This is a genomic window from Shewanella sp. CAL98-MNA-CIBAN-0140 (assembly GCF_040309905.1).
In the GTDB taxonomy this organism is placed as follows: domain Bacteria; phylum Pseudomonadota; class Gammaproteobacteria; order Enterobacterales; family Shewanellaceae; genus Shewanella; species Shewanella psychromarinicola.
On sequence record NZ_JBEOPI010000001.1, the window covers coordinates 1 to 57,671 of the forward strand.

Here is a 57,671-nt window from a genome sequence, read left to right on the forward strand (position 1 = left end):
TTTGTTCCAGTAAGAATAGCGGTTATTGCAAAACCAAGATGGGTCGTTAGCTCAGTTCCTCTTTGTTAAATCAATAGATACAGTTGGCTTATAATCCATGAGTCGAAGTTTCGGCCCCTTCCTTCACTACCCGCTATTTATTATTACTTCTGAGTTAATTCCTAAATAGCTGATTAAATTCAAATAAAACACTTTACATAATCAGCTGACTTTCTATATCTCTTTGTTGCATTTTTATATGCTTTTATCACACGCATAATGCAAATGTGTGGGCTTTGATTGTTAAGGTAATACTTGTTTACTTTTGTCTCATAGACTTATTGCTAATGTTGCATGCTTGTTAATTAGCTCATATTAATTAGGATTAGAACAATATAAATAGGGAGATAATAATGAAAAAACAAAAGATAAGTCTTTATGTTGCTGGCGCTTTATTGACTATGAGTGGGAGTGCTCAGGCGGCTACTGAAATGACTTTTGGTGGTTATATTAAAGCAGATGTGATGTTTAGTGATTATGGCAACGGGGCGCCTGACTCAGGTTCATTGTCTCGTCAGTTTTATGTGCCAGGCACTATTTACGGGACAACTGGAAATGGTAAGCAAGTTGTCGATTTTCAAGCTCGTGAGTCACGTTTTAATTTTAAAACCGTTACCGATGTTGAAGGGCATAAACTAACTGGTTTTATTGAACTGGATTTTTTGACACATACTGATGGTAACGAACGAGTTTCTAACAGCTATTCTCCACGCATACGTCATGCATTTATGAGTTATGACAATTGGACTGTAGGACAAACGTGGACTACTTTTCAAAATCCAGGCGCTTTACCTGAGAACTTAGACTTTGTTGGTGCGGCTGAAGGAACACCGTTTGTTAGACAATCACTACTTAGATATACCAGTGGTAATTGGCAATTCTCGATTGAAAATCCCGAAACGACAGTCACGCCATTAGGTGGTGGTGGTCGAATTACCAGTGGTAGTGGGGTTGTACCTGATGTTGTCGGTCGTTATAACTTTAGTACTGCAAATGGTTCTGCACTTTCGCTTGCTGCGATTGTAAGGCAAATAGATTTAGAGCAAGTTGTCGGTACTACCGTATACGATACCTCTGAGCTGGGCTATGGCGTCAGTTTTGCTGGTGTTATCCCTGTTGGTAAAGATGATCTTAAGTTTACGGCTACTTACGGTGAGGGACTAGGTCGTTACATGGCGCTAAATTATGCCAATGCAGGCGTACTTGATTCAAACGGTGAAATTCAAGCGATTAAATCCTTTGGTGGATTTGTGTCGTATCGTCACTGGTGGTCAGAGCAATGGCGTTCTAGTGTGACATTCTCAGGTTTTAGCGCAGATAATGATGTAGCCCTTACTGGTGGCTCAGTTAACAAAGAGGCCTATTCTAGCTATGTTAACTTATTGTTCTCACCTTCAAAGCCAGTGACATTTGGGGTTGAATATATGTATGCTTTGAATGAGCGTGAAGACGGTTTCGATGGTGACTTAAATCGCATTCTGTTTTCAGCGAAATATGCCATTTAGATTTAGCATTAGAGCGAATAATAACAAGGCAACCAAATAGGTTGCCTTGTTACTTTTAAGAAATAAAACTTAATTGAGTAGATTGTTTTGACGAATATAAGCTTCGAATTCGGTGCAACCACCAATAGGCTTTTCATCAATAAAGATTTGTGGAACGGTTTCTACTGTTTTACCTACACTTTTTGATAAATCAGCTTTAGTGATACCTTCAGCATGAATATCGATATATTTAAATTTGAAATCTTCACTTTGTGCGGCTAACTTTTCTGATAGTTCCACAGCACGAACGCAAAATGGACAAGCTGGGCGGCCAAAAATAACTACAAACATGGTGACTCCTGTTTAATGATATGGGCATTTTATACCATAAGTATTTTTCAAATGGTAATTCAACCCAATTAATTTTGTTTTAACTCATATCGATTTTATATTTGCCTTGATAGTCAAAAAATGAGTCGACTAAATCCCAGCGATGTTTATTTTTCTTCAACAATAATAAATCAGGTTTTCTAAATCGAGTTTGATCCGCCAATACATCTACTACCTTGTTATATTGAGGATGACGCAGGCCTGGAGTGCGAGTATGACTGAGAACAAACACCGCATAAAAAGCTTTACGTTGCGCAGGTGTCTCAAAGCTAAAAGTTTGTTTAAAATCATTACCTTCAATATCAATATATTGAATAAGTAACTTACTATCGTGGTCGTGCAACAACATTTGCTGACATTTAAATAAATGATGATGCTGTGCGTTAAGGACCTGCTTTAACCGTTTATCAGGATCTATCAAGGTTGATTGGCAGCTGTGGCAAATACGTGCTGCAATATCGTTTTCAGCCCCACAGTCAGGACAGGATTTTGATCTAAATCTAAAATCACACTGCTGTTGATCATTGATTAATCCTTGGCAGCGTCTGCCATAATGTTCGACAATATCGCCATCGCCATCAACAATCCCCCAAAAGGTATTGGCAAATTGACACACAGGACAATGCACTTGAACTGGTACTGATTTGCTATTGGGTTTTACTTGACCGACTTCTGGATAAAATAAATCATAGCCATTAGCGGCATAATCAATGATTAAGCAGTCTGTTTTATCCGGCGCCAAACGTAAACCTCGGCCAATCATTTGCTGGAATAAGCTAACTGAAGCAGTAGGTCGTAATATGGCGATAAGGTCAACATGAGGTGCATCGAAGCCTGTGGTTAACACGGCAACGTTAACAATGTACTTGAGTTGTTGGGCCTTAAAGCGTTCAATGATGTCATCACGTTCGACATGAGGTGTTTGAGCGGTAATTAATGCGGCATCATTATCTAAAAGATCCATTACTTCATTGGCATGCCTGACTGTGGCAGCAAAAATCAACACTCCTTTGCGGAGTTCGGCAAGTTGTTTTACTTGTTTGATAATAGCGGTGGTTGCTCGTCCTTGATGATGAAGCAAGGAGTCTATTTCTATTTGCGGATATTCGCCGCTGTCATGGGGGGCTAGTGCGCTAAAGTCATATTGGGCACTCAGCCCATCGAAAATAATCGGTTTGGTGAGGTATCCTTGGTTAATTAATGGCCGCATTGGGAGTTCAAAGATACATTTATCAAAAACGGGGGTGTCTGTATTGCCCACTTTCCCGTGGTAGTGGAGTCGATAAATCCAGCCTACACCAAGGCGATAAGGCGTGGCGGTTAACCCAAGTAGTTTGATATCGGGATTACGTGCTTTAAGGTGTGTGAGCAGTTGTTGATATTGGCTAGTTGACTCGTTACTGACTCGGTGGCACTCATCTATAATGACTAATGAAAACGGTTGTGTAAATTTTGTCAAAGCCCGAGCGGCAGATTGGACGCTGGCAACCACCGTTTTGCCATTGGCTTTTTTTTGATTTAATCCAGCAGAGTAAATATTTGCTTGTTGTGTGAGTAAGCCCACTTTTTGTGCATTTTGAGCGACTAATTCCTTTACGTGAGTTAATACCAGTACGTTGCCATTGGCAATACGCGCTAATTCGGCAATCACGATACTTTTACCCGCGCCAGTGGGAAGAACCAACACCGCTGATTGCTGGCTTTGCTTGAAATGAGCAATTGCAGCGTCGACGGAGTGTTGTTGATAATCACGTAAAGTGATTTTAACGGGCATGGGGGATGAGTCTTTCAATTTATCGATAGTATTAATCTGGTTTTTATAAAGCTTAACATAGCCAATGGCTGATATAACTATATTACATAAAGTGAATTGACTTTGACTGAAGTCGATAAACATACAACGGTGTTATATTGTGAACAGAAGATCAGTTACTTAGGAGACAGTAACGCAGACGGGATCTCATATTAAGTTTAAAAAAAAGCCCCTCTAATGAGGGGCGAAACGAGAAATTGGTCAGGATTTCTCAGGGTGGATAGATCAATGACAATGGTTGAAGCAATTACTCCGTTTTGTTCAAACGATATTCAATTAGCGTATCTATGACTGCTGGATCTGCCAATGTTGAAGAATCACCTAAGTTGGTTACTTCGTTAGCCGCAATTTTACGTAAGAATCGACGCATAATTTTGCCCGAACGCGTTTTAGGTAAACCACTGGCCCATTGGATAAGATCCGGTGTGGCAAGGGCACCAATTTCTTTACGTACCCATTGGCGTAACTCTTGACGTAATTCTTCAGTCGGTTCAACACCACGAGTCAAAGTGACATAAGCATAAATACCTTGGCCTTTGATGTCATGGGGATAACCTACCACGGCAGCCTCAGCAACGAGTTCATGGGACACTAACGCACTTTCAACTTCTGCGGTGCCTAAGCGATGTCCTGAAACGTTAATCACATCATCTACACGGCCCGTGATCCAATAGTAGCCATCTTCATCACGACGAGCACCATCACCGGTAAAATACATACCACGAAAGGTTTTGAAGTAGGTGAGGGCGAATCTGTCGTGATCACCAAAAACGGTGCGCATTTGTCCTGGCCACGAATCTAGGATAACTAAGTTACCTTCACCCGTCCCTTCTACAAGATCACCCATGTTATCAACCAGTGCCGGTTGTACACCAAAAAAGGGTCGCGTTGCGGAGCCAGGTTTTGTATCTGTTGCACCTGGTAGTGGACTGATTAAAATGCCACCCGTTTCAGTTTGCCACCAAGTATCGACGATTGGGCAGTTTGCATGGCCAACCACTTCATGGTACCAACGCCATGCTTCTGGGTTTATTGGTTCACCAACAGAGCCCATAATCCGCAATGAGTCACCTTTGTAACTGTTAAACGGTTCTTTACCTTCAGCCATTAATGCCCGAATTAAGGTTGGCGCGGTATAAAGAATATTGACGTTATGGCGGTCGATCATTTCACCTAATCGAGCAGGTGTAGGATGATTAGGTACGCCCTCATGAATTAATACCGTGGCGGCATTAGCAAAAGGACCATATACCATATAAGAATGGCCGGTAATCCAACCCACATCAGCGGTACACCAATATACTTCGTCAGCTTTATAGTCAAACACGTATTCATGTGTCATTGAGGCATACACCATATAACCGCCAGTGGTATGCAGCACACCTTTAGGATTACCAGTAGAGCCAGAGGTATAAAGCAAAAACAGCGGGTCTTCGGCATTCATTTCAGCTGGTATGCAATACTCTGAAGCGACTTCCATGAGTGAATGCCACCAAACATCTCGGCCTTCAACCCAATCTACGTCACCACCAGTTCGCTTAAATACAATGACCTTCTCGACGCAAGTTACATCAGGATTTGATATCGCTTCATCAACACTGCGTTTTAAAGGGATTTTACGACCAGCACGAACACCTTCGTCAGCGGTAATCAAGACTTTTGATTTACCGTCAATCACCCTTGCTGCAATCGAGTCTGGTGAAAAGCCGCCAAATACCACTGAATGAACTGCACCAATGCGCGCGCAAGCCAGCATGGCAACTGCAGCTTCAGGCACCATAGGCATGTAGATAGTGACGATATCGCCTTTATTTACCCCTTGGCTGCGCAGCGCGTTAGCAAACTTACAGACTTCGTTATGCAGTTCTGCATAAGTCAATTTGCGCTGTTCGTTGGCGTCATCGCCCTCCCAAATAATGGCCAGCTTATCGCCGTATTCTTCGAGGTGACGATCTAAACAATTGGCAGAGGCATTGAGCGTACCGTCATAAAACCAATTTATGGATAGGTTATGATCATCAAATGACGTTTTCTTGATTTTAGTATAAGGTTTAATCCAATCAATGCGTTTGCCGTGCTCTCTCCAGAAACCTTCTGGATTAACAATGGACTCCTGGTACATTTTCTTATATTGATCGTTATTAACCAGTGCGTTGTTCGCTATGTCGCTAGGAACTTTGTAAAGAGACTGCGAGCTCATAGGGCTTCCCTTTCTAAAAATGGCGTAGTTAAAGTATCATCTGCAACGGGCTGTTTGCACTATTAGACCTTGGTCTATTTTTAAAATATCCTTAATATTTAGTCTGTTGCACGTGTTAATATAACAAGGAAAGCTGCAGAGTTAGTCTATCATTTATAACAATTCTCTTATGTAGGTTGTTTTATGTTCAATACATGATGTTTTAGATAAAAATAAAACAGATTTTTAATAACAATAAAGTGATATCGGACGTTTCATGAACTTAACCTTAATCGTTGCCGTGATTGCGGTGTGTTATGTGTCTCTACTGTTTATTTTGGCATGGGGCGCAGAGCGGTGGTTTAGTAAAATAAACCAAAAAGTCCAAGTATGGATTTATGGACTCAGTTTAGCTGTGTATTGCTCTTCATGGAGTTTTTTAGGCACAGTAGGCCAGTCTGCCAATGATTTGTGGTCTTTTTTACCTATTTTTGTTGGCCCAATATTGGTGTTCACCCTTGGGTTTGGCATGCTACGAAAAATGGTCGTGGTGTCTAAAGCACAAAACATCACTTCAGTTGCCGACTTTATTGCCGCTCGTTATGGAAAGTCGCAATTGTTGGCTGCATTAGTCACCCTTATTGCATTATTTGGCATCATGCCATATATCGCCTTACAGCTTAAAGCGATGGTATTTAGTCTTAATTTATTCCAACCCGATGATAACCCGCTGAGTCCAGTGGCGGTGCCATTATTGATCACCATGTTGTTAGCCATTTTTGCCATTTTATTTGGTACTCGTAAATTAGATGCTACCGAACATAATCCTGGGATGATGGTGGCGATTGCATTTGAGTCATTGGTTAAACTCGCCGCATTTATCTCTGTTGGTGTCGTCATTAGTTTCGGTGTTTTTGATGGTTTTGGTGATATTTGGCAACAGGCATCTGATAAAGCATTAATTGAAAATAGTCATATTCGTTTAGAGTCGTTTCTCCCTGAGCTTTTTGTCGGTATGGCGGCATTTATGTGTATGCCAAGACAGTTCCATGTGATGGTGGTTGAGTGTGGTGGCGAACATGTGCTGAAAAAAGCCCGTTGGATTTTTCCGATTTATTTGGCTTTGTTTGGTCTATTTGTTGCGCCATTGGCGTTAGCTGGCAAAGTGATATTGGGTGATACTGTGTCAGCAGATACCTATGTCATCAACTTACCTCTGGTGCTCGACCAACCGATCTTAGCCGTTGTTGCATTGTTAGGCAGCTTGTCTGCGGCAACCGGAATGGTCATTGTGGCAGTGGTTACCATCAGCGTGATGGTCAGTAATGAATGGCTGGTGCCATTTTTACTGCGAACTGGGCAAATTAGAGAAAAGAACTTTAGTCAGTTTTCTCAATTATTGTTAAATGTACGCCGTTTATCCATAGTAGTGATTCTAGGTTTTGGTTATTTGAGTTATTTACTGTTTACCGACAGAGATTCACTTTCACATTTGGGGATGATGTCATTTGGCGCTTTTTCTCAATTAGCGCCTGCATTAGTTGGCGGTTTATATTGGAAGCATGGTAATCGATCCGGCGTCTATCTTGGTCTTGCTGTGGGCTTTAGTCTGTGGTGTTTTATTTTACTTCAAGGTGCCGGTGAAGCTCGTTTGATTGGTGGCGAGTTTGGTTTACTTAATTCGATAACCCCAAATGTTAGTGATACGTTGATCGCCTTGTTAGCGAATATCTTTTGTTATGTACTGGGTTCTATTTGGTTTAGAGCCGGCGTTGCAGAGCGTATTCAAGCGAGTAATTTTGTAAAGCCTTGGTCATCAAAGCAAGATTCTAAAAAACGTCAAGGGCCTATTTCGCAACAAGATTTATTAATTTTGGCCAGCCGGTTTGTGAGTCCCACTCGTGCTTATGAGAGCTTTAGCCGTTTTTCGGCTGATGCGGTTAAAAGTGATAGTTGGTACAAAACGGCCCCTGAAGAATTAATCGCCCACACCGAACACATGTTGTCGGGTGTTTTGGGCGCATCAAGTGCTTCATTAGTGATGGATTCTGTGCTGCAAGGCCGAGATTTGGGCCTTGATGAAGTCTTTAGTTTAGTTGATGAAGCATCGTCGAAAATTATTTTAAGTCAGGATATGTTGCGAGGCGCTATTGAACACGCTTACGAAGGCATGAGTGTGGTTGATAAAGATCTTAATTTAGTTGCGTGGAATTATCGCTATATAGAATTATATCAGTATCCAGAAGGATTTTTACAACAAGGTATGCCTATTGCTGACATTGTGCGGTTTAATGCTTCGCGCGGTTTTTGTGGTACGGGAGATATTGAAGATCAAGTCGCAGTGCGAGTACAGCATATGCGTAATGGCACCCCTCACACTTCAGAGCGTGAACGCCAAGATGGTAAGGTGATTAAAATTCAAGGTAACCCTATGCCTGACGGCGGTTTTGTGATGACTTTTACTGATATTACTCAATATCGTTTACAAGAAAAAGCCTTGCTGGAAGCCAATGAAACATTAGAAAGCCGCGTGCAAGAGCGAACCTATGAGCTGGCGATGTCAAACAGCGAATTACTTGAAGCCAAAGCACAGGAAGAGCTGGCTAACGCGTCTAAAACACGCTTTTTAGCAGCTGTGGGCCACGACTTAATGCAGCCATTAAATGCGGCTAGATTATTTACCGCCTCATTATCACAATATCCTAATCTGGATCTCGAAGCCCGCACGACATTAACCCATGTGAATAGTTCGTTGAAAATAGCTGGCGAGTTATTGACCGATTTATTAGATATCTCTAAGCTCGACTCGGGCATGGTGGAAGTTAATCGCCGCGATTTTGCCATTGCGGAGGTGATTAACGGTTTGTCGGTTGAATTTGATGCGATGGCAAGTGACAGTCAGATCTCTTTTTCGATGGTGCCCTCTACGGCGACCGTAAACTCAGATCCATCATTATTACGGCGTGTTTTGCAGAATTTTTTAACCAATGCTTACCGTTATGCTCGTGGCGGTAAAGTCTTATTCGGTTGCCGTCATCGAGGTGACTTTATCGAGATCCAAGTGTTAGATACTGGCTGTGGGATTAATGAGTTTGATATACAAGAAATTTTTAAAGAGTTTAAACGTCTAAATCATCCCAGTAGCCGTAATGTCAGTGGCTTGGGATTAGGATTAGCGATTGCCGATCGGATTAGCAAGGTACTTGATCATCAAATTCATGTGAGTTCGACCTTAGGTCATGGTTCGATATTCTCGATTTCCGTGCCAATAGGCAAAACGATAAGTCAAATAAGCAGTAAGCCTTTACCGACATTATTGCAGCCTTTAGCGGGAATTAAAGTCTTATGTATCGACAATGAAGAGGCGATTCTCGCGGGGCTAGAGTCGTTATTAAGCCGTTGGCAATGTGAAGTTATTTGTGCCAAAGATCTTGCCGATGCACGGATTAAATTAGGCCTTAAAGGCGTTGCTCCAGACATCATGTTAGCTGATTATCACTTAGATGATGACCAAAATGGTATTGATGCGATGAATGGCATCCGCAGCCGATATGGTGAGCATTTACCCGGGATCTTGATTACCGCTAATACCAACAAAGATTTGGTTGATGATGTCGAAAGACGCGGTTATCACTATATGGCGAAAATGGTTAAACCAGCCGCATTGCGGGCGTTAATTTCTAGTCTAGTTAAAAAGTAAACATTAGAATTATTCAATTATTTAGGCGTATCGTTTAGGCTTGCTATGATGATGGTACAAGGTAATAGCGTGTAGCTATACTTTTTTGAACGTTATTTTTCGGCTGGCAGTAACGCGAAACATTACAGTGTGCACCCAGTAATCATTTGACTACACAGACAAGATGCAGACTCACTTTAGATACAGTCTTTTGGCCTAAAGCAGCCTATATCTGTTACATGCCGAGTGTCCATATCTGACGTTTTTGTCAACATGGTCAAATAGGGTGCGGATATTGATTAGTGTCGCAGTTGCAAGTAAAAGATGAATTAGCTAGTGGAGAACGGGTGCATGTTTTGCGCGACAACGTCATTAAAAAGCCCTTTATTGGCACGATTGGATTTTTCGCTAAGTGGGGCGTAACTCACCCAAGGTGGGATAGTAAACAGTTATCAAACAGATCGTTAGCAAAAAATGGCAAGTTTGATATTGCATACTTAACACAACGCCATTTTTATCGATTCATCCCATCTCTTATCCCTCCGATTATCCCGAGTTGAGGTTAACTCCTTCTCTGATACAAACGTGTCTCATTGACAAAAATAATTTAGCTGAATGTGATTAACCGTGACTAATAAATTGAGCGGTTACTGGCGTAGCATCAATGCCTTTTACGACGGTGATCATCGCCGAAGTCAGCTTGCTTAATTGCGCTGCATTGATGGTGTAGGGCGGCATCAGATAAATATATTTATTAAACGGTCTTACCCAGACGCCCAGCTCAACAAAGGCTTGCTGTAATTGGGCTGTATTGACCGTATTGATCATTTCAATAATGCCAACAGCACCGAGCACACGGACATCGTTCACTTGAGGTAAATCAATCGCACTTGCGAGTTCTTGCTTGAGTTGGGTTTCAATGGCGTTAACTTGTTGTTGCCAGTCACCTTGAAGCAGTAAATCTAAACTGGCTGTTGCCGCGGCGCACGCTAATGGATTACCCATAAATGTGGGGCCGTGCATAAACACACCCGCAGGTGAGTCACTAATACCATTGGCAACTTCGTCACTGCACAGGGTGGCAGCAAGGCTGATATAGCCGCCGGTTAAGGCTTTACCCACACACATGATATCCGCCTCAATATTGGCATGCTCATAAGCAAACAGTTTGCCTGTGCGTCCAAATCCGGTGGCAATTTCATCTAAGATCAGTAGTACATGGTATTGATCGCACAGTTGACGAAGTTTAGTTAGATAAGCCGGGGAGTAAAAACGCATTTCGCCAGCGCCTTGCATGATGGGTTCGATAATCACGGCGGCAATATCATGGTGATGTTGAGCAAATGCAGCATCTAAAGCGAGTGAATCCGTTTGATTAAGCGGTTCATTAAACTTAGACGTTGGCGCAGGGATAAATACTTGTTTAGTCACATTATTGCCAAACATGGTGTGCATGCCACCGTCTGGATCGCATACGCTCATTGCGGCAAAGGTATCACCGTGATAACCGTTTTTCACGGCCATGATCTGTTGTTTTTGTGGTTGGTTTCGACCTTGCCAATATTGCAGTGCCATTTTTAATGCGACTTCTACCGCAATTGAGCCTGAATCGGCTAAGAATACTTTGGTTAAATTTGCGCTGGTCATCTGCACTAAACGTTTTGATGCTTCAATGGCGGGTTGGTGGGTTATTCCGCCAAACATCACATGACTAAGCTGTGAAAGCTGTTGTTGCATTGCAGCGACAATGGTCGGATGACTATACCCGTGCACACATGACCACCACGAACTTGTGCCATCAATGAGCACTTTGCCATTGTCTAAAATCAGCTCACAACCTTGAGCTGAAACCACCCCATATACAGGTAAAGACTGGGTCATAGAGGTGTAAGGGTGCCAAATATGTTGTGCATCGAAAGCGTAATCGATAGTGCTGTTTACGTCGGAAAGTGCCATAGTTATATGTGCTCGTTTTTTAACCGCTAGTAAAGCGTGAAGTGGCTACTGCGTTGACAGTTTACGGGCTCAGGGTATCCTAGCCAACATAAAATAAAAATAAAGGAATGCTCCATGTCGTTAGCTGAAGTTCGTCAGGATTGGAAAAAAGCACAAATTGAAGCATTGTTTGCGTTGCCTATGAATGATTTATTATTTAAAGCACACAGCATTCATCGAGAGATGTTTGACCCTAACGAAGTGCAGATCAGTCGTCTTTTATCGATTAAAACTGGTGCATGCCCTGAGGACTGTAAATATTGTCCACAAAGCGCGCGTTACGATACTGGCCTTGAAAAAGAACGTTTACTTGAAATTGAAAAAGTATTAACTGAGGCTAAAAGCGCTAAAGCTGCTGGTGCATCACGCTTTTGCATGGGCGCCGCTTGGCGTAACCCGCGAGACAAAGACATGCCATATTTAACTCAAATGGTACAAGATGTCCGTGCCTTAGGCATGGAAACTTGCATGACATTAGGCATGTTGTCGCCAGAACAAGCCAGCAAATTAGCCGATGCCGGTTTAGATTATTACAACCATAACCTGGATACTTCACCAGAATATTATGGCGAAGTTATCACCACTCGCACTTATCAAAGCCGCTTAGATACGCTGACAAATGTGCGAGCATCAGGGATGAAAGTTTGTTCGGGCGGGATTGTTGGCATGGGCGAAGACGCCACTGACCGTGCAGGTTTACTACAACAACTGGCTAATTTAGAACAACATCCAGATTCAGTGCCTATTAACATGTTAGTTAAAGTGGCTGGAACGCCGTTTGAAAATATTGATGATCTTGACCCACTTGTGTTTGTCCGCACAATTGCAGTGGCCCGTATTCTTATGCCTAAGTCGCGGGTGCGCTTGTCTGCAGGTCGTGAAAGCATGAGTGATGAACTGCAATCAATGTGTTTCTTTGCCGGTGCTAATTCAATTTTCTACGGTTGCAAGTTGTTGACGACGTCTAATCCTGAAGAAAATGATGACATGAGTTTATTTCGTCGTTTAGGGTTACATCCCGAACAAGGCCCACAAGCCAACATCGAAACCGACAGTGCCTTATTAGCCAAAGCCAGTGCTAAACAAGATAAGTCGACCAAGCAGTTTTTTGATGCAGCGGCGTTGTGATCTAATATGACGTTAATAGGCCAAACTGGCATGGGACAACATCCATTAACCCAGCGGATAAGTGATAAGCTGGCTGAGCAGCAGGCCGCGGGCCTTTTACGCCAACGACATGTGTCGGCAACCAAGCCACATGCGACAATTGATTTTAGCCATAATGATTATTTAGGCTTAGCCCATGAACCCGCTTTAGCCCAAGCACTTTATGCTGGAGCACAAGAGTTTGGTGTCGGCAGTCGGGCATCACCTCTTGTGAGTGGTTATGGCCAAGCCCATTTGGCACTCGAGCAGCGCCTATGTGAGATTACTGGCCATCAAGCTTGTATGCTATTTAGCTCAGGTTTTAGCGCCAACAGCGCGTTAATGAAAACCCTGTTTAGTGCCGACGATACGGTTATTGCCGACAAGTTGGTTCATGCCTCAGTCATCGATGGCTTAAAAGACAGTGGCAGTAATATTCGGCGTTTTCTACATAATGATATTAGTAGTGCAGCGCGCATTATTGCACGTAACCCTCATAGCGCTGTTGTTACCGAAAGTGTGTTTAGTATGGATGGAGACATCGCCCCCATTGCTGAACTTTCATCCTTATGTCAACAACATAACTCTTGGTTGATTGTCGATGATGCTCATGGTTTTGGGGTATTACCAAGCTCGTTTGTTAATGCCGATAAGGTCGATATTCAAGTGGTCACCTTTGGTAAAGCGCTAGGGTGTCAAGGCGCGGCCATTTTAGCCTCACAAGATGTGATTGATTATTTGGTCGCGACTTCTCGTGAATATATTTATTCAACTGCGTTGTCTCCGGCTAATGCTCATCTGGCATTAACCGCCATAAATTGGCAACAAGATCACCCACAGTTATTGGCACAATTAACGGCTAACATCGCGCTTTTCAGAGATCTTGCACAGAAGCAACAATTAGCCATAACGTCTTCGACCACGGCTATTCAGCCGATTATGATCGGTGATAATCATCGCGTGATGACAATTGCTCAACAGTTAACACAACACGGTTTTTTGGTTGGTGCGATCCGCTCACCAACGGTGCCCAAAGATCAGGCGCGTTTGCGGATTACCTTAAATGTACTGCATCAAGCCAGTGATATTCGTGCGCTCGTGAGCGCAGTGGCTCAGCTTATTGATCAACATGATGATAATACCTCGCGGCAAGCAGTATTAGCACCACCATCAGTGACTAAATAAATCGTATCTTTGAGAAACTCCATGACGTTAGATAATCCGGTTGCAAAAAAGTTTTCAATAGCCGCATCTCATTACAAGCAACATGATGTGTTGCAGCGCATGAGTGCTCAGCAATTGTTACAACAAGCGCATTTATTTGGCACCTTGCTTGATGTTGGAGCCGGCCCTGGTACATGTTTTAAAGCTTTTAATGAGGTAAAACAGGTTGTCGCCGTTGATATTGCTCATGGCATGCTTGCTCAACTTGTGCAACAACACCCCGATTATTTACCCCTTTGCAGTGACGCACAAGCATTGGGTTTACAAAGCGGATCCATTGACAGCATCTATTCCAATTTAGCCTTGCAGTGGTGCCAAACATTACCCAATGCGTTTTCTGAGTTTCATCGAGTATTACGACCCGGCGGCGAATGTCATCTTAGTGTGGTTGTTGATGGCAGCTTGGCTGAGCTAAAGCACTTAGGTTTTAGAGTAAACCAATTTGATTCCATATCAGTGCTTAAGGCGGCATTTATCTCATCTCAAACCACCACGAATGACTGGTATAGCGTTAATATTCACGTTAATAGTATCAGCATTTATTTTGATGATTTACGCAGCTTACTATATTCAATAAAAGGTGTTGGGGCGTCATTTGACCAACAAAGTACTGGCAAAGAACGTCTCGCACTCACCAAGCAACAATGGCAGCAACGGGTGGCGTTAGCAGAAACCCTACGCACCAATAAAGGGTTACCATTAACTTATCAAATTGCGTATATTCACGCGAAACGAGGCTGAAGCTATGCTGTATTTTGTGACAGGCACCGACACCGACAGTGGTAAAACGCTAATTTCAGCGGCATTGTTATCTAAAGCCCAAGGCAATAAATGTGGTTTTAAACCTATAGCATCAGGATGTGAACACACTGAAAATGGCTTGCGTAACCCAGATGCGATGATGTTAATTGCACAATCGAATATGGATTTTTCCTATCAAGTGGTTAATCCTATTTGCTTTGAACCGGCTATTGCACCGCACATTGCTGCCAAGCAAGCTAAACAAACATTAAGTGCACAAAGTGTGCTAGAGACTATGTATCACCCAGCGATGCAAAGCGCTGATTTTGTATTAATTGAAGGTGCTGGTGGCTGGCGTTTACCCTTGGGCAATGGCGAGTATTTGTCTGACACGATCACGTTACTGCAAGCCAAGCTGCTACAAGCGAGATTGACTCCAAATTCAGAGGCCACATCAGCCGTCGAAATTATTTTAGTCGTAGGGATGAAACTAGGTTGTTTAAACCATGCGTTATTAACTCAAGAAGCTGTGCTAGCAGATGGGTTAACGATAGCAGGATGGGTGGCGAATCAAATCGATGCTGATATGGCTTTTATTGACGACAATCTCGACAGCTTACAACAAATGATGCGCGGTCCATTTTTGGGCTATGTGCCTTACTTAACCGATCCCACAGCCGAAAATGCGGCGCATTATCTTAAATTACCATAGTAACCTCAATTCTGGATAATAAACGGTTATCAAACAGTCCTTTGTTCCGCGATCAAACTTGTACCGACCTACCATTGGCCTACTATTGACGGCTATCCACACGTGAAGATGCCTTGTTAGCAAAACAAATGGCAAGTTTGATATGAAATAGGTCGTTACACAGAATCTGTTACAGGGTTAATATTTGGATTGTAACGTACTCAATTCATCTATTAACCCGAGTTGAGGTTGTGTTAGTTTGCGATTGGCATCACGCGGTTACGACCTAAGCGTTTTGCTTCGTAAAGTAACGTATCTGTCGCTTCAATCAATTGAGATACATTTTGTTTTGGTTTCCATTCAGCCACGCCAAAAGAGGCGGTTATTGAATCGATGACTTTGTCATTGCGTCGGTCTTTGACACTGAGCTTCTCGAGCGCTCTGCGAATGGCTTCGGCAAGTTGTCTGGCGACTCTAAACTGACTGCTTGGCACAATGATGGCAAACTCTTCACCACCAAAGCGGTACAATTTAATTCCGTCGCGGCACGCTTCTTGGGTCCGTTTCGCAACCGTTTTCAGGACTAAATCGCCGAGTTGATGACCAAAATTATCGTTGAATATTTTAAAGTGATCAATATCAATCAAAATCAAGCAGGTACCTGCAGGATCTGAACTAATTTGCGCTTCAATATCATCGTTAAATGCGCGGCGATTTAATACATTGGTTAAGGCATCAAATAGCATGTCTTTTTCTGATTCTGCTAAACGTGTTTTGAGCGTATCTATTTCAGACTGGGCTTTTTGTAGTTGTTCAGTAAAACTCACGGTACTAGAACGGATGCTGGAAGACTCTTTAACGATATTTCTGACAATGCCGATAACTTGTTCAAGCGAGAAGCCTTGGTTTTCAAGGTTGCTTAATTTTTTAAAATCTTTATCAATTTGGGTTTGAAAGGTTTCGGTGTCTGAATTAGTGTCTTTGAGTGACTGAGATAATTCACATACCATCGCATCAAGATTTTTACGCATTTCACGTACATTGAGCTCAACCGGGTCCGCCACATGCTTACGATATAATAATTCACTGGTTACTGGTGAACAGGTTTGATTCTGTTTGACCGCAATATCTAACTCTTGGTTGAGTAACGGGTTCTGTTCGCCCACGTAAGCATACCAAAGCGCGTAGTTTGTCGGCGTGGTGGGTATTCTATATTTTAACATTAACGGAACTGCTTTTTTCAAATTGGCTGCAGCGGTTTGCAGTAGAGTGTTCGACATTAAGTGCCTCATGAACCGGGCTAAGAAAAGACTTTGAAAAAATCTACAATTGAGTTGAATATAACAAGAATAACGTGGTTTGTACTATGGCATTATCACGAGAGATGTCACAAAAAAAGCATCCTAAGATGCTTTTGGGGGGACTCGAGTGATATTAAAACACGTAAGAGACCGCAAACATTGGGCCGGTAAAGCTGTAATTAATATTGTAATCAAAAGTACGTTGTTCAATATTACCGACATTACGTGTCTTTTTGATAGTGACATCGACATCATAATAGTTGTAAGCCAGTTTTATTGACCAGTTATCACAAAATTTAGCTTCAACACCTAAACGGACATCGACTAATGATCCATCGACATCATCATATTTGAGGGCAAAATACTGTGCGTGTGCATCAAATGTCCAGCCAGGATAAAACTCGTAAGAGCCGTAAACACCAATGTCTGGTAATGGCGCCGTGAGCGTTTCGTCTACAACTTCTGGCGTGGCTACCGCATTGGTGCATAAACTGCTTAAGCTTGAATCTGGGACGCAAATACCGATAGTGCCTTTAAAGGCTGTTTCGATAAACATGGCATGTAAACCGACTGACACCCCAACTGCGTAATGAGTACCTTGCCAGATGTCATAACCATAACCAATGCGTAGAATATCAATATTGAGTTCGGTACTCAGTTTCGAGCCAGTTTCAATGAGGTAATCTTTGCCGTCAATATCTTCAAGGATAAAATCTTGCGATACTGTTTCTGTGTCTGCTTTGCGATCCAACGATTTCCAATCAATATAAATGCTATGACGTTGGTTGAAAGAGAAAGTAAATTCAAAGTAGGGTAAATATTGTTCTTCAGCTAGTAGAAGTTCATCTTCAAAATCAATTGGGAATGTCCCGCCTGTTTTAGGGCTTGTTGCGATGAAGTTTGAATCAGAATTAGCATAGAATATACCGATATCGAGGGTATAATTGTCAGTTGAGCTATCAGTTGATAGATCCGTCTCTGCCAAAGCGGCACGAGTACCGAATATCAATAACACTATACAAAAAAAAGATCTTATCATTGAAACTCCGCATTTATTTTTCTATATCACAGGATATACGTCTCATATAATGCTGCTGTCGAATTTATGACTTAATCTAATCTGCGCCGATAACTAAAATCAGGGCATCAAATACAGAGTTATAAACATTAAGTTAAATAAATGGGACAAATTCTTCAGTGGGTATACTAGCACTTTGTTACTAAATGTGAAGTATTTGTATAAGATTATTGCGCTAAATCATGTTTTCGGACGTAGTTTGATCTTAAAGGCATAAAATAATCGTTTCGGCGACAGAGTGAGATGTAGCGAGGGCGCCAGAGCATTGACGTTAACTGCGGTGAGTGACAATTATGTGACAAAACAAAAAAAGTAGAGCAATATATTGACTCTACTTTTTGGCTATTGTAGCGCAAATGTTAAAACTGTGAGAGGTTGCTTTAACCGTTAAAATAGGATTTATTCTGGCTCATCGGTGTCAGAAACATCCTCTTCAACATCGTCAAATTCAACTTCAATTTCAACTTTAGCGCTGGCTGGCGTGTTAATAGTCCCTAAAACCGCATAAAACGGTTTCCCTTTTGCTAGACGACAATACTTAGACCACAATAACTCCATTGGTGTTGTTGCGGGTAAAGTACCTTGTATAACGCTAATAAATTGGTCTTCGTCGACATTACGAGGTAATTGTGATCCATCGACTAAATTTTTCATTGCTTGACCATGTTGTTCAAGCAAGTCAGCCTCCTTGCTGGTAAAATCACCACAACGCTTAAATCCTTTTGGAAAATTTGCATCATCATAGAAACGTTTAGTCGATTGGAAACTGTTGCTGTGACCATTGGTGTTAGCATCAATACCCTGTTTAGCATTGATAAATGATTGCTCAGACATGGCTAATACCTTCTAGATTATGAGATATAAAGATTTGCAACTGGAGTATTGGCTAGTATTATCATTTTTTAAATCAAAATATTTTGTCCCTAATGGTAAACAATTTTTATGGATACAGATTTATTAAAAACCTTCTTAGAAGTGTCTCGCACTCGGCATTTTGGTAAAGCGGCTGAAAATCTTTACCTAACCCGAAGCGCTGTCAGTTTTAGGATAAAACAGCTAGAAAATATTTTGGGGATAGCGCTATTTGAACGTTTGCGTAACAATATTCAGCCAACCCCCGCAGGCGAAAGAATGCTTGGCCATGCTGAAGCGGTGCTTAATGCTTGGGAAAGAGCAAAACAAGATATTATTTTAAATCAGCAGCACAGTGCCCAGTTGGCTTTGTCTGCTGGGGATAATATTTGGGATGCGTTTTTACAAGGTTTGTTACAACCATTACATTTACGCTTGGAAGGCGTGGCCTTAAGAACTGATGTCTTGCCGGCATTGGTAATGACTCGCCAACTTATTGAGCGCACCTTAGACATTGCGATTACTTTCGATCCGCCAAAGCTTGATGGGGTCACATTAGTTAAGCTTGCTCAAATCAAATTGTATTTAGTGTCCAAACAACAGGGGATCACGCTTGATCAAACACCTTCTTTACCTTATATAAAAGTAGACTGGGGTACCGCGTTTAATATTACTCATGCTCAAGATTTTACTATGTTGCCGTTACCGGTATTGCATACAAGTTCTGCCCGTATGGCATTGGATTTTATTCTCAATAATGGTGGGTGCGCTTTTTTACCTGAAGCTCTCATTCGACCTTTTTTAGACAATGGCACCTTATATAACGTGGATGATGCACCATGTATCTATCGACATGTGTATGCGGCTTATTGGGCCAAAAATGAAAGAATTTCTTATATTGAACAAGCCATTTCAATTTTGAAAACTGATAAATGCGCTGATTAATCTTTGCTTGGCTGTTATTAAAACAGTAATGGCCAAATAATGATGCTCCAGGTGAGCGCGCACAATACTAAACTGATAAATACTGCTGCAGAAGCGATGTCTTTTGCCTGACCACTGAGAGGGTGGATCTCATCACCAATACGATCAACAACGGCTTCAATAGCTGAGTTCAACAATTCGACAATCAATACAATTAACACGGTCATGATAAGCAAAATACGCTCAGGTGTGCTGATGTTGATCAACAGTACAATGGGTAACATTATGCAAGCAAGCACGGTTTCTTGCCTAAATGCCGCTTCATTTTTCCACGCGGACATCAGACCTTTCATTGAAAATCCCGTAGCCCGAAAAACGCGTTTTAGACCGTGATTATTCTCTGGTTTCATTTTGTTAATTATCTTTTGGGTTTTATTTGCGTAGATTGTAACATTCCGTTCATATGCTTCCAGTAGTAATTTAATCTCAGTTCGGAATAATAAAAGGTTATCAAACAGCTCTTTGTCCTGGTATCTGCGTTGCATTGACTTGCAATAGGTACACTATTATCGCGTCAATCCGTTTTGTTAGTAAAGCAAATGACAAGTTTGATATGAATTAGGTGAAAGAGTTTGCGCTTAGCTTACCAACCCCACGTCTTAGCCTGAGTTGAGGTTGATTTAACCTTAATGATGTGTCGCAGGGAAAAGAAAACACCTATTTTAGTAAGTTCATGATGGCCTCATCACGGGTCAATGGGTATCAGAGTAGGCTGTAGCATTGATTGGATAATTCTGCTGTTTGTACTAGGCTTTAATATATTCAATTTAACAACGATAGGATCTCGATAAGTACGAATTTGTGGTTTTATCAAAGGTACGATTATGTATTAAAAGGTTTTTATTGGTATGACTTGGAAAGCGCTTTGTGGCCAATAAGTACAACTTATCGAGGATCAACATAATTTTTCAACGAAAGCGAAATAAACATTATATGGATTTAATTAAAAGCAAGGATTGCATATGCGTAGGATACCCACTCTTTTATTTTCGCTGATTGTTGCACTGTATTGTTTACCTACAAACAGTGAAGTTTTATCCACACCGCCCATTCAGTTAGCAACTCAATATCAACAAGACACAGTGGTGGCTGAGTATTTAGTGAGTGAAAAACTAGATGGCGTTCGAGGCTATTGGGATGGTAGTAACATGCTGACTCGTAGCGGCAGAAAAGTGGCTTTACCTGCGTCGTTTACTCTTGGCTTTCCTCATGTGGCCATTGACGGTGAACTATGGTTAGGTCGAAATCGTTTCGAGCAGATTTCTGCGTTGGTTCGACGTCAACAAGTACCCGATCAAGAATGGCAGGAGGTAAGGTTTATGATGTTTGACTTACCACAGCATCCAGGGCCCTTTAGTGAACGTTATTCTGCGATGAAAATGATGGTAGAACAAACCGCTTCCACTCATCTACAGGTTATTAAGCAGGAAACTGTGGCTTCAACCGAAGCACTGTTTACGATACTAGATGGCGTTGTTAATGCTGGTGGGGAAGGGTTAATGTTACATTATCAGCAAGCTCATTATGTAGTGGGGCGCAGTGAGTATATTATTAAACTAAAGCCCAAGTATGATGCTGAAGCTGTGGTGATTGGCCATACTCAAGGAAAAGGTAAGTATCGAGGTAAGCTGGGCGCTCTGGTGGTAAAAACGCCCGCGGGATTGGTGTTTAATGTTGGCAGTGGTCTAAGCGATAAACAACGAGAAAATCCACCCTTGGTGGGGTCGATAATTACTTATCAGTATCTAGGGTTTACTCAAAAAGGGACGCCAAGATTTGCCTCCTTTTTACGAGAAAAGCCGTCACAATAACATGTCATATTCATTCAACCACTGTGACATGTTGAGCCGCGAGTTAATGTAAAGCTCAAATGAACAAGGCTAAGTGATGAAAAATGCGCTTAAGGTATAGGCCCCAGAGTCAGTGATGAATTGAAACTGGAGATAATGGCGGTTATAAATGATGGATGATAAAGATCTTTTAAATGTAAACTCCGTCCTCTTTGTATGTATGGGCAATATTTGCCGTTCACCGACGGCAGAGGCGGTATTTAGGCAGCAAATAAAACACTACCCACTTCAGCTGGAAATCGATTCTGCTGGTACTATTGCCTATCATCAAGGTCATTCTCCTGACCGGCGCAGTATTATTGCTGGTAATAAGCGCGGACTTGATTTTTCGGGAATGAAAGCACGACAGGTGATAGACACCGACTTTGAACGATTTGATTTAATTCTAGCAGCAGATTTTGTTAATCTAGCTGATTTGACCGAACGATGTCCTGCCCATTTGCGTTATAAATTACAGTTGATGTTAAGCTTTGGTGATTCGTTAGTCGAAGAAGTACCGGATCCATATTATGGTGGTGAAAGAGGGTTTGAGATGGTTATCGATTTGCTAGAAGCCAGTTTAATGGCATTGGCGATAAAGCTAGCTTCACGTTGAAATATTATTGCGTCAGCAACGTTCTCTTCAATGACGAGGTCGACATTCAGTTGACGACCTAGTCCATTTATTGTGCTTAATCGTTATAACGTTTACCGGAGCGTTTAAGTTTCTCTTGTTCTATTTTCTGCTGTTTAATGAGTTCTTTCTCCGCTAATTTACGTGCAACTTCCTCTTTTTCTACTTCAGCCATCGCTGGGGTTTCAAGGCTTAATAGGCCGATTTTCCCTGAGCGGTATTCATGTAGTAATAGTTCAGATACTTTATGGTAATCAACTCGTGCGCCAGGGCGAAGTGCTCCGCGAGAACGACTGATAGCTTCAAGTAATTCGATATCGCTGGCTGGTAGCGATTGAAGCTTATAACGTTCGCAAATTTCGTCAGGATAGGCTTTAAGGAAATAGCCTGCAGCAAACATGGCCACATCTTCGTATTCCATTGCGGTATCTTTAATTGCACCAGTGACAGCAAGGCGATAGCTACTGGCTTCATTGTCCACTTTTGGCCATAAAATGCCCGGAGTATCCGACAGTACGATTCCGTTACGCAAGTTAATACGTTGCTGACGTCTTGTGACTGCAGGTTCATTACCTGTTTTGGCTATAGTGCGACCCGCTAAGGTATTAATAATCGTTGATTTACCGACGTTAGGTATGCCCATGATCATGGTGCGGATGTCTTTTTCCATGATGTCACGGTGTGGCACCAGCTTACGGCAAAGATCTGGAATGCTTCTTACCATAGCGGGTTGTAACGTTGTGATTGCTGATGCCTGAACGCCTTGTTCACGTTCTAAGTATTCAATCCACTGAGCCGTGACCTCAGGATCCGCTAAATCAGACTTATTGAGTAATTTAATACAGGGTCTATCACCACGTAGTTGTGACACCATTGGGTTTTCACTGCTGTAGGGAATACGTGCATCGAGCACTTCAATAACGAGATCCACTTGAGGCATTGCCTCCTCGATCTCTTTACGTGCTTTGTGCATGTGTCCTGGATACCACTGAATTGCCATGATGTTGCCTTATAAATCGGAAAATAAATACAATATATACAAAAGTGATATTCTACCTCGTTAGCCGATTAAATACATAAAAAAAGCGCCGGAAGGCGCTTAGTATCGTCGTAAAATGAAGTCTTAATGCTTAAATAAGGCCTAATTCCCGTAATCTTTCCTTTAAATAGCTGTCAGCAGTATAACGGTCTGATAACACCACTTCTGGATTGGGGTGCAAAAACAGCGGTAATGAGATCCGCGATTTAGTTTTGTCAGTCCCTTCAGGGTTTATCACTCTATGGGATGTTGATGGAAAATAGCCGCCAGATGCTTCTTGGAGCATGTCACCGATATTAATGATAATACTACCAAAATCACTAGGTACATCTATCCATTCACCTTCTTTGGTGAGAACTTGTAAGCCTGGTTCATTGGCAGCTGGCAACAGAGTGATCAAATTTATGTCTTCATGTGCAGCCGCTCTAATTGCGCCCATTTCCTCATCTCCTTTCATCGGAGGATAATGCAGAATACGCAACAATGTTTGTTGGCTCTTTGCGATCATGTCGGGCAATGGAATGCTATATTTAGCGGCGACTTCAGCTGGGGTATATTGTTCAATCCAACTCAGTAGTTCAGTTGCTAATGTATTTGCGTGTTCGTAGTAGGCAAGAATATTTGCTTTTAACGACTCAGGAATACGTCCCCTAGGATAGACATGATAATATTCTTTGATATCTTTTACGTTGTTGCCTTTGGCGGTTTCAGAAATCGATGCGGGAAAGAATCCATCGTGTGTTTCTGGTGTAAACAAAAAGTCATGTTTTTGTTCAGACTGAAAAAAGTTGTACCATTCTTGATAAATATCTTCGACAAGTTGCTTTTGAATAGGGTGGTTAGATAATACACCAAAGCCTGTTTGTTGAAGCGATTCAACAAAACGCTCAGCACTATCAGGTGCTAGGTAATCAATTGTATTTAGTTTCATTTTGTATTTCTTATTAGTGTGTTGACCCACCGCTAATGGTAACCTTAGTCACACTTTGTCGCAATTATTTGCGTGTCATCATATTATTTGATTGAACTGATGCCGCGGATTTCACGTATTCTTTATTTAAGCGACAAGTAAACTCAATGAGAGCAGACAATGAATAAACTAACCGAATTTGAACAGTACGTTATCGAGCAAAAGGGCACTGAACGTCCCTTTAGTGGCGAATTTGTCGATCATGATGCTCAAGGTGTGTATTTGTGTAAAAAATGCGATGCACCACTTTATAATAGTGAATATAAATTTAATGCACATTGTGGCTGGCCCGCATTTGATGATGAGATTGAGGGAGCCGTAAAGCATACACTCGATGCTGATGGTCATCGAACCGAAATTACCTGTGCCCAATGTGGTGGCCATTTAGGCCATGTATTTGAAGGTGAACACCTAACGGATAACAATATTCGTCATTGTGTGAATTCTGTGTCGATGATTTTTAAATCCTCTGATGAGTTAACTCAATCAAGTTTGGCAACGCCTTCTTACGAAAAAGCGACTTTTGGCGCGGGTTGCTTTTGGTGTGTTGAAGCCATTTTTGCTCAGCTTAATGGCGTGCAAAGTGCGACTTCAGGTTATTGTGGCGGTGATGCTAAAGATGCCAATTATGATGCGGTGTGTTCTGGTAAAACAGCACATGCAGAAGTCATTCATATTGAGTTCGATTCGGCCGTTATTCAATATGAAACACTGCTTAGCGTGTTATTTGAAAGCCACGACCCCACCACACTTAACCAACAGGGTAATGATAAAGGCCCACAGTATCGGTCGGTAATTTTTACTCATAACAGTGCTCAAATAGATGCCGCCAACCGATTTATTAATCGGTTAACGGAACAACAAGTTTGGTCTAGGCCGATAGTGACCGAAATCAGTGCGTTCGACACGTTTTACCCCGCTGAAAGCTATCACGATGACTACTTTGCTAAAAATGGGCAACAGCCTTACTGTCAGTTAGTCGTTAAGCCTAAATTTGATAAAGTCATGAGTAAATTTGCTGATAAACGTAAAGTATAAACCAATGGGTTTGTTGTGCTGAAAGAACGGGATAAACAGATAAAAAAAGGGGGCATTGATTATTCAATGGCCCTTTTTTTGTATTACAGTTATGTCCGGAAATGTGTTTACACTTTTAGGTCGAGACAATTTTTTCAATAAAAAAGCCATGCTTAGCATGGCTTAATCAACAATAGGGCTTAGTTAGCCCTATTTAGCGTTACTCTCCAGGGCGAGTCATATCAGCTGATGCACTGTTATTCATTGCTACTTTCGGAGCATTGGTTTCAGTTGCTTGTGCTTGATAAGTACGTCCTTGAGGTACGGCCTTCTGTTCACGGACATCTACGGTAGGTTTAGTCGTGTCAGATGACACCATAGAACCAAAGCGACTTGTTTTCACCGGTGCTTTTGCTGCTGTGGCGACATCAGCAGAAACGATTGCTGGCGCAACTTCTTTTGCCGCTGCCGGCTTAGCTTGACGGACAATAGCCGCAGGCTTAGCCGTCGGGGCTGATGCATTGGCTGCAACCGCTTTATCTTGTTTGCTGCTCACTGCAGTTGTTTTCTCTGTTTCTGCAGTATCGGCGACTGGCGCTTGTACAGCTGGAACAGCAACAGGCGTTTTAGCAACTTCAACGGCCGCTTTATCTTCGGCTACTTCAGGAGCTTTTACTACCGGAGGTGTTTGAGGTGCTTCCTCTTTAGCCTCTGGCTTGTCAGCAACAACAATCGTTGGCTCGACATCAGCCTTGGTCACTTCAGCCTTGTTAGCGTCAGTCTTCACCATTTCCACAGCCGTACTAACTGTTTCAACAACAGCCTCAGTAACAGGGGCATTATCCTGGGTTTGATTTCTGCTTAGCTCAGCGTCTAATTGCTTCTCTAGCTCATCATTAGGAGTGAAAACGGCTTGCTGCGTTGAACCGGATTCATCATCACGACGACGACGTTGACCAGCAGCACGTAGATGACGAGGACTGCGACGGCTTCGACGTTGACCTTCACGACCTTCAGCTTTGGTGTCATCGGTTTCATTTTCTGATGCGGTATCTTCAGTGTCAGTGCTTGACTCATCCGTTTCATTGGCAACATCAGCGTTAGCAACGACAGTTTCACTGTTAGTGTTAACGTCGGCTTCAATTGCTTCCGCTTTACCTTCAGCGACATCAGTCGTGTCGGTGTTAACTGGCTCAGTAGTCGTAACGTTTGTTACTTCAGTCGCTTGAGTGATAACGCTCTCTGCTGGTGTTTCAGTCGTTTGTTCAGTTTTCTCTTTACGAGGTTGACGACGACTACGCGGCGGTCTCGTTTCTGATGTTTTATCCTCAGATACTTTTGACTCTACGGCTATAGCTTCAGATGTTACTACATCGACTGATTGGTCACTTGATTCATTAACATCGGTTGCTGATAATGCTTCATTCTGTTCGCTTTCAATACGCACTTTACGACGTAAGTTACGACGCTGGCGACGTTCACGAGCAGCTTCTTGCTTTGGAGACTTTTCTGTAGTGACTTTACTGTCTGTTGCTTTAGTTTCTGTTGCTTTTGATTCTGTTACTTTGGTTTCATTGACTTGTAATGGCTTGTCAACTTTTTCATTTCTCGGCTTGTTTTTTGCGTTGTCGTCTTGACCTGTGTTTCTGCTATTACGTTCATTACGCTTATTTTGAGGACGAGCCTCTGTGCCTTCTTTTGATTTGTCGCTGTCATTGCGCTGACGGCGGCTATCATTACGACTGTCATTACGCTTGTCATTACGGTTAGTACTGTCGTTACGTGTGTCATTACGACGAGTGTTACGACGGTTACTCGTCGGCGCATTTTCTTTGGTTTGCGGTACCGCTTTGGTGCCTTTGACCTCAGCTTCATTAGCAGAAAACAAGGCACTAACCGCTGAGGCCATCCGAGCGAATAATCCTGGCTGACTAGGTGCTGCAGCCACAGGGGCGGTATTTACAGGTGTTACTTTTACAGCCGGTTTTGCGGTGTCTTCTGCTGCTTTTTGAGGGGCGGTGAAGCCTTTTAATGCAGGCTCTGGAGACGCTGCGCGCTCAAGTTTACGAGGCTCATACAGATTTGCGGCAGGTTGCTCAACACGCTTGTAGCTTGACTCAATGACTTCATCATCACTTTTGCGACGAACCATTCGGTAATCCGGAGTCTGCATGTGTGCATCAGGGATAATGTACACTTCAACTTGGTGGCGCTCTTCAGTAATACGGATCGTTTTACGTTTTTCATTTAATAAGAATGCCGCCACATCAACAGGCACAATGGCTTCGATTTGTGTGGTGTTTTCTTTAATGGCTTCTTCTTCCATTAAACGCAAAATAGACAGTGCTAAAGATTCGGTACTGCGAATAGTGCCTTGGCCATGACAACGTGGGCATATATGTGCTGCGGACTCTTCAAGTGAAGGGCGCAAACGTTGGCGTGACATTTCCATCAAACCAAATCGTGAAATACGGCCTAACTGCACGCGGGCTCGGTCATGGTGTACGGCATCACGTAAACGGTTTTCAACTTCACGCTGATGGCGTACTGGTGTCATATCGATAAAGTCGATAACCACCAAACCACCTAAGTCACGAAGACGTAATTGACGTGCAATTTCATCTGCTGCTTCTAGGTTGGTGTTTAAAGCTGTTTCTTCGATATCGCCGCCTTTTGTTGCGCGGGCAGAGTTAATATCGATAGAAGTTAATGCTTCAGTTGGGTCGATAACAATTGAGCCACCAGAAGGCAAGCGCACCTCACGTTGGAAAGCTGATTCAATTTGAGATTCGATTTGGAAGTGAGTAAATAGTGGCACTTCAGAATCGTATTGTTTCACGCGTTCAACAAAATCTGGGCGAACCAAACCAATATGCAGTTTAGCTTCTTCGAAAATGCGCGGGTGGTCGATAAGAATTTCGCCTACATCGCGACGTAAATAATCGCGAATTGCACGAACAATCACATTACTTTCTTGGTGAATTAAGAATGGAGCCGTTTTACTTTGAGCGGCTTCTTGAATCGCATCCCAGTGATGTTGAAGTACTTTTAAGTCCCACTTTAACTCTGTGGACTCTTTGCCTACTCCAGCAGTACGGACGATTAACCCCATACCGTTAGGCACTTCAAGTTCCGACATCGCCTCTTTAAGCTCGGTACGCTCATCACCTTCAATACGTCGTGAAATACCGCCAGCACGAGGGTTGTTTGGCATTAACACCAAATAAGAACCAGCAAGACTGATAAACGTCGTCAGTGCAGCACCTTTATTGCCACGTTCTTCTTTGTCGATTTGAACGATGACTTCTTGGCCTTCATGCACCACTTCTTTGATGTTAGGACGACCTTGGAATGAATAACCTTTAGGGAAATATTCGCGACCAATTTCTTTCAGGGGTAAAAAGCCGTGCCGATCTGCGCCGTAGTCAACAAAGGCTGCTTCAAGAGAGGGTTCTACGCGGGTGATTTTACCTTTATAGATATTTGATTTTTTCTGTTCGTGACCAGGACTTTCAATGTCTAAATCATACAGTTCTTGCCCATCAACTAGGGCTACGCGCAACTCTTCTGATTGAGTTGCATTAATTAACATACGTTTCATGATGACGTGATTCTTCTAAATGAGGTCATCAAACAAGACGATTTTTCTGCATTACGGGCCTGAATTAATCGGTATAACCTCACGGTTAGATCCAGGCAATTTAGGTGCTCATTACTGTAAAACGCAGTCTCTGCGTGTCGCATCCTATTTATGGCTTATTTTCTAATGTTTACAAAAACAAGGAATTGGTTGAGTTACAACCAACCCCATAAATTATGGTATTTTAATCCGTTAATGCCCAAGTCGAATCGGTTTGTTTGATAACAAGCTAAAATGTTGTTCGAATTTGGGGCGATTTACCACAGTTAAATTAAAATATTTATTGATTACTTACGGTTTAATTGTACAAACGGGTTTTGCCGTTTTTTTAGTAAATACAATTTGCAAATCAATGAGTTGCTACCGGTTAAGTTCATTTTTTTAACTGTTAGTGTTTCGCATTTGGTGAAAGTTGTGAACACTTTATCCACTGTTTACTCTCAACCTGTGGGCAAATATAGCAACAATCGTTATTTTCAGCAATCAAAAGCCAATATTCTTTCGTGTATTTATTTCAAGTCCGATGTGGCAATAGCCAAGCATTTACCAGATAAGGTACACTATTGGGGTTCCCACTATATGGCGCATCATGAATACTGAAACCACCCCCCAAGTTGAATACGTGACTATCGACGAAGATAATTTTGAACAACGAATCGATAATTTTTTGCTAACTAAATTAAAAGGTGTTCCCAAAAGCATGATTTATAGGATCGTGCGTAAAGGGGAAGTGCGGGTGAATAAAAAACGCATCAAGCCAGAATACAAATTGCAAATCGATGACATCGTTCGCATACCGCCGGTTCGAGTTGCAGAAAAAGATAATCGCAAAGCACCTTCGCCTAATTTATCTCGAGTGTCACAGCTCGAAGATCGCATTATCCACGAAGATAATCATTTAATTGTATTAAATAAGCCTGCCGGCATTGCGGTACATGGTGGTAGTGGTGTTGATTATGGTGTGATTGAGGGCTTACGCTCACTTCGTCCACAACAAAAGTATTTAGAGTTGGTGCATCGTTTAGATAAAGATACTTCTGGCGTCTTGCTTGTTGCTAAAAAACGCAGTGCATTAAAGCATTTGCATGAACAGTTACGCAGTAAAACCATGCAGAAAGATTATTTAGCCTTGGTGCGTGGCCAATGGCAAGCAAGTGATAAATCGGTCAAAGCGCCGTTGTTAAAAATCACCTTAAAGTCTGGCGAGCGTATTGTTCGAGTTAATAAAGAAGGTAAAGAGTCGGAAACGCGTTTCAAAATCATGCAGCGATACCAAGGGTGTACCTTGGTCAAAGCCAGTCCTGTGACTGGGCGTACTCATCAGATTAGGGTACATTGTCAATATGCGGGTCATTCTATTGCCTGTGATGATAAATACAGCGAGCAACAATTTGACGACAGCATGCGCGCATTAGGCTTAGATCGTCTGTTTTTACATGCGGCTGAGCTTAAGTTTACTCATCCTGAGAATAATGAAGTCACGCAAGTTAAGGCGCCTTTAGACCCAGTGTTACTTAGCACACTTGAAAAATTAAAAAGAATATAACATCCACAGCGGTGTGAAAATGAAGTAAGGAATGGTATTGAATATTCAACATAAAGCTTATGAACTGGTCATTTTTGATTGGGATGGCACGCTAATGGACACGATTGGTAAAATAGTGTCTTGCATGCAAAATGTAGCACAAGAACTCATTTTGCCTATCCCGTCTGAACAGCAAATAAGAGATGTCATAGGCTTATCTTTACCTAAAATTATGCCGATTTTATTTGCCGATCATCAAAACCATGAGCAAATTATTGATTGTTATCGTCGTCATCATGTTGCCAATGTGCACCCTACGCCTTTATTTGAGGGCGTTGAATCACTTATTCGCAGTTTACATGCTGGCGGTTATCAATTAGCGGTAGCGACGGGTAAAGGGCGAGAGGGTCTTGATAACGTATTGGCACGTACAGGCTTAGGCCAGTACTTTCATGCGACGCGCTGTGCCGATGACGCTGAAAGCAAACCGCATCCTGAGATGTTGTTTTCGTTATTGACTCATTTTGATGTTGCCGCAGATAGAGCCATTATGATTGGCGATTCAATCCATGACTTAACCATGGCCAAAAATGCTGGTATGGCGAGTATTGGTGTGAGTTATGGCGCCCATAATCAATCAAAATTGCAAGCGCTAAATCCGCGTGCGATTGTCGATAAGCCACTTGCGATACGTGATTATCTTTAACTATCTTGTGTTTATGATGATTGATAATTGAAATGCAGCAGCGTCGCACATAAGTGTTGCCGACGCTGTATTTCATTAACTTAAATAATTTTTAATTACCTCTGCGTTTATGCCCTGTCATTTTGTTAATCACTTACCCAATCATCCATCCTTATGCACAGAAATGTTAAATAATGCCGGTCAATATTTTAGACCAATATTATTTGATTGATCATTGAGGGGCTTGGCTTAGTACATCAACACCATGCTGTGCCAGTAAATCGATAAGCCTAATTAATGGCAGACCAATTAAAGTATTAGGATCATCACCTTCTAAGCGGCTAAAGAGTGCGATTCCCAACCCCTCTACTTTAAAACTACCTGCGCAATATAATGGTTGTTCTTTGTCGATGTAGTAGCGAATTTGCGCTTCTGTTAACGATTTAAAGTGCACTGTAAAAGGTTCAACACACGACAACATGCGTTGATTATCACAATTAAATACAGCTAGACCGGTATAAAAAGTGATTGCTTGACCAGAAGCCGCGCTTAATTGAGCAATAGCATTTTCGATGTTATTTGGCTTACCGATAATCTGACCATTAATCATCGCGACTTGATCTGAGCCAATAATTAATTGTGGCACGGATGTTTGATCAATTAAGTTCGCTCCGGCTAATGCTTTTTGTTCAGCTAACCGTTTGACTAATGCTAATGCTGTTTCATCTTTTGCAGCAGTTTCATCAACATCAGGGTTAACGCAGTTAAAAGGCAGCATTAATGTTTGTAATAATTGCTGACGAAAAGGTGAGGTTGATGCAAGTACTAGGTTGAATTTCATTGGCTTTTCTTCATTATTTTTAGGCTAATAACAGAATATTTGTCAGTTTACTGTATTCATCTAGGCAAATGGATCATTTTTATCGAGTAATGCTTGTGTGATGGAGTTGGGTTCGGTAAAATTTGCCAACTTTCAAACCTAATGCCGGATTAAAGAGTACCTAAAGTTCATTGTTAGGTGAGATTACCGTATTTTTACGGAAATTTTCTTTGACTCCAGCGTTTTCAAACTATAATATGCGCGCCTTATGCAAACAGTAAAGATACCGGTTTCAATTGATCCTATACGCGCAGCCTCTAGCGGCCTTCGTTATGAAGGTACCATTTTAGGTAAGCAACTAAAGCGATTAAGCGAGTTATGTACCGGCGACTGTTCCGACGTAGTTGTGTCGTTGGAATGTGGCGTCGATATACAGGGGATAGTCTACCTTCGCGGGAAGGCTGTGACGGAGCTCACTCTGCTATGTCAACGTTGTATGACACAAGTTACTACTGAGGTTACGGTCGACTTTTGTTTTAGTCCTTGTAAGACTGAGGCAGAAATCGATGAGCTCCCGGATGCGTATGACCCAATTGAGTGTAATGAGATTGGTGAATTACGTCTGCATCAATTGATTGAAGATGAATTGATAGTCGCTATGCCTATCATCCCGATGCACGATGATAATAATTGTAAGTCTGGATCGAAAGATGTAGTTGTAGGCGAGATCGAACCCGCTCATGAGGAGCGTGCAAATCCATTTGCAGTGTTAGAAAAACTGAAGAGCAAGTAATCGTAGGAGACAGGTCCAATGGCTGTACAAAAGAATAAAAAATCACGTTCAAAGCGTGGTATGCGTCGTTCACATGATTCATTGAGCACAGCTCAATTATCAGTAGACGCAACCAGCGGTGAATTACATCTACGTCACAACGTGACTGCTGATGGTTTTTACCGCGGTGTAAAGGTTATCAACAAGTAATTTGTTGCTAATCTAATGATAAATCTGACGCTTGCGTTAGATGCGATGGGGGGCGATCACGGCCCCCACGTGACAGTGCCTGCAGCCTTGCAGGCATTGAAATTTCACACATCTTTAAATATTATTTTGGTTGGCAATCAAACCGAAATAGAAAAATATCTACCTCAAGCTCACTCAACAGATCTATCCCGTATTGAAATAATCCATACCACTGAAGTCGTGACAATGTGCGATAAGCCCATTCATGCTTTGCGTTCACGTAAAAACAGTTCTATGAGAATTGCCCTTGAGCTCGTGCGCGACGGCAAAGCCGCTGCTTGCGTTAGTGCCGGTAACACGGGCGCATTAATGGCGATGGCTAAGGTGTTATTAAAAACCTTACCGGGTATTGATCGACCTGCACTTGTGTCTTGCTTACCTGCAATGACCGGAAAACCGGTTTATTTATTGGATTTAGGGGCTAATGTATCTTGTGACTCAGATACCTTATTCCAGTTTGCTATTATGGGGTCTGTATTATGTGAAGCTGTCCATAAGAAATCCCGTCCCAAAGTCGCTTTGCTTAATGTTGGCATTGAAGCGATTAAGGGTAACGACCAAGTTCAACAGGCCGGTCAAATTTTACAACATACCGAGCAAATTAATTATATTGGCTTTGTAGAAGGCGATGAAATTTACACAGGTAATGTGGATGTGATTGTTTGCGACGGATTTGTCGGCAATATTACCTTAAAGACTTCAGAAGGCATTGCAAAACTGTTAGTACACCAATTAAAACGCGGCTTAAATGACGGTTTTTTTGTTCGTTTACTCTCCAAACTCATCGCTCCTCGTATACAAGCTGTTCTCAGTAAGATGAACCCCGACCACTATAACGGTGCAAGTCTGATAGGATTGCGCGGAATAGTAGTAAAGAGTCATGGTAACGCGGATGAAGCTGCATTTTTACAAGCATTAAATTTAGCAGCAACAGAAGCAAAACGTCGTCTTCCTGAAATGATTAAAGATCGTTTGGAGTCGATTCTTTTAGACATCAATAGCTGATCTCATATATGCAAACAAAAATTCTCGGAACAGGTAGCTATCTACCTGTGCAAGTTCGTAGCAATCAAGATCTCGAAAAAATGGTTGAAACCACTGACCAATGGATTGTTGATCGAACCGGTATTTCTGAGCGGCGTATTGCTGCAACAGACGAATCGGTTTCAACAATGGGTTATCAAGCGGCATTAAAAGCGCTTGAAATGGCGGGGCTCGAAGCAAGTGATCTTGATATGATTGTTTGTGGAACCACAAGTGCCTCAAACGCATTTCCTGCTGCGGCATGCGAAATTCAAGCCTCATTAGGCGTCAAAAATATCCCTGCCTTTGATATTGCTGCCGCGTGTTCTGGTTTTATTTATGCTTTATCGGTTGCAAATCAATTTGTTAAAACCGGTGCCGCTAAAAAAGTACTGGTTATTGGTTCCGATGTGTTGTCGCGAATGTGTGATCCTTCTGACCGCTCCACTGTGATTTTGTTTGGTGATGGTGCGGGCGCTGCGATTATTGGTGCCAGTGATACTCCCGGTATCATTGCGACACATATTTATGCTGATGGGAGCCAGGGGGACTTATTAAAATGTTCTTTCCCACCTCGAGCGAATGAAAGTTCTGAAGCTGTCGGTTTTATGACGATGAAAGGTAACGATGTGTTTAAAGTGGCGGTAACTCAGTTGTCTAATGTGGTCACCGAAACCTTGCTCCTTAATAATGTCGATAAATCAGAAATTGACTGGTTAGTGCCACATCAAGCTAATTTCCGCATTATCAAGGCAACAGCAAAGAAACTTAACATGAGTTTAGACAAAGTCATTCTCACATTAGCTAAACACGGCAATACCTCTGCGGCATCAGTACCGATAGCGCTTGACGAAGCCGTTAGAGATGGCCGAATCCAGCGTGGACATTTATTACTACTCGAAGCATTTGGGGGTGGTTTTGCTTGGGGCAGTGCACTAATCCGTTTTTAATTTTGAAATTTATTTTTTATACAGGTAACCGTTGATGGAAAATGTTGCTTTTGTATTTCCTGGCCAAGGTTCACAGGCCGTAGGAATGTTAGCTGAATTGGCTCAAAATCATGTCATTATTGGGCAAACCTTTGCCCAAGCAAGTGATGCGTTAGGTTATGATTTATGGGATCTTGTTGCCAATGGCCCAGCTGAAACCTTAAATGAAACAGATAAAACCCAGCCTGCATTGCTCACGGCAAGCGTGGCTATCTGGCGCGCATATCAGGCATCGAACAAGCCCATGCCCTCATTACTTGCAGGCCACAGTCTTGGTGAATACTCTGCGTTAGTGTGCGGTGGTGTGATTGAATTTACTGATGCAGTTAAATTAGTTGAGCTTCGTGGTAAATTAATGCAACAAGCCGTTCCTGCTGGGTCTGGCGCGATGTATGCCATTATTGGCCTTGATGATGATGCTATTGCCAAAGTGTGTGCAGAGTCTGCTGAAGGCGGTGTGGTGAGCCCTGTTAACTACAATAGTCCCGGTCAAGTGGTTATCGCGGGTGAAAAAGCTGCGGTTGAACGCGCTGCTGCTGCATGTAAAGCTGCTGGTGCTAAAATGACAGTGGCATTGCCAGTGAGTGTGCCATCACATTGTGCGTTGATGAAGCCAGCAGCTGATGAATTAGCCAAAGCCTTAATGGAAGTGACATTCTCTGAGCCTATAATTAATGTTGTTAACAATGTTGATGTGGCAATGCCGACAAATGCCCAGGCCATTAAAGATGCTTTAGTGCGTCAATTGTATTGTCCAGTGCGTTGGCGTGAGTCGGTTGAATTTATGGCGACACAAGGTGTTACAAAATTAATAGAGTGTGGACCAGGGAAAGTATTAACCGGTTTAACAAAAAGAATTAATAAATCGATATCCGCTCAAGCGGTCAATGATGTTGCTTCATTTGCAGCATTAGTCGAATAAAGGAGTTGATATGAGCTTTAGCATTAATTTAGACGGCAAAGTTGCCTTGGTGACGGGGGCCAGTCGTGGCATTGGCCGAGCGATTGCTGAATCGTTAGTACAAGCCGGCGCGATGGTTATCGGAACGGCAACCAGTGAAAAAGGCGCTGCGGCGATCCAAGCATACTTGGGTGACAAAGGCTTTGGGATGGTGTTAAATGTCACTGATACTCAGTCAGTGGCTGATTTATATAGCCAGATCAAAGAAAAAACCGGTGAAGTTGATATTCTCATCAACAACGCAGGTATTACCCGTGATAATTTATTGATGCGGATGAAAGATGATGAATGGCAAGATATTATTGACACTAATTTGACATCACTATTTAAATTGTCTAAACCAGTAATGCGATCTATGATGAAAAAGCGTTTCGGACGTATTATCAGCATCGGTTCTGTTGTGGGTACAATGGGCAATGCAGGCCAAGTAAATTACTCGGCTGCCAAAGCGGGTTTGATTGGATTTACAAAATCTCTTGCAAGAGAGGTTGCATCTCGTCAAATAACAGTGAATGCTGTTGCACCTGGATTTATTCAGACAGATATGACAGATGAGCTGACAGTAGAGCAGCAACAAGCTATCATGTCGCAAGTTCCGATGGAACGATTAGGGCAAGCACAAGAAATTGCCAATGCAGTATTGTTTTTGGCCTCGGATTCAGCCGCTTATATCACAGGCGAAACATTGCATGTGAATGGCGGCATGTACATGGTTTAAGAGCGATAGGTAGGCAACTACCTTCATTTGAGTCAGTGTTAGTGACAATTCAATGTTATTTTTTGTGGTTAGACCACAAAATCTAAGCTTGCATTGTTATCTAATTCGAATAAACTACTCGCAATCTTACGCAAGTGCGTAATTTGAATAGGAAAGAAAACTAATGAGCAACATCGAAGAACGTGTAAAGAAAATCATCATCGAGCAACTTGGCGTTAAAGAAGAAGACGTTAAATCAGCTGCTTCTTTTGTAGACGATTTAGGCGCAGATTCTCTAGACACTGTTGAATTGGTTATGGCTCTAGAAGAAGAGTTTGACACCGAGATCCCTGACGAAGAAGCTGAAAAGATCACTACTGTTCAAGCAGCGATCGATTACGTTTCTAAGAATCAGTAATCAAGAATTCACAAAAACAGGCGGCATTTATGCCGCCTGTTTTTGTTTAAAGCATTTGTAAACGCTCGTTCCATTTAATTGCATTAGAACATCCTTCCTTATACTTCTTTAGCTATATCGCAATAATGGCATCGTGGCAGATTTTATTTAAAGGTGAATATCATGTCTAAACGTCGTGTCGTCATCACAGGTCTTGGCCTCGTGACTCCAGTAGGTAATGATGTCGAGTCTTGTTGGAATGCCTTACTGGCTGGTAAGAGTGGTATTGCTCCCATTACCAAATTTGATGCCAGTGGTTTTAATACTCGTTTCAGTGGCTCAGTAAAAGATTTTGACGTCGAACAATATTTAACGAAAAAAGATGCCCGTAAAATGGATTTATTTATCCAATATGGCATGGCTGCAGGTATTCAAGCAGTAAAAGACTCTGGCCTAGATATGAGCCAAGAAAATCCTGCTCGTGTGGGTGTTGCTATTGGTGCCGGTATGGGCGGCATGTGGTTAATCGAGCAAGGCCATTCGGCATTACTCAATGGCGGACCACGTAAGGTGTCGCCTTTTTTTGTGCCGAGCACCATTATTAATATGATCGCCGGCCACTTGTCAATTATGTACGGTATGACAGGGCCCAATTTTGCGGTTACCACGGCTTGTACTACCGGTGTGCATAACATTGGTTTTGCCGCTCGGACTATTGCTTATGGTGATGCTGATGTTATGGTCGCCGGTGGTGCTGAAGATGTCACTAGCCCATTAGGGGTTGCTGGTTTTAGTTCAGCTAAAGCATTATCTACTCGTAATGACGACCCAACAGCAGCAAGTCGCCCATGGGACAAAGACCGTGATGGTTTTGTTATTGGCGACGGTGCAGGTGTCATTGTGATGGAAGAGTACGAGCGAGCTAAAGCACGTGGCGCTAAAATTTACGGCGAGCTGGTTGGTTTTGGCATGAGTGGTGATGCATTCCACATGACATCACCACCGAGTGACGGCGCTGGTGCTGCGGCGGCTATGGTCAATGCCATTAACGATGCACAAATTGAAAAAGAACTAGTGGGCTATATCAATGCCCATGGCACATCAACGAATGCAGGTGATAAAGCCGAAGTGGCTGCGGTGAAATCTGTGTTTGGGCCACATGCCTATGATGTATTGGTGAGCTCGACCAAATCAATGACCGGTCATTTACTCGGTGCTGCAGGTGCTGTTGAAGCAATCATTACTTTGTTGGCATTACGTGATCAGCATGTTCCTCCTACTATTAATTTAGACAATCCTGATGAAGGTTGTGATTTAGATTTTGTCGCACACACTTCTCGTCGTCATCAATTTGATTACGCATTATGTAATTCATTTGGTTTTGGTGGCACCAACGGTTCATTATTGTTTAAAAAAATCAATTAATGATAGTGACATAGATAAAAAGCGCCGATGGCGCTTTTTTTGTATGTTTAAGCTTTTTTTGGATTAAGACAAAGTGTATCGTTAAGTTCCGATACATCCTGCGATGACTTGGAGGCTTTATGGCCGGTATAGATAGAAAGCTCACGTTACGTTTTTTGGCTGAGCCCGCAGATGTCAATTTCGGCGGTAAAGTACACGGCGGCGCCGTAATGAAATGGATCGATTTAGCGGCTTACGCTACCGCTGCAGGTTGGAGTGGTAAGTATTGTATTACCGTCTATGCAGGGGGTATTCGTTTTGTTAAACCCATTCACGTTGGCCATATTGTTGAGGTGACGGGTAAAGTGATTTATACCGGCAGCACATCTATGCATGTCGCAATTGATGTTAAGGCTGGCGATCCTAAAGATTCAGAGCGTTATCTCACGACCCATTGTATTGTGATTATGGTGGCGGTTGATGATGAAGGCAAACCCACCTCGGTACCTGAATGGATCCCAACGACAGCCGACGATATTCATTTACGTGATACAGCATTACGTTTAATGGACATGCGTAAGCGTATTGGCGCCGAAATGGAAGCTCACGTTAAACCTTCAGTAGCATAAATAAAAGGGACAAATCATGGCCAAGGTAGCATTTATTGGGTTAGGCGTTATGGGGTATCCTATGGCGGGACATTTAGTTAAACAGGGTCACGATTTGACCGTGTATAACCGAACGGCCAGTAAAGCTCAACAATGGGTTGAGCAGTATGGCGGTCGACGCGCGGATACACCAAAAGCCGCGGCTAAAGGACAAGACATTGTGTTTACCTGTGTGGGTAATGATGATGATTTACGTCAAGTGGTATTGGGTGATCAAGGCGCCATTCACGGTATGCATGCAGGTGCTATTTTGGTCGACCATACCACAGCTTCAGCCGATGTCGCGCGCGACATTGCCGCCCAATTGACCCCACAAAATATTGGCTTTTTAGATGCGCCTGTTTCAGGTGGCCAAGCGGGTGCTGAAAATGGTGTGTTAACCGTGATGATGGGCGGTGAACAGGCTGATTTTGATACGGTTAAACCCGTTATTGATGCATATAGTCGCTGTGCTGAATTGCTTGGACCTGCAGGTTCGGGTCAGTTGACTAAAATGGTCAATCAAATTTGTATTGCGGGTGTGGTTCAAGGCTTAGCTGAAGGACTTCATTTTGCAAAGAGTGCGGGTTTAGATGGCTTAAAAGTCATTGAGGTCATCAGTAAAGGTGCTGCACAAAGTTGGCAGATGGAGAATCGTTATCAGACTATGTGGCAAGGTCAATATGATTTCGGCTTTGCTATCGATTGGATGCGAAAAGACTTAGGCATTGCCCTCGATGAAGCTCGCCGAAATGGTAGCCATTTACCTGTCGCGGCATTAGTTGATCAGTTTTATTCTGAAGTTCAGGCGATGAAAGGCAACCGTTGGGATACTTCTAGTTTACTCGCTCGTTTAGAAAAATCTCGCAGTTAATATCAACAAATCATTGTTATAAATGCGATAGCTCAAAGATAGCCTCAACATTAGTCGGGGCTTTTTATTGGCGACAATTCAACTTAAATTAACCATGACTACATTAGCTATTATTGGTAGCAAGTCGGTTTGTTGACTAAAAACCATTGCGTTACATGATGTGGCGCACATATTCAAAATGTTAACGCTGCTATTATTACCTAATCTAAATTAATTTTGCTTAAAGTAGATTGATTAGCTACGTTTATATTATCAGTTAATTTTCGATTGTTTTATGAATTGTTTTAATGAATTGTTTATAAACAAAGTTGTTGAGTAAACCCTTAAGTAAAGTGTCGTACTGCAGTGTGATGATCCGCGTCAGATAAAAAGAATGCGGGCACACACTAAAATTGGAGGAATGAAAAGTGAGCAATAAATTACTAAGTACATTGTTTGCGGCCGGTTTCGCGGTAATGATGATGTCTTCTGCATCATTTGCTGCTGATGAGACCCTCGCTGAGTTTCATGTTGAAATGGGTGGCTGTGAAAACTGTCACGCTGATGGAGAGCCATCATCAGATGGTGTATATGAATTTGAACAATGTCAAAGTTGTCATGGTTCTCTTGCTGAAATGGATGATAACCATAAGCCGCATGATGGTATGTTAATGTGTGCAGATTGCCACGCACCACATGACGCAAAAGTAGGCGAAGTACCAACGTGTGATACATGTCATGACGATGGCCGTACTGCAAAATAAGCTATCTTGATAGCTGAAAAATACCGACTTTATGTCGGTATTTTTGTTTTTATTCTCCTAATAACTGACTAAAACCTTACATCTGCCTGCATAAATAAGCCTAACTTAACCTCAATCCGGGATACGGGGTGGGGTAAACCGATCGGGATCAGTCTATTTCAAGTCATAGATATAACTTGCCATTATTTTGCTTAGCGAGGCGATGAGGGAGGCTTGTTTACCCGTTTGGGCTAAAGCCTGATGAATTTATTCAGCAAAAGATAGACAGTGTTGCCACTCGACTTGCAGGCATTCCCATTGGTTACGCCTCTGCGTTGTATCAACTGACAAGAAAAAACTATTCCTACCTCAATATGCTTTAGTTGATCATTTGCTTATAAGGGATGAAACAACAAGGAAATACCTCTTTATAGGTATTAAAATCCCTTTATTTTCAGATAGATGCGCAACAAAAGTGCGCAGGCCTGCACTTTTGTTGCACAAATATTGTGGTTATCAATCTAGACGGTTTTTATTTCTATTGTAAATCAGTAAGTTAGTTTTTTGGCACAGCTTTCGCAGTAGTTAACTATGAAATAATCAAGGTGAAAGGGTAGATGTATGTCAAAGATCCAATCGAGTTGTGCTTATTGTGGTGTCGGGTGTGGCGTAAGCGTGTCACCGAACAAAGCGGATTGGACTGATATAAATACAGCTGATTTATCATTAGTGGGTGATATCAATCATCCTGCAAATTACGGTCATTTATGTGCTAAAGGTGAACGCTTACTCGACAGTTTAGATCAGCCCAATGTGCTACGTTATCCAAAATATCGTTCAGGTAAACCCCTTGATTGGAATAGTGCGAGCACCTTAATTGCTGATACTTTTGCACAAACCATTGCTGAGCATGGCCCCGGCTCTGTTGCCCTTTATCTTTCAGGGCAATTACTCACTGAAGATTATTATGTCGCGAATAAGTTCGCCAAAGGTTTTTTAAAAACGGCTAACATCGATACTAACTCTCGTTTATGTATGTCGTCAGCGGTGAGTGCAATGCAACGCGCTTTTGGTGAAGACGTGGTGCCAGGTTGCTTTGATGACCTAGAGCAAGCAGAAGTCATCGTGCTGGTGGGTGCTAACACTGCTTGGACTCATCCAGTGCTTTTTCAACGAGTATTAGCGGCAAAAAAAAACAATAATGCCCGTTTAGTGGTTATCGACCCGCTATCAACCGCGACAGCTAAACAAGCGGATTTACATCTAGCGATTACACCAGGTGCCGATTTAGCATTATTTCATGGCTTACTGGGTTATTTAGCCGATCAAAATTGTGTTGATCACACTTACATTGCAGCACACACCGAGGGTTTTGATTCTGTTGTGTCCGAGGCGCAACAATTAAGTGCCAATTTAGCCGAACTCGCAAACCAAGTCGGAGTATCTGTTACTCGTCTTACTGAGTTTTATCAATTAGTGGCGGCTCATAAAAAAGTACTTACCGCATCTTGTCAGGGAGTGAATCAATCAACTATAGGCACAGATACCACCAATGCGATGATTAACTGTCATCTTGCCTTAGGTCAAATTGGACAAATAGGCAGTGGTTTCTTTTCGTTAACCGGACAACCTAATGCTATGGGCGGCCGTGAAGTCGGTGGTTTAGCGAGCCAGTTAGCCTGTCATATGGGATTTTCAGCACCTGAACGTCAGCTATTAGCTGATTTCTGGCAAACCGACAGCGTAGCCGAACAAAAAGGCTTAGCAGCAGTAGAGATGTTTGATGCCCTTGCCGATGGCAAAATTAAAGCGATTTGGATTATGGGTACCAACCCAGTGGTGTCGCTACCTAATAGTGAAAAAATTGCCAAAGCCTTAGCCGATTGCCCCTTTGTAGTGGTATCTGAAATTAGCCCAGACTCAGATACCGCCAAGCTTGCTGATGTGTTATTGCCAGCGCAAGGTTGGTCAGAAAAATGCGGTACTGTGACCAACAGTGAACGCACCATTACCCGCCAGCGTGGGTTTATTACCCCCAAAGGTCAAGCTAAAGCTGATTGGTGGGCTATGAGCCAAGTGGCCAAAAAAATGGGCTTTCACGGATTTAATTTTGAAGATAACGCCAGTGTTTTCAACGAATTTTCAGCCATGTCTGCTCGAGTAAAACAGCAGTTTCCTAACAAAGTATTTGATTTAACTGGCTTAGCCGACTTATCAAAAGGGCAATATGATGCGTTACTGCCAACACAATGGCCTATTGCTTCTGCTACGCAAATAGGCCAGCGAGGCGGGCGAGTTTTCAGTGATGGTGTGTTTGCCACTGCAAGTGGTAAAGCGCAATTTGTCGCGCCAGCGCCTGTTAATCCATCAGAGCAGTCGTTAACCAACAACACACTGTTATTAAACAGCTGCCGTAGTCGCGATCAGTGGCATACCATGACTCGCACCGGACATATCGCCAGTTTACGCGCCAGCATTCCTGAGCCTGTTATTCATTTACATTCATCACAGTTGCAAAAATTCTCCTTAACCGAAGGTGGTTTTGTACGAATTCAATCAGCACTGACCCCGCACTCAATGGATACCAATGCGACCATATTATCGTCAGCCTTCACTGTGGCACGCGCCGTTGTCGATGACGATATGCCAGCCAATGTGGCATTGATGTCGATGCATTGGTCGGCGCAGTTCTCTATGACCAAAGGGGTGAATCAGGCGTTAGATGCCCGTGTTGATCCAATATCAAAGCAACCAGGATTTAAGTGTCAACCAGTGATATTAAGCCCCGTTCTACTTGCGCTGCAAGGTGTTGTTTTTGGTCAACACGACTCTTCTGCTCACGGGCTATGCTGGCAAGTTGCACAAACGCTGGAGAACGGAGTGTGTCATCACATTGGTTTTACAGATACCAACGACGGTTTTGCCTACCAAGCGACAGCCTATTCACTTAAATGGACCTTAACGGTAGATGGCCAGCCTTTATATATCCAATGCAATATGGATAAAGGATTACTTAAGGCATTAAAAGTGTTGTCTCACACTCAAGTGAATGTGGGCTTAAATCAGATGAATACGTTTATTGGCAAGCCTGTCGACAAGCCGTTAATGAAGTTGCTACATCAGCAAATTAAAGCCGGTAATAGCCCGTTAATCTGTGCTTGTACAGGGGTAACCGAAGCGAGCATTAACGACGAAATCAATCAACAATTTAACGACCAAGTGATGGGTGACGGTTTAGCCAACATCAGTTTTCAACAGGCATTAGATAGCACTCAATCATTATTAGGTTGCGGGCGTCAATGTGGCAGTTGTCACAGTGAAGTAAAGCAGTGTGCCAAGCAAAGTTGGCTGGATGCATTATCGTACACCGAAATTGAACATCAACATGCAGTAGAAGAGGACGTTGCCTAATGAATAGCGTAGATGCAATGATAAAAGGTCATCAGCCAATTAACTCTTTAGGCTGTCTTACTGATGGATTACCTACAAGCGAACTGCAAGCTGGCGAAGTCGCCATTGTTGGCGCAGGTTGTGGTCAATTGGATTTGATGACCATTAAGGCGGCGCGGATTGTTGCTCAAGCCGATGCACTCGTGTTTGACAGCCTTGTTAGCAGCGATATTTTAACCTTAGTGACGCCATCTTGTCAGCGCCACTTTGTCGGTAAACGTTGCGGCCAGCCCAGTGTTAATCAAGAAGATATTAATGCGTTATTACTGAGCTTGGCACAGCAAGGGTTTAAAGTGGTGCGCTTAAAAGGCGGAGACCCGCATATTTTCGGTCGCGGCTCAGAAGAGGCGCTTTACTTGGCTCAGCAGGGGATCCGTTCGCAGTTTATTGCCGGTGTTACCGCCGCGTTAGGTTGTGCTTCTAGCACAGGTATTCCACTGACGTTTCGTGGTATGGCTCGAAGTGTCACCCTGATCACCGGCACAAAAATGACCGATGCAGATAATGCAAATGCTCCTACGCAGTGGCAAGCATTGCTCACAGCACAGTCCACCTTAGTTTTTTATATGGGTAAAGAACAAGCGGCAAGCATCTCACTCGGGTTACTCGATACCCAATGCGCCGCTAACTTGCCGGTGGCTTTTGTTACCAATGGCGGTAGACCAAACCAAATTGTGACTTATGCAACCGTTGACTCTATGGCTGATGCTGCGTTGACTATTAAGGACTCTGGGCCAACATTAATCATTATTGGTGAAGTGGTCAGTGTCGGCCAACAGCTTAGTGCTTTACTCGACGATATTGATTTTGTTTCACCACAGCCAGAGTCACAACCACATTCTGAATATGAATGCGAGGTGCTATATGCCTAAAATTGGTGAGTTAACCCTGACATCAGTCGATGAATTTGATTTTAGGTTATTGATCAAAGCCTTGGGTAAGGGCGAAAAAGGCTCGCGGACGTTAACATTTGCTGAGGCCAGCTTATTACTTGAAGGTTTTGCTAAAGGAAAAGCCACCCGGGTACAGATGGCGAGTGCCATGATGTTAATGCGCGTTCGTGGTGAAACCACAGAAGAAGTTGCTGGGATGGTCGCAGGGCTACGTCATACATTAGATACTGGTTGGGGGACATTGGCGGTTGATATTGACTGGCCTGTGTATGCGGGTAAGCGTGAGCAGTTACCGTGGTTATTGTTGGTGGCTAAACTACTGGCAAGCCAAGGTGTGCGTGTAATGTTGCATGGCGACAGCCAAGCTTTACCCCATCGCCGCCATGTTGAATCTTGCTTAGCGGCAGTCAATATTGCTTGTTGTACTACACCACAAAGCGCTAATGCAGCCTTGCTATCCGATAACATTGTTTATGTATGTGCGGGTGATTTAGCACCAGTGTTAGATGAGTGCCGCCAGTTGCATCAAGAATTGGGTCTTCGTAGCCTTATTCAAACTGCAGCGCGGTGTATCAACCCAACTAATGCAGCGATCAGTCTGCGTAGCTACTTTCACCCCGGGTTAGATTATCTGCACCAAGGCATATGCGAAATCTTATTTGCAAAAGGTGAATACCATACCGGCAGTGTCGCGATTTTTAAAGGTTTACAAGGCGAAACAGAATGTAATCCAAGAGTGTCGACCACGGTTACTGTCGTCAACGGACAAGCAAACACTATAGTGGTATCGAGCTTATCGATCCCCACATTATTAGAAGGTTTTTCTGGTGCGAAAGTGGGCCAAGCTGAATTGTCTAGCGACATTCTTGCGCTGTTATGGCGCGAACAACAGCCTTTTTCGGCCAATAAACTCACGGAATTAATGTCGCGCACCATGATCGAGCAAGCGCTTAGCAGTATTCAGGCTACTTTGGCTGCGTTGCTGCTATTACTGAGCCGCCAGTCAGCTACGATAGATTCAATTAACGCAACGGCGATTACAGCAGCGCAAGCAGTCAGTTTGAGTCAACAATGTTGGGCAAACCGTTTTAGTACAACAGATAATCCACTAGATCAATGGCGGAAAAAGGAGTGGTTATGCGCAGTTTAATCTTTTGCGATCAGAGCTTTGCGGCTGTACCTGTGGCCGATTGTGATCTGGTGCAGTATCAGACTTGTTTGGCGGCGTTTGGGCATGTCACTGTATTGACTTCGGTAAGCCAAGTTGAGCAACAATTACATCAACAAACATTTGATACCTTGTTGGTATTAACCGAGACATTACACAGTCAAATTCAGGGGCTGGTCCAGCGTACATTAACGAGTAAACCTATGGTGATCGTTGTCAATGCCAAAACATGGCAACAGGCAGCGTTAACCGATTTGCTTGATTGTGGGCGCATCACTTTTATTCCGGATATGCTGACCGTCAACCGTTTAACCAGCGTGATCAGTTTAGCCCAAGCGCGTTTTAATGCCGCCAGTAAAACCTTAGCCGAATTTAAAAAGTTAGATGATGAAATTCGCAGTATAAAACTGCTCAGCCAAGCAAAGTTGATTGTAATGCAACAAGGGTTTGATGAAGCCAAAGCACACCACATTATTCAACAACAAGCGATGCAAAAAGGCTTGTCGGTGGCACAAATGTCGGCACAAATTATTGCAGTTGTCAGCAAGCAAAATACTTCGTTAGCAGTCGATACTTTAGCGGTGAACAATGATGGTGCGCCTCATTTTGGTGCGATTATCCCTAAGGCGGACATATTATCGTCTCAGCACAAAGGCTGCTAAGTTTTAATTATATATTAATCAAGTGATTATGGTTTTTTTGTTTGTTGGCATAGAGCCTGCAACATCACAGTATGATACCGAAAGTCGATAATGGTTTTTTAAACCATTAATGTTCAAACAATAAAATTTAAAAAATCGGAATAGTAACAGGCAATGGCGCCAACTCTTTAAGCGGAGTTGGCGCCATTTTGTTTTTTACGGTCCATGGCATGAAGGAGCAGGATATGGCAGTCTCAAAACCCAAGTTAGTGGTGGTCGGTAATGGCATGGTAGGTCATCACTTTATTGAGCAATTGTGTAGTTTAGGGCTCAATAAAACGTTTGATGTGCATGTGTTTGGTGAAGAACCCCGTCCAGCCTATGATCGAGTGCAATTATCAAAATATTTTGAGACCGGTAGCGCCGATCCGTTAATGTTAACCAGTGCGCAAGACTATCAAGATTGGGGCATTTCGCTGCACTTAAATACCCCGATCACCGCGGTTGATATTGCCGCTAAAACGGTCACGAGTGCCCAAGGGGGCAATTACCATTATGATCGACTCGTACTGGCAACCGGATCATTTCCGTTTGTGCCGCCTATTCAAGGTAACGATCGCGCTCAGTGTTTAGTGTATCGCACCATTGAAGATCTTGAAGCTATCCAAGCTGCAGCCCAAAACAGTCACGTTGGGGTTGTTGTGGGCGGCGGATTATTAGGCTTAGAAGCCGCTAATGCCATGAAACAACTTGGGGTGAAAACCCACGTTGTTGAGTTTGCGCCACAATTGATGCCCGTTCAGCTAAATGACAAAGCCGGTGATTTATTGTGTAGCAAAATTGAACAACTCGGCGTGAGCGTGCATACCTCAAAAGCCACCACCGCGATTATCGACGGTGAAACGGCATTACATCGAATGACCTTTAATGATGAGTCTTATCTTGAAACTGACATGATTGTCTTTTCAGCGGGTATTCGTCCACAAGATTCATTAGCACGGGTTTCAAATATCAATATTGGTGAACGTGGCGGCATTGAAATTGACGATTACTGTTTAACCTCTGCGCCAGATGTTTATGCCATTGGAGAATGTGCATTATGGCAGCAAAAAATATTTGGGTTAGTGGCCCCAGGTTATCAAATGGCGCGGGTTGTGGCTGCTCATCTTGGCTCATTAACATCAACTAGCGTTTCTCAGTCATTTACCGGCGCAGACATGAGCACCAAATTGAAATTGCTGGGTGTTGACGTGGCCGCTATTGGCGCAAGCCGTGGTTTTGAAAATGCACAATTTGTTGAGTTATCTGATAACCAGGCGGGAATTTATAAAAAGTTATGGTTAGATGAAACCGGTAAATATTTAAAAGGTGCGGTATTAATTGGCGATAACAGCGATTACAGCCGCTTGCTCGATGCTTATTTATCACAAGATGAGATTGAAGGCTCCGCGGTTGAATTATTGCTTGCCGGTGCTGAAAACGAAGCAGATTTAAAAGACTCCTCTATTGTGTGTTCTTGTCATCAAGTGACTAAAGGCGACATTGTTGAGTCTGTAACAGCAGGCAAGCATAAAATAGCTGACATCAAGTCATGTACTCGCGCTGCATCAGGTTGTGGCGGCTGTGCGCCGTTAGTGCAAAAAATTATAGATCAAACATTACAAGCCGCTGGGTTCGATTATAATGCCGGTATTTGCGCCCATTTCGATCACGACAGACAAGCGTTATATCACCTTTGCCAAGTCGAGGGCATCAGTGATTTTGATACTTTAATGACACAACATGGCAAGCCATCAGCAAGTGGTCACACTTATGGTTGTGATATTTGTAAGCCAGCAGCGGCATCTATCTTTGCCAGCTTACAAAACCAGTATGTGCTCAATCAAGACCGCGGTCATGTGCAGCTGCAAGACACCAATGATGCCTACTTAGGTAACATCCAAAAAGACGGCACTTACTCTGTTGTGCCGCGGGTTGCAGGGGGCGAAATTACTCCGACTAAACTTATCGCCATGGGCCAAATCGCCCAAGAATATGATCTGTATACCAAAATAACCGGTGGCCAGCGCATTGATATGTTTGGTGCAACGCTATCGCAGTTACCTGAAATTTGGCAAAAACTCATTGATGCTGGTTTTGAAACTGGCCATGCCTACGGCAAGTCTCTGCGAACGGTTAAGTCTTGTGTTGGCAGTACTTGGTGCCGTTATGGAGTACAAGACGCGGTTGGTTTCGCTATCGATTTAGAAAATCGTTACAAAGGCTTGCGCAGTCCGCATAAATTGAAATTTGCGGTATCGGGTTGTACCCGTGAGTGCGCAGAAGCCCAAAGCAAAGACATCGGTATAATCGCAACCGATAAAGGATGGAATCTGTATGTTGCTGGCAATGGCGGCATGCGTCCGCGTCATGGTGATTTGTTTGCCACCGATTTGTCCACCCAAGACCTGTATAAATACATCGACCGTATTTTGATGTTCTATGTCAAAACCGCAGACAAATTACAGCGCACCTCAACCTGGATGGACGCTTTAGAAGGGGGGGTAGATTACTTAAAATCGGTAGTTATTGATGATGCGCTTGGGATTAATGCCGCGCTAGAACAACAAATGGATCATATCGCTGCCACATACCAATGTGAGTGGAAAACCAGCCTTGAGCAACCTGCTTTTTTGGCGCGTTTTAATGAGTTTGTTAACCCAAATGATGCCCCCGCAACAGATGCCAATGCTTATCAGCGTATTCGGGAACAGCGTTTCCCTAACATTAACGATGCGGGGGCAGGCTCGATTGCCATTAAAGAGATTACTGACGATGTCGAACAAGCCCAAGTGGAGGAATTAGCATGATTTGGATTAATGTGTGCACTGAAGCAAGTATGCCAAAAGGCACGGGAATAGCCGCTTGGGTTGCCGGGCGTGCAGTGGCTATTTTTAACTTAGGTAAAGACGGTTTATTTGCCCTTGATAATATCGATCCTGCTAGTGGTGTGAGTTTGTTAGCCAGAGGATTGATTTGTGAAATTGATGGTGAGCTGTGTGTGGCTTCGCCGCTTTATAAACAGCATTACCGTTTGGATTCGGGGCGTTGTATTGAAAATAATGATCTAGTGGTTAAATCATTTGAAATTAAAACTGAGCAAGGCAATATTTTTGTCTTGGCTCAGGCATAAAGGGGTCCAATATGAGCGCTGAAAAATTTAACCTATTTTCATTTCACGGCAAGATGAAAATCATGCATTTAAGCTGGATGGCCTTTTTTATTACTTTTGTGGTGTGGTTTAACGCTGCCCCGTTAGTCAGCGTGATTGCCGACAGTTTAGGGCTGACGACATCACAGATTAAAACCTTATTGATCCTCAACGTGGCATTAACGATTCCGGCGCGGATCATCATCGGCATGGTTACCGATAAATATGGCCCAAGGATCACCTATTCTGCCTTGTTGGGGATTTGTTCTATACCTTGTTTTATGTTTGCCGTAGCTGATACTTTTGAGCAACTCGCCTTAGCGCGTTTTCTAATTGGTTTTATTGGTGCTGGCTTTGTGGTGGGTATTCGTATGGTAAGCGAATGGTTTCCAGCAAAAGAGCTCGGCACTGCAGAAGGTATTTATGGCGGTTGGGGTAACTTTGGTTCTGCCGCGGCAGCCTTTACATTACCCGCAGTAGCGCTTGCTTTTGGTGGTCCTGACGGCTGGCGTTATGCCATTGGGGTTACCGGTTTAATGAGCTTGTTGTTTGCGTTTGTGTATTATTTTAATGTCACTGATACGCCAAAAGGGTCAACCTACTTTAAGCCCAAAAAAGGCGGCGGTTTAGAAGTCACCAGTAAAAGTGATTTTGTATTGCTGATCCTGATGAAAGTGCCTATGTATGCCACGCTGGCATTGTTGGGTTGGAAGTTATCACCTGCTGGCGTGAGTATGTTTACTCAAGAGACAACTTATCTCATTTACCTTGGCTTAGTGGTGGTGTTCTTGTTCGATTTTTACCAAACCTATCAAGTGAACAAACACTTATATTCAATAGAGGTACCAGAGTTTGAACGGTATCAATTTAAGCAAGTTGCGGTATTAAATGTGCTGTATTTCACTACATTTGGATCTGAGTTAGCTGTTGTGTCTATGTTACCGTTATTTTTTGCCGAAACGTTTGAGCTGGGGATGGCGCAAGCCGGTATGTTGGCATCCAGCTATGCCTTTATGAACTTAATGTCTCGTCCTGGTGGTGGCTGGTTAAGTGACAGGTTTGGTCGTAAAACGACTTTATTAATCCTCACCGCAGGCTTGGCTATCGGTTATTTATCGGTGGCACAAATTGATTCATCATGGTCATTACCAATGGCGGTTACCGTTGTAATGGCATGTTCATTCTTTGTCCAAGGTGGTGAAGGTGCGGTATTTGCTGCAGTGCCGCTGATTAAACGTCGTTTAACAGGCCAAATAGCCGGCATGACAGGGGCTTATGGTAATGTTGGCGCGGTATTTTTCTTAACGGTGTACTCGATAGTCTCTACTCAAGTGTTTTTCTACGTGATTGCAGTCAGTGCCGTATTTGGCTTTGTGACATTATTTTTTATGAAAGAACCCAAAGGTCATATTGCTGAAGTGAATGAAAATGGCGAAGTGACATTAATCAGTGTCAGCTAGTGGTGCTTAAGTAAGTAGTTGCAACCCGCTGCCATTAAAGCTCAAATAGCTTGTGTTCAAGCGGTTTAAGTAAAGCGGTTAATCAAAAAAACGAGGGTTATATGGCTTCAGAGTCATTACAACAAGCGCTTGATCGTACAGAAGATACGCTTCCTTTTGCCGCAACCTTGCAGCTTGTTGTTGGCCAAGCTTCCGACAAAGGCCGTAAATCACAAAATGAAGATGCGATAGGTATTCGTATTCCTTCAGGTATGCCATTAATGACTAAGGGCGTTGTGAGTGTGATCAGCGATGGCGTTAGCACTGCGGAGGGGGGAGCACATGCTTCTGCTATTAGTGTGAGTAATTTTTTAGCCGATTATTATTCCACTCCTGAGACCTGGAGCGTGCAAAAATCTAGTACTAAAGTATTAACCGCATTGAATCGTTGGTTGTATGGACTCGGGCAAGATTATCGGGATGCCAGACGCGGCTTTGTGTGTACCTTTAGTGCGCTGGTGTTTAAGTCTTGTTCTGTGCATATGCTGCATGTGGGTGATTCACGGATTTACCGTTTTCGCGATGGAGAGTTACTACAATTAAGCCATGATCATAGCACCAATATTAACTCATCAAGCCAATACCTTACCCGTGCATTGGGGATGGACGTTAAATTAGATGTTGATTACAAAACCTTATCGGTCGACGTCGGTGACCTGTATTTATTGACTACCGATGGGGTTCATGATCTATTAACTGAGTTTGAGATACATAAAAAATTAACTACCTTTAGTCAACAGCATCAGCAATTAACGGATGATACATGTGAACAGTTTTGCCAAAAATTAATTAGAAAGGCTTTCGATTTAGGCAGTAAAGACAATCTAAGTGCGCAGCTATTAAGTGTTAGTCAATTACCCAAACAAGCTATCGATGATGTGTATCACTGTTTATCACAGCAACCATTTCCGCCCCCCTTAAGCGTTGGTATGAAACTCGATGGTTATCAGGTGACCCATATCATTCATCAATCACAGCGTAGCCAAGTCTATCGGGTGGTGAATGAGCAAGGTCAAAATTTTTGTATGAAAACCCCCTCGATTAATTACATAGACGATGCCGCTTATATAGAGCGATTTATGTTAGAAAGTTGGACCGGTCAACGGATTAATAGTGCCCATGTGGTCAAGGTGGTCGAGCAGCACAAAACTAAATCGGCACTGTATTATTTAACTGAGTTCTTAAGCGGAATGAGCCTTGCAGAGTGGTTAACGCAACATAAAAAAGCACCTGTGGAAGATGTGTTACTGCTGCTTAAACAAATCGAATTAGGGGTTAGGGCATTTCATCGTCGTGAAACCCTGCATCAAGATTTAAAGCCCGACAATATTTTTATTACCCGAAATGGAGTGGTAAAAATTATTGATTTTGGTTCTTGTTATATTAAAGGCATTGCTGAAATCAGCAGTCCGTTAACCCGATACACTATTTTGGGTACGGCAGATTACACGGCTCCAGAAGTGGTGCTTGGCTATCAAGTCGATGGCCGTGCTGATTTATTTTCACTTGCCGTGATTGCCTTTGAAATGTTGGCCGGGCAATTACCTTTTAAAGGCAAATTAGAAAAGTGTCGTAATCGACAGGACTTTTTACGTTTAGAATACGTTAGCGTGCATCTATTAAACCCAATGGTGCCAGAGTGGATCGATTTAGCATTAAAAAAAGCACTCAATATTGAACCGAGTTTACGTCAAGGGGATACCTGTGAATTACTTCATCAATTAACGACTGCCAGAGTTAATCACACAGCAAAAGATTTTATTCCCATTATTGCCCGCAATCCTGTACGTTTTTGGCAAGTGATTTCAATCGTGTTGTTTTTATGCTTGCTAGTGCGTTTGTTTAATTAACCATCCTGCACAATAAAACATTCTTATTATATGGCATTATCACATGGGATTATTACATGGAATAATAATGAGTTACGGGTTGGAATAGATGTATTTTTAACTTTCGATATACACTTTCTCCCGATCCTATTTAATCTCGAATCAGTCTACGTTACCTATATTTAACTTATTGTTATTTGAACTTTATAACTTTAGATGTTTAATGCCTATCCTCCTATCCTTATAGCTTTGCTTTAGCTAAGATATAAGTGATGTTGATGAGTTAGCTTTAATAGATAATCAAGCCAATATAAATCAACTTGGCGATGAACTGTTGGTTAACCTAAATAAACTCGGTAGCAATAATCAGTTTATTTCCACTCAATCAGGCTTTCATCATGTGGAATGACTTAATCCGTTTGGCTCAGACTGCTGCAGATAACACTGCTAATGTCACCCAATTTGCGACGATAACTCTGTTACTATTGTTCAAGGCGTGTAGTACAAAAGGCTAACTAAGGGCGCGCAAGCACCCTTTAGGCTAATTGTTATACAGTAATCCACTTGTTAGACTCATTCACATTGATACGGACTTAGTTTCAATATACCACTGCTATTCATACCACTGGAGTGTTTGGAATGTTTAAAGTCGAAAATTGGATGATCGTATCGCGGTCACAGTTGTTAATTGATTTACTCGATTCTCGCTGGCCACAAGAGTTTCTAGTTAAATTAGCTAAAGCCCAACCAAGTAACATGTCGAAACTATTGTCTACACAAACCAATTCAATGGTTATTTTCGATTTAGCAACGATTGATCTTCAACAAGCATATCAACTACAGCGCGTTATTGAGCGTGAGTATTTTGGTGTGCGTACTGTGTTTATAAATTTCCCAAAACAGGTTGATGCAACATTTTTAATTCATCCATCGACCACCACAGGCGTGTTTTATACCAATGCGAGTTTAGCTGATGTAAGTGCTGGTTTGAATGAAATTATCAAAGGTCGTAGCGTGATCCCTCAAGATTTATCTCAATCATTAATGGGTATGGATAATGAAGATGAAAGCGATCAACTGACTATTCGTGAGCGTGAGGTATTACAAACGTTATTGTCTGGTAGCACCAATCTTGATATTGCGAATCAACTATTTGTTAGTGAATCAACTATTAAGACTCATCTATATCGCGCGTTCCGTAAGATTGGTGTTTCTAGCCGAGGGCAAGCCATTGCTTGGGCACAAACTCACATGCATGAGGTAAGAGTGTGATATCTCGGCAAAGTCGTCAAAGAATATCAAGCAAAAACGCTTGAAGATGCTCAAGGCAATAGTTTGTTGGCTAATTCCCGCTGCATGGCCATATAGTTAATACGATGGGGCGATATGTATTTATCGAAGATAAAGCTAAATAGTGACAAAAAAAAGGATATCAAATTGATATCCTTTTTTTGTCAATGTTAGATCCGAATGCTCGGTGTTAACTAAACCTTCGGTGTTAACTAAACCATAGTACCGTTTTATTCGGTTGCTCAATCGTGAGTGAAACTGTGTCTAAAGCGGCGGCACAAATGGGCAGTTGTCCTTGCATCAGTTCATCACGCCTAAACCAATGTAGCTTGAGTTGCTCGCCGATAGTCAAGCTTTGCAATTGCTGCTCAAATTGACTGGTCACTAACAAGTTATCGGCTGCAATCAATAAATCACCCGCACTTAAGCCCGCTTGGTGTGCTGGACTGTATTGGTTCACACTTAATACTTTTAAACCGAATGACTCTGCTTTTGTTTTAGCGCCAAAGCCAATATTAAAGCCTTTTGCATCACCGCCACCTAAATCCGCACTGCCTTCACTTGCACGTAGCGTCATGGTCACCCCAACTTGGGCCAGTAATTCTTTTAAGGGGATATCATGAGTGTTGTTTAAATAAGCAAATAAATCATCACATGGGCGATCCAGTATGGTTTCAACAATTCGTTGATGACTGAGTGGATCGGTACCAATTTCGGTTAAGCCATATTGTTGCCAAAGTTGACGCATTACATCATCTAAACTGTTACGCCCCTGAGTTTCAGTGCGAATGGTTAAATCTAAAAACAACCCAAAGAGCGCGCCTTTGGTGTAATAGCTGACAATGGCATTGGCGGCATTTTCATCTTGTTTATAAAACTTGGTCCATGCATTAAAACTTGATTGCTTTAAGGTTTGCTTAAAACGACCTTGACCTCGATATACGCGGGTCATAATTTGGCTAAGCAGGGTAAGGTAACCGGCTTGATCAATACAGTGAGACTTAAAGGTGATTAAATCATCGTAATATGAAGTAATGCCCTCATAAGCCCATAACTGTTCAGTGTAAGACTCTTGGGATAAATCAAACGGGGTAAATTCAGCTGGTTTAATGCGTTTTACATTCCATGAGTGGAAGTATTCATGGCTGCACAGTGATAAATAAGTGCGGTAGCCTTTATCTACTGGCGCATCTAATGACTGTGGCAAATCATTACGGGAACACATTAGCGCAGTGGACGCTTTATGTTCTAAGCCACCAAAACCATTATCCAACACAGTGGTCATAAACACATAGCGTTTAAAGGGCGCTGGAGTGCCAAACAGATTGATTTCGTATTCACAAATAGCGCTAAGATCTTTGGCTAAACGGGCCATGTTGGCTCGGTGTTTACCACTTAATACGATATCGTGGGGAACACCTGCTGCGAAAAAGGTCTCGATGGTGAGTTCGCCCATTTCAACTGGATGATCGATTAAGTCATCATAGTTTTGTGCGCTAAAATCACCAAAGCCAAATTGATCACCTGTGGTTCTGGTCATGCTGGTGGCCAGAGTCCAATGAGCCAATTCTGTGAGTGCCGGCTTAGTAATAGTGACGCTATGGGGTTGTGGCTCAAGCCCTTTTGCCGCTAAAAACACACTGCTGCCATTAAAGAAACCGTGGTTGGTGTCAAGATGAGCCGTTCTAACGGATAAATCCCAAGCGTAGATTTGGTAACATAAGCTAATATCACTACCTTGGTTGTTTAATTGCCAAGTTTGCTTGTCTAATTGAGTGACACTCAGCGGTAGTTGGTTTTCTTTGGCATCGATGTTAATGATATTTTTAGCAAAATCTCGGATCATGTAGCTGCCAGGTAACCATGCCGGTAAATAGAAAACTTGAAATGGGTTTGCGCTTGTTAGCGTTAGGGTGACTTCAAATAGGTGTGCTTTGGGATCGATCGCATGAATATGGTAATGCATAAAGAATTCCGAATGAGTAGGTGAGTCACAATCAAAACGATTGAGCTATAATCTACAATGCTGCCAAAAATGCTGACGTTAAGCAAACGAATCGCATTTTGAGTAAAATATTGGCTATAAACCTAGTTTTTACTGGAGTGATAGATCAAAGAGTTGATAGTATTATCAATAGCAACAATGCAGTTATTTAATGAGGGCACCCAAATGGCCGAAGAAACCATCTTTAGCAAAATTATTCGACGTGAAATTCCAGCTGATATTTTATATCAAGATGAGTTAGTCACTGCATTTCGGGATATTGCACCGCAAGCACCGACCCATATTCTCATCATTCCTAACCATTTAATCAGCACCACTAATGAGGTTAAAGCCTCTGATGAAAAAGCATTAGGGCGGATGATAACGGTTGCATCCAAACTTGCCGATGAAGCGGGGATTGCACAAGACGGTTATCGGTTAATCATGAATTGCAACAAACATGGTGGCCAAGAGGTTTATCATATTCATATGCATCTTTTGGGTGGTAAACCATTAGGCCCAATGCTGAGTTGTGGATAATGAAAATTAACAGTGATTTTTTTCCGTTAACCGAAGTCGCAAGGCGTTTTGTAAACCAATTAGCTCAATGTCGTCGTTTAGGATTAACCGTGCAAGAAGCCAGTGAGCATCATGTGCAGATTGAGTTGCCTTATAGCGAAGATATTATTGGTTATCCAGATACTGGGGTTATTCACGGCGGAGTGATCACCACACTCATTGATACCGCATGCGGCACTGCAGTTGTGTGCGCCATATTGAAAAAATACCAATCGTTAGAATTGTCACCGACGTTGGATTTACGGGTGGATTATATGAAACCTGCTGAACCTCATAAATCGGTTTATGCCTTTGCTGAATGTTACCGGCTCTCATCCACTGTGGCTTTTACCCGTGCGATTGCTTATCAAGACAGTATTGATGAACCTATCGCTCATGCTGTGGGTTCATTTATGCGCATTAGTCCAGAAATGGTCGGTGAAGAGTTTCGTCAAGCGTTAATGGGGAATTTACCTGAGGTTAAACCATGATTGATCAAACCAACGAAAGTACACCGGCGCGTTTAGATGTTCAAGATGTGGTGAAACGCGCCATTGAACTGAACGACTATAGTTATCTACTTGAAAAAGTACCATATTCACAATTTATTGGTATGTCGGTGGCCCGTTTTGGTGATGAGATGGTGTTTAGACTGCCCGCCAAAGATGACAATATTGGT

General features: G+C 42.6%; 48 protein-coding genes (1 of these 48 running past the window's edge). 35 read left to right on the forward strand and 13 right to left on the reverse strand.

Annotated features, from left to right (window positions below; genetic code table 11):
• The first annotated feature begins 392 nt into the window (after positions 1 to 392).
• Positions 393 to 1,544: a DcaP family trimeric outer membrane transporter gene (locus AAEY93_RS00005; protein WP_351074292.1), complete on the forward strand. Its 1,152-nt coding sequence runs from the start codon at positions 393 to 395 to the stop codon at positions 1,542 to 1,544.
• Positions 1,545 to 1,613: 69 nt separating this feature from the next.
• On the opposite strand, the gene AAEY93_RS00010 is transcribed toward AAEY93_RS00005, so the two are convergent.
• The 3 genes from AAEY93_RS00010 to acs all read right to left on the reverse strand — a co-directional run bounded on the left by AAEY93_RS00010 (position 1,614) and on the right by acs (position 5,926).
• Positions 1,614 to 1,874, reverse strand: coding sequence for a GrxA family glutaredoxin (locus AAEY93_RS00010; RefSeq protein WP_101030581.1), 261 nt, complete (start codon positions 1,872 to 1,874; stop codon positions 1,614 to 1,616).
• Between the two features lie 79 nt (positions 1,875 to 1,953).
• Positions 1,954 to 3,687 carry a DNA repair helicase RadD gene (radD, locus tag AAEY93_RS00015; protein ID WP_124013793.1) on the reverse strand — a complete coding sequence of 578 codons (1,734 nt, stop codon included), beginning with the start codon at positions 3,685 to 3,687 and terminating at the stop codon, positions 1,954 to 1,956.
• 286 nt (positions 3,688 to 3,973) lie between these two features.
• Complete coding sequence (acs, locus tag AAEY93_RS00020) at positions 3,974 to 5,926, reverse strand: acetate--CoA ligase (RefSeq protein WP_124013792.1); 1,953 nt, start codon at positions 5,924 to 5,926, stop codon at positions 3,974 to 3,976.
• Between the two features lie 256 nt (positions 5,927 to 6,182).
• On the opposite strand from acs, the gene AAEY93_RS00025 reads away from it, so the two are divergent.
• A complete protein-coding gene (locus AAEY93_RS00025; protein ID WP_124013791.1) occupies positions 6,183 to 9,605 on the forward strand; it encodes a hybrid sensor histidine kinase/response regulator in 3,423 nt (1,140 codons plus the stop codon).
• 600 nt (positions 9,606 to 10,205) lie between these two features.
• Here the strand turns inward: AAEY93_RS00025 and bioA are convergent.
• A complete protein-coding gene (gene bioA, locus AAEY93_RS00030; protein WP_351074296.1) occupies positions 10,206 to 11,540 on the reverse strand; it encodes an adenosylmethionine--8-amino-7-oxononanoate transaminase in 1,335 nt (444 codons plus the stop codon).
• 114 nt (positions 11,541 to 11,654) lie between these two features.
• Between bioA and bioB the strand changes: the two genes are divergently transcribed.
• The 4 genes from bioB to bioD are packed head-to-tail and all read left to right on the forward strand — an operon-like array spanning position 11,655 to position 15,402.
• Positions 11,655 to 12,707: a biotin synthase BioB gene (gene bioB / locus AAEY93_RS00035; protein WP_124013789.1), complete on the forward strand. Its 1,053-nt coding sequence runs from the start codon at positions 11,655 to 11,657 to the stop codon at positions 12,705 to 12,707.
• 6 nt (positions 12,708 to 12,713) lie between these two features.
• On the forward strand, positions 12,714 to 13,910 hold the full coding sequence (locus tag AAEY93_RS00040) for an aminotransferase class I/II-fold pyridoxal phosphate-dependent enzyme (protein WP_233768504.1): 1,197 nt from the start codon (positions 12,714 to 12,716) through the stop codon (positions 13,908 to 13,910).
• Between the two features lie 21 nt (positions 13,911 to 13,931).
• Positions 13,932 to 14,690 (forward strand): methyltransferase domain-containing protein, encoded by a 759-nt coding sequence (locus AAEY93_RS00045; RefSeq protein WP_124013788.1) that lies wholly within the window; start codon positions 13,932 to 13,934, stop codon positions 14,688 to 14,690.
• Positions 14,691 to 14,697: 7 nt separating this feature from the next.
• The gene (gene bioD / locus AAEY93_RS00050) at positions 14,698 to 15,402 is read left to right on the forward strand and encodes a dethiobiotin synthase (protein WP_351074492.1); all 705 of its coding nucleotides are present in this window, start codon (positions 14,698 to 14,700) and stop codon (positions 15,400 to 15,402) included.
• 233 nt (positions 15,403 to 15,635) lie between these two features.
• Here bioD and AAEY93_RS00055 read toward each other — a convergent pair whose 3' ends face one another.
• The 3 genes from AAEY93_RS00055 to AAEY93_RS00065 all read right to left on the reverse strand — a co-directional run bounded on the left by AAEY93_RS00055 (position 15,636) and on the right by AAEY93_RS00065 (position 18,594).
• Positions 15,636 to 16,661 carry a GGDEF domain-containing protein gene (locus AAEY93_RS00055; RefSeq protein WP_351074299.1) on the reverse strand — a complete coding sequence of 342 codons (1,026 nt, stop codon included), beginning with the start codon at positions 16,659 to 16,661 and terminating at the stop codon, positions 15,636 to 15,638.
• 154 nt (positions 16,662 to 16,815) lie between these two features.
• Positions 16,816 to 17,721, reverse strand: coding sequence for a hypothetical protein (locus AAEY93_RS00060; protein ID WP_124013785.1), 906 nt, complete (start codon positions 17,719 to 17,721; stop codon positions 16,816 to 16,818).
• 438 nt (positions 17,722 to 18,159) lie between these two features.
• On the reverse strand, positions 18,160 to 18,594 hold the full coding sequence (locus AAEY93_RS00065) for a MaoP family protein (protein WP_124013784.1): 435 nt from the start codon (positions 18,592 to 18,594) through the stop codon (positions 18,160 to 18,162).
• A 108-nt stretch (positions 18,595 to 18,702) separates the two neighbouring features.
• On the opposite strand from AAEY93_RS00065, the gene AAEY93_RS00070 reads away from it, so the two are divergent.
• A complete protein-coding gene (locus AAEY93_RS00070; RefSeq protein WP_124013783.1) occupies positions 18,703 to 19,557 on the forward strand; it encodes a LysR family transcriptional regulator in 855 nt (284 codons plus the stop codon).
• Between the two features lie 17 nt (positions 19,558 to 19,574).
• On the opposite strand, the gene AAEY93_RS00075 is transcribed toward AAEY93_RS00070, so the two are convergent.
• On the reverse strand, positions 19,575 to 19,946 hold the full coding sequence (locus tag AAEY93_RS00075; RefSeq protein WP_101030617.1) for a diacylglycerol kinase: 372 nt from the start codon (positions 19,944 to 19,946) through the stop codon (positions 19,575 to 19,577).
• Positions 19,947 to 20,558: 612 nt separating this feature from the next.
• Between AAEY93_RS00075 and AAEY93_RS00080 the strand changes: the two genes are divergently transcribed.
• The gene (locus tag AAEY93_RS00080; protein ID WP_351074303.1) at positions 20,559 to 21,407 is read left to right on the forward strand and encodes a DNA ligase; all 849 of its coding nucleotides are present in this window, start codon (positions 20,559 to 20,561) and stop codon (positions 21,405 to 21,407) included.
• Positions 21,408 to 21,555: 148 nt separating this feature from the next.
• Positions 21,556 to 22,041, forward strand: coding sequence for a low molecular weight protein-tyrosine-phosphatase (locus tag AAEY93_RS00085; protein ID WP_124013781.1), 486 nt, complete (start codon positions 21,556 to 21,558; stop codon positions 22,039 to 22,041).
• 76 nt (positions 22,042 to 22,117) lie between these two features.
• Here AAEY93_RS00085 and ylqF read toward each other — a convergent pair whose 3' ends face one another.
• Positions 22,118 to 23,059 carry a ribosome biogenesis GTPase YlqF gene (ylqF, locus tag AAEY93_RS00090; protein ID WP_124013780.1) on the reverse strand — a complete coding sequence of 314 codons (942 nt, stop codon included), beginning with the start codon at positions 23,057 to 23,059 and terminating at the stop codon, positions 22,118 to 22,120.
• A gap of 130 nt (positions 23,060 to 23,189) precedes the next feature.
• Positions 23,190 to 24,029 carry an isopenicillin N synthase family dioxygenase gene (locus AAEY93_RS00095; RefSeq protein ID WP_101030628.1) on the reverse strand — a complete coding sequence of 280 codons (840 nt, stop codon included), beginning with the start codon at positions 24,027 to 24,029 and terminating at the stop codon, positions 23,190 to 23,192.
• 159 nt (positions 24,030 to 24,188) lie between these two features.
• Between AAEY93_RS00095 and AAEY93_RS00100 the strand changes: the two genes are divergently transcribed.
• Positions 24,189 to 25,106: a bifunctional methionine sulfoxide reductase B/A protein gene (locus AAEY93_RS00100; protein ID WP_124013778.1), complete on the forward strand. Its 918-nt coding sequence runs from the start codon at positions 24,189 to 24,191 to the stop codon at positions 25,104 to 25,106.
• 199 nt (positions 25,107 to 25,305) lie between these two features.
• Here AAEY93_RS00100 and rne read toward each other — a convergent pair whose 3' ends face one another.
• Entirely contained in the window at positions 25,306 to 28,686 is a 3,381-nt protein-coding gene (gene rne, locus AAEY93_RS00105; RefSeq protein ID WP_351074307.1) for a ribonuclease E, read from the reverse strand.
• Positions 28,687 to 29,314: 628 nt separating this feature from the next.
• Here rne and rluC point away from each other — a divergent pair.
• Together rluC and AAEY93_RS00115 are read left to right on the forward strand one after the other, a co-directional pair.
• Positions 29,315 to 30,271: a 23S rRNA pseudouridine(955/2504/2580) synthase RluC gene (gene rluC / locus AAEY93_RS00110; protein WP_101030639.1), complete on the forward strand. Its 957-nt coding sequence runs from the start codon at positions 29,315 to 29,317 to the stop codon at positions 30,269 to 30,271.
• Between the two features lie 31 nt (positions 30,272 to 30,302).
• Positions 30,303 to 30,956: an HAD-IA family hydrolase gene (locus tag AAEY93_RS00115; RefSeq protein WP_198554720.1), complete on the forward strand. Its 654-nt coding sequence runs from the start codon at positions 30,303 to 30,305 to the stop codon at positions 30,954 to 30,956.
• Between the two features lie 211 nt (positions 30,957 to 31,167).
• Here AAEY93_RS00115 and AAEY93_RS00120 read toward each other — a convergent pair whose 3' ends face one another.
• On the reverse strand, positions 31,168 to 31,776 hold the full coding sequence (locus AAEY93_RS00120) for a Maf family protein (protein ID WP_101030642.1): 609 nt from the start codon (positions 31,774 to 31,776) through the stop codon (positions 31,168 to 31,170).
• Between the two features lie 247 nt (positions 31,777 to 32,023).
• On the opposite strand from AAEY93_RS00120, the gene yceD reads away from it, so the two are divergent.
• The 20 genes from yceD (at position 32,024) to AAEY93_RS00220 (ending at position 54,432) form a co-directional block, all read left to right on the forward strand.
• Positions 32,024 to 32,548: a 23S rRNA accumulation protein YceD gene (gene yceD, locus AAEY93_RS00125; RefSeq protein WP_101030645.1), complete on the forward strand. Its 525-nt coding sequence runs from the start codon at positions 32,024 to 32,026 to the stop codon at positions 32,546 to 32,548.
• Between the two features lie 18 nt (positions 32,549 to 32,566).
• Entirely contained in the window at positions 32,567 to 32,737 is a 171-nt protein-coding gene (rpmF, locus tag AAEY93_RS00130; RefSeq protein WP_101030648.1) for a 50S ribosomal protein L32, read from the forward strand.
• A gap of 15 nt (positions 32,738 to 32,752) precedes the next feature.
• Entirely contained in the window at positions 32,753 to 33,781 is a 1,029-nt protein-coding gene (gene plsX, locus AAEY93_RS00135) for a phosphate acyltransferase PlsX (protein ID WP_101030652.1), read from the forward strand.
• An 8-nt stretch (positions 33,782 to 33,789) separates the two neighbouring features.
• Complete coding sequence (locus AAEY93_RS00140) at positions 33,790 to 34,749, forward strand: beta-ketoacyl-ACP synthase III (RefSeq protein ID WP_351074312.1); 960 nt, start codon at positions 33,790 to 33,792, stop codon at positions 34,747 to 34,749.
• A 34-nt stretch (positions 34,750 to 34,783) separates the two neighbouring features.
• The gene (gene fabD / locus AAEY93_RS00145; RefSeq protein WP_101030658.1) at positions 34,784 to 35,710 is read left to right on the forward strand and encodes an ACP S-malonyltransferase; all 927 of its coding nucleotides are present in this window, start codon (positions 34,784 to 34,786) and stop codon (positions 35,708 to 35,710) included.
• Positions 35,711 to 35,720: 10 nt separating this feature from the next.
• Positions 35,721 to 36,467, forward strand: coding sequence for a 3-oxoacyl-ACP reductase FabG (gene fabG, locus AAEY93_RS00150; RefSeq protein WP_335686273.1), 747 nt, complete (start codon positions 35,721 to 35,723; stop codon positions 36,465 to 36,467).
• A 163-nt stretch (positions 36,468 to 36,630) separates the two neighbouring features.
• Positions 36,631 to 36,864 (forward strand): acyl carrier protein, encoded by a 234-nt coding sequence (gene acpP, locus AAEY93_RS00155; protein ID WP_011496723.1) that lies wholly within the window; start codon positions 36,631 to 36,633, stop codon positions 36,862 to 36,864.
• A gap of 162 nt (positions 36,865 to 37,026) precedes the next feature.
• Positions 37,027 to 38,268: a beta-ketoacyl-ACP synthase II gene (fabF, locus tag AAEY93_RS00160; RefSeq protein ID WP_351074315.1), complete on the forward strand. Its 1,242-nt coding sequence runs from the start codon at positions 37,027 to 37,029 to the stop codon at positions 38,266 to 38,268.
• 119 nt (positions 38,269 to 38,387) lie between these two features.
• The gene (locus AAEY93_RS00165; protein WP_124013773.1) at positions 38,388 to 38,876 is read left to right on the forward strand and encodes an acyl-CoA thioesterase; all 489 of its coding nucleotides are present in this window, start codon (positions 38,388 to 38,390) and stop codon (positions 38,874 to 38,876) included.
• Between the two features lie 16 nt (positions 38,877 to 38,892).
• Positions 38,893 to 39,768 (forward strand): NAD(P)-dependent oxidoreductase, encoded by an 876-nt coding sequence (locus AAEY93_RS00170; RefSeq protein ID WP_101030670.1) that lies wholly within the window; start codon positions 38,893 to 38,895, stop codon positions 39,766 to 39,768.
• A 407-nt stretch (positions 39,769 to 40,175) separates the two neighbouring features.
• Positions 40,176 to 40,511: a tetraheme c-type cytochrome CctA gene (gene cctA / locus AAEY93_RS00175; RefSeq protein WP_101030672.1), complete on the forward strand. Its 336-nt coding sequence runs from the start codon at positions 40,176 to 40,178 to the stop codon at positions 40,509 to 40,511.
• A gap of 600 nt (positions 40,512 to 41,111) precedes the next feature.
• Positions 41,112 to 43,901, forward strand: coding sequence for a nitrate reductase (locus AAEY93_RS00180; protein ID WP_351074318.1), 2,790 nt, complete (start codon positions 41,112 to 41,114; stop codon positions 43,899 to 43,901).
• The gene (gene cobA, locus AAEY93_RS00185) at positions 43,901 to 44,812 is read left to right on the forward strand and encodes a uroporphyrinogen-III C-methyltransferase (RefSeq protein ID WP_124013770.1); all 912 of its coding nucleotides are present in this window, start codon (positions 43,901 to 43,903) and stop codon (positions 44,810 to 44,812) included. The genes AAEY93_RS00180 and cobA overlap by 1 nt, the downstream gene beginning before the upstream one ends.
• Positions 44,805 to 45,983 carry a glycosyl transferase gene (locus AAEY93_RS00190; protein ID WP_351074321.1) on the forward strand — a complete coding sequence of 393 codons (1,179 nt, stop codon included), beginning with the start codon at positions 44,805 to 44,807 and terminating at the stop codon, positions 45,981 to 45,983. Before cobA ends, AAEY93_RS00190 begins: the two co-directional genes overlap by 8 nt.
• Positions 45,971 to 46,663 carry an ANTAR domain-containing response regulator gene (locus tag AAEY93_RS00195; RefSeq protein WP_351074323.1) on the forward strand — a complete coding sequence of 231 codons (693 nt, stop codon included), beginning with the start codon at positions 45,971 to 45,973 and terminating at the stop codon, positions 46,661 to 46,663. Before AAEY93_RS00190 ends, AAEY93_RS00195 begins: the two co-directional genes overlap by 13 nt.
• A gap of 224 nt (positions 46,664 to 46,887) precedes the next feature.
• The gene (nirB, locus tag AAEY93_RS00200; protein WP_351074325.1) at positions 46,888 to 49,491 is read left to right on the forward strand and encodes a nitrite reductase large subunit NirB; all 2,604 of its coding nucleotides are present in this window, start codon (positions 46,888 to 46,890) and stop codon (positions 49,489 to 49,491) included.
• The gene (gene nirD / locus AAEY93_RS00205) at positions 49,488 to 49,814 is read left to right on the forward strand and encodes a nitrite reductase small subunit NirD (protein WP_351074327.1); all 327 of its coding nucleotides are present in this window, start codon (positions 49,488 to 49,490) and stop codon (positions 49,812 to 49,814) included. The genes nirB and nirD overlap by 4 nt, the downstream gene beginning before the upstream one ends.
• Before the next feature lie 11 nt (positions 49,815 to 49,825).
• Complete coding sequence (locus AAEY93_RS00210; RefSeq protein WP_335686264.1) at positions 49,826 to 51,292, forward strand: NarK family nitrate/nitrite MFS transporter; 1,467 nt, start codon at positions 49,826 to 49,828, stop codon at positions 51,290 to 51,292.
• Between the two features lie 101 nt (positions 51,293 to 51,393).
• The gene (locus tag AAEY93_RS00215; protein WP_351074330.1) at positions 51,394 to 53,181 is read left to right on the forward strand and encodes a bifunctional protein-serine/threonine kinase/phosphatase; all 1,788 of its coding nucleotides are present in this window, start codon (positions 51,394 to 51,396) and stop codon (positions 53,179 to 53,181) included.
• A 618-nt stretch (positions 53,182 to 53,799) separates the two neighbouring features.
• Entirely contained in the window at positions 53,800 to 54,432 is a 633-nt protein-coding gene (locus AAEY93_RS00220) for a LuxR C-terminal-related transcriptional regulator (RefSeq protein ID WP_124013764.1), read from the forward strand.
• A 226-nt stretch (positions 54,433 to 54,658) separates the two neighbouring features.
• Here AAEY93_RS00220 and AAEY93_RS00225 read toward each other — a convergent pair whose 3' ends face one another.
• A complete protein-coding gene (locus AAEY93_RS00225; RefSeq protein WP_351074332.1) occupies positions 54,659 to 56,416 on the reverse strand; it encodes a M61 family metallopeptidase in 1,758 nt (585 codons plus the stop codon).
• 204 nt (positions 56,417 to 56,620) lie between these two features.
• Between AAEY93_RS00225 and hinT the strand changes: the two genes are divergently transcribed.
• The 3 genes in view from hinT to AAEY93_RS00240 are tightly spaced (each overlapping or abutting the next) and all read left to right on the forward strand, a layout consistent with a single transcriptional unit that may run on beyond the window.
• A complete protein-coding gene (gene hinT, locus AAEY93_RS00230; RefSeq protein WP_101034643.1) occupies positions 56,621 to 56,974 on the forward strand; it encodes a purine nucleoside phosphoramidase in 354 nt (117 codons plus the stop codon).
• Positions 56,974 to 57,483 (forward strand): PaaI family thioesterase, encoded by a 510-nt coding sequence (locus AAEY93_RS00235; RefSeq protein WP_335686261.1) that lies wholly within the window; start codon positions 56,974 to 56,976, stop codon positions 57,481 to 57,483. The genes hinT and AAEY93_RS00235 overlap by 1 nt, the downstream gene beginning before the upstream one ends.
• Positions 57,480 to 57,671, forward strand: partial view of a PaaI family thioesterase gene (locus tag AAEY93_RS00240; RefSeq protein ID WP_101030705.1) — the 5' end (the start) only. Its footprint extends 276 nt past the window's final position; the window shows 192 of its 468 coding nt (coding positions 1-192); the start codon lies at positions 57,480 to 57,482; the stop codon falls past the right edge of the window. Before AAEY93_RS00235 ends, AAEY93_RS00240 begins: the two co-directional genes overlap by 4 nt.

What these genes read in the sequence shown, in the direction of transcription:
- AAEY93_RS00005 (WP_351074292.1), top strand. Translation starts at nt 393, where the DNA reads ATGAAAAAACAAAAGATAAGTCTTTATGTTGCTGGCGCTTTATTGACT.
- AAEY93_RS00010 (WP_101030581.1), bottom strand. Translation starts at nt 1,874, where the DNA reads ATGTTTGTAGTTATTTTTGGCCGCCCAGCTTGTCCATTTTGCGTTCGT.
- radD (WP_124013793.1), bottom strand. Translation starts at nt 3,687, where the DNA reads ATGCCCGTTAAAATCACTTTACGTGATTATCAACAACACTCCGTCGAC.
- acs (WP_124013792.1), bottom strand. Translation starts at nt 5,926, where the DNA reads ATGAGCTCGCAGTCTCTTTACAAAGTTCCTAGCGACATAGCGAACAAC.
- AAEY93_RS00025 (WP_124013791.1), top strand. Translation starts at nt 6,183, where the DNA reads ATGAACTTAACCTTAATCGTTGCCGTGATTGCGGTGTGTTATGTGTCT.
- bioA (WP_351074296.1), bottom strand. Translation starts at nt 11,540, where the DNA reads ATGGCACTTTCCGACGTAAACAGCACTATCGATTACGCTTTCGATGCA.
- bioB (WP_124013789.1), top strand. Translation starts at nt 11,655, where the DNA reads ATGTCGTTAGCTGAAGTTCGTCAGGATTGGAAAAAAGCACAAATTGAA.
- AAEY93_RS00040 (WP_233768504.1), top strand. Translation starts at nt 12,714, where the DNA reads ATGACGTTAATAGGCCAAACTGGCATGGGACAACATCCATTAACCCAG.
- AAEY93_RS00045 (WP_124013788.1), top strand. Translation starts at nt 13,932, where the DNA reads ATGACGTTAGATAATCCGGTTGCAAAAAAGTTTTCAATAGCCGCATCT.
- AAEY93_RS00055 (WP_351074299.1), bottom strand. Translation starts at nt 16,661, where the DNA reads ATGTCGAACACTCTACTGCAAACCGCTGCAGCCAATTTGAAAAAAGCA.
- AAEY93_RS00060 (WP_124013785.1), bottom strand. Translation starts at nt 17,721, where the DNA reads ATGATAAGATCTTTTTTTTGTATAGTGTTATTGATATTCGGTACTCGT.
- AAEY93_RS00065 (WP_124013784.1), bottom strand. Translation starts at nt 18,594, where the DNA reads ATGTCTGAGCAATCATTTATCAATGCTAAACAGGGTATTGATGCTAAC.
- AAEY93_RS00070 (WP_124013783.1), top strand. Translation starts at nt 18,703, where the DNA reads ATGGATACAGATTTATTAAAAACCTTCTTAGAAGTGTCTCGCACTCGG.
- AAEY93_RS00075 (WP_101030617.1), bottom strand. Translation starts at nt 19,946, where the DNA reads ATGAAACCAGAGAATAATCACGGTCTAAAACGCGTTTTTCGGGCTACG.
- AAEY93_RS00080 (WP_351074303.1), top strand. Translation starts at nt 20,559, where the DNA reads ATGCGTAGGATACCCACTCTTTTATTTTCGCTGATTGTTGCACTGTAT.
- AAEY93_RS00085 (WP_124013781.1), top strand. Translation starts at nt 21,556, where the DNA reads ATGATGGATGATAAAGATCTTTTAAATGTAAACTCCGTCCTCTTTGTA.
- ylqF (WP_124013780.1), bottom strand. Translation starts at nt 23,059, where the DNA reads ATGGCAATTCAGTGGTATCCAGGACACATGCACAAAGCACGTAAAGAG.
- AAEY93_RS00095 (WP_101030628.1), bottom strand. Translation starts at nt 24,029, where the DNA reads ATGAAACTAAATACAATTGATTACCTAGCACCTGATAGTGCTGAGCGT.
- AAEY93_RS00100 (WP_124013778.1), top strand. Translation starts at nt 24,189, where the DNA reads ATGAATAAACTAACCGAATTTGAACAGTACGTTATCGAGCAAAAGGGC.
- rne (WP_351074307.1), bottom strand. Translation starts at nt 28,686, where the DNA reads ATGAAACGTATGTTAATTAATGCAACTCAATCAGAAGAGTTGCGCGTA.
- rluC (WP_101030639.1), top strand. Translation starts at nt 29,315, where the DNA reads ATGAATACTGAAACCACCCCCCAAGTTGAATACGTGACTATCGACGAA.
- AAEY93_RS00115 (WP_198554720.1), top strand. Translation starts at nt 30,303, where the DNA reads ATGGTATTGAATATTCAACATAAAGCTTATGAACTGGTCATTTTTGAT.
- AAEY93_RS00120 (WP_101030642.1), bottom strand. Translation starts at nt 31,776, where the DNA reads ATGAAATTCAACCTAGTACTTGCATCAACCTCACCTTTTCGTCAGCAA.
- yceD (WP_101030645.1), top strand. Translation starts at nt 32,024, where the DNA reads ATGCAAACAGTAAAGATACCGGTTTCAATTGATCCTATACGCGCAGCC.
- rpmF (WP_101030648.1), top strand. Translation starts at nt 32,567, where the DNA reads ATGGCTGTACAAAAGAATAAAAAATCACGTTCAAAGCGTGGTATGCGT.
- plsX (WP_101030652.1), top strand. Translation starts at nt 32,753, where the DNA reads ATGATAAATCTGACGCTTGCGTTAGATGCGATGGGGGGCGATCACGGC.
- AAEY93_RS00140 (WP_351074312.1), top strand. Translation starts at nt 33,790, where the DNA reads ATGCAAACAAAAATTCTCGGAACAGGTAGCTATCTACCTGTGCAAGTT.
- fabD (WP_101030658.1), top strand. Translation starts at nt 34,784, where the DNA reads ATGGAAAATGTTGCTTTTGTATTTCCTGGCCAAGGTTCACAGGCCGTA.
- fabG (WP_335686273.1), top strand. Translation starts at nt 35,721, where the DNA reads ATGAGCTTTAGCATTAATTTAGACGGCAAAGTTGCCTTGGTGACGGGG.
- acpP (WP_011496723.1), top strand. Translation starts at nt 36,631, where the DNA reads ATGAGCAACATCGAAGAACGTGTAAAGAAAATCATCATCGAGCAACTT.
- fabF (WP_351074315.1), top strand. Translation starts at nt 37,027, where the DNA reads ATGTCTAAACGTCGTGTCGTCATCACAGGTCTTGGCCTCGTGACTCCA.
- AAEY93_RS00165 (WP_124013773.1), top strand. Translation starts at nt 38,388, where the DNA reads ATGGCCGGTATAGATAGAAAGCTCACGTTACGTTTTTTGGCTGAGCCC.
- AAEY93_RS00170 (WP_101030670.1), top strand. Translation starts at nt 38,893, where the DNA reads ATGGCCAAGGTAGCATTTATTGGGTTAGGCGTTATGGGGTATCCTATG.
- AAEY93_RS00180 (WP_351074318.1), top strand. Translation starts at nt 41,112, where the DNA reads ATGTCAAAGATCCAATCGAGTTGTGCTTATTGTGGTGTCGGGTGTGGC.
- cobA (WP_124013770.1), top strand. Translation starts at nt 43,901, where the DNA reads ATGAATAGCGTAGATGCAATGATAAAAGGTCATCAGCCAATTAACTCT.
- AAEY93_RS00190 (WP_351074321.1), top strand. Translation starts at nt 44,805, where the DNA reads ATGCCTAAAATTGGTGAGTTAACCCTGACATCAGTCGATGAATTTGAT.
- AAEY93_RS00195 (WP_351074323.1), top strand. Translation starts at nt 45,971, where the DNA reads ATGCGCAGTTTAATCTTTTGCGATCAGAGCTTTGCGGCTGTACCTGTG.
- nirB (WP_351074325.1), top strand. Translation starts at nt 46,888, where the DNA reads ATGGCAGTCTCAAAACCCAAGTTAGTGGTGGTCGGTAATGGCATGGTA.
- nirD (WP_351074327.1), top strand. Translation starts at nt 49,488, where the DNA reads ATGATTTGGATTAATGTGTGCACTGAAGCAAGTATGCCAAAAGGCACG.
- AAEY93_RS00210 (WP_335686264.1), top strand. Translation starts at nt 49,826, where the DNA reads ATGAGCGCTGAAAAATTTAACCTATTTTCATTTCACGGCAAGATGAAA.
- AAEY93_RS00215 (WP_351074330.1), top strand. Translation starts at nt 51,394, where the DNA reads ATGGCTTCAGAGTCATTACAACAAGCGCTTGATCGTACAGAAGATACG.
- AAEY93_RS00220 (WP_124013764.1), top strand. Translation starts at nt 53,800, where the DNA reads ATGTTTAAAGTCGAAAATTGGATGATCGTATCGCGGTCACAGTTGTTA.
- AAEY93_RS00225 (WP_351074332.1), bottom strand. Translation starts at nt 56,416, where the DNA reads ATGCATTACCATATTCATGCGATCGATCCCAAAGCACACCTATTTGAA.
- hinT (WP_101034643.1), top strand. Translation starts at nt 56,621, where the DNA reads ATGGCCGAAGAAACCATCTTTAGCAAAATTATTCGACGTGAAATTCCA.
- AAEY93_RS00235 (WP_335686261.1), top strand. Translation starts at nt 56,974, where the DNA reads ATGAAAATTAACAGTGATTTTTTTCCGTTAACCGAAGTCGCAAGGCGT.